The sequence below is a fragment of the Pseudomonas sp. rhizo25 genome, assembly GCF_031931935.1.
Taxonomy (GTDB): domain Bacteria; phylum Pseudomonadota; class Gammaproteobacteria; order Pseudomonadales; family Pseudomonadaceae; genus Aquipseudomonas; species Aquipseudomonas synxantha.
This window is the reverse complement of record NZ_JAUJXA010000003.1, coordinates 345,556-403,226: the sequence shown is the minus strand read 5'-3', so window position 1 is coordinate 403,226 and position 57,671 is coordinate 345,556. Positions and strand designations below refer to the sequence as shown.

General features: G+C 58.8%; 52 protein-coding genes (2 of these 52 only partly in view). 23 read left to right on the top strand and 29 right to left on the bottom strand.

The features are described from left to right. Positions 1-505, top strand: partial view of an ATP-binding protein gene (locus QZR30_RS08810; protein ID WP_311903196.1) — the final stretch only. Its footprint begins 1,166 nt before the window's first position; 505 of the gene's 1,671 nt are visible here — the last part of the coding sequence; its start codon lies off the left edge, out of view; it ends in the stop codon at positions 503-505. Between the two features lie 342 nt (positions 506-847). Continuing rightward, positions 848-3,892 carry a hypothetical protein gene (locus tag QZR30_RS08805; RefSeq protein WP_311903195.1) on the top strand — a complete coding sequence of 1,015 codons (3,045 nt, stop codon included), beginning with the start codon at positions 848-850 and terminating at the stop codon, positions 3,890-3,892. Between the two features lie 85 nt (positions 3,893-3,977). Here QZR30_RS08805 and QZR30_RS08800 read toward each other — a convergent pair whose 3' ends face one another. The 5 genes from QZR30_RS08800 to QZR30_RS08780 form a co-directional block, all read right to left on the bottom strand. Next, positions 3,978-4,355, bottom strand: coding sequence for a response regulator (locus QZR30_RS08800; protein ID WP_043049923.1), 378 nt, complete (start codon positions 4,353-4,355; stop codon positions 3,978-3,980). Positions 4,356-4,433: 78 nt separating this feature from the next. Then, positions 4,434-5,627 carry a hybrid sensor histidine kinase/response regulator gene (locus QZR30_RS08795; RefSeq protein WP_046068182.1) on the bottom strand — a complete coding sequence of 398 codons (1,194 nt, stop codon included), beginning with the start codon at positions 5,625-5,627 and terminating at the stop codon, positions 4,434-4,436. Then, a complete protein-coding gene (locus QZR30_RS08790) occupies positions 5,621-6,220 on the bottom strand; it encodes a chemotaxis protein CheB (RefSeq protein ID WP_311903194.1) in 600 nt (199 codons plus the stop codon). Before QZR30_RS08790 ends, QZR30_RS08795 begins: the two co-directional genes overlap by 7 nt. Further along, positions 6,217-7,047, bottom strand: a complete 831-nt coding sequence (locus QZR30_RS08785) for a CheR family methyltransferase (protein ID WP_173664487.1) — start codon at positions 7,045-7,047, stop codon at positions 6,217-6,219. The genes QZR30_RS08790 and QZR30_RS08785 overlap by 4 nt, the downstream gene beginning before the upstream one ends. Next, the gene (locus QZR30_RS08780) at positions 7,048-10,545 is read right to left on the bottom strand and encodes a response regulator (protein WP_056847845.1); all 3,498 of its coding nucleotides are present in this window, start codon (positions 10,543-10,545) and stop codon (positions 7,048-7,050) included. Positions 10,546-10,799: 254 nt separating this feature from the next. On the opposite strand from QZR30_RS08780, the gene QZR30_RS08775 reads away from it, so the two are divergent. Further along, positions 10,800-11,165: a response regulator gene (locus tag QZR30_RS08775; protein WP_046068185.1), complete on the top strand. Its 366-nt coding sequence runs from the start codon at positions 10,800-10,802 to the stop codon at positions 11,163-11,165. A gap of 151 nt (positions 11,166-11,316) precedes the next feature. Then, positions 11,317-12,717, top strand: coding sequence for a DUF1254 domain-containing protein (locus QZR30_RS08770; protein WP_311903193.1), 1,401 nt, complete (start codon positions 11,317-11,319; stop codon positions 12,715-12,717). Between the two features lie 19 nt (positions 12,718-12,736). Here the strand turns inward: QZR30_RS08770 and QZR30_RS08765 are convergent, their stop codons facing one another. From QZR30_RS08765 to QZR30_RS08745, 5 genes are all read right to left on the bottom strand, one after another. After that, complete coding sequence (locus QZR30_RS08765; protein WP_046068187.1) at positions 12,737-13,408, bottom strand: DUF3313 domain-containing protein; 672 nt, start codon at positions 13,406-13,408, stop codon at positions 12,737-12,739. Between the two features lie 125 nt (positions 13,409-13,533). Next, positions 13,534-14,028, bottom strand: a complete 495-nt coding sequence (locus tag QZR30_RS08760) for a hypothetical protein (RefSeq protein WP_046068188.1) — start codon at positions 14,026-14,028, stop codon at positions 13,534-13,536. Positions 14,029-14,115: 87 nt separating this feature from the next. Continuing rightward, entirely contained in the window at positions 14,116-14,661 is a 546-nt protein-coding gene (gene idi, locus QZR30_RS08755; RefSeq protein ID WP_056847843.1) for an isopentenyl-diphosphate Delta-isomerase, read from the bottom strand. Between the two features lie 79 nt (positions 14,662-14,740). Beyond that, the gene (locus QZR30_RS08750) at positions 14,741-15,541 is read right to left on the bottom strand and encodes a class I SAM-dependent methyltransferase (RefSeq protein WP_056847842.1); all 801 of its coding nucleotides are present in this window, start codon (positions 15,539-15,541) and stop codon (positions 14,741-14,743) included. Further along, positions 15,538-17,763, bottom strand: a complete 2,226-nt coding sequence (locus QZR30_RS08745; RefSeq protein WP_311903192.1) for a cytochrome P450 — start codon at positions 17,761-17,763, stop codon at positions 15,538-15,540. Before QZR30_RS08745 ends, QZR30_RS08750 begins: the two co-directional genes overlap by 4 nt. A gap of 258 nt (positions 17,764-18,021) precedes the next feature. Here QZR30_RS08745 and QZR30_RS08740 point away from each other — a divergent pair, with 258 nt between their 5' ends. Beyond that, positions 18,022-18,714, top strand: coding sequence for an aspartate/glutamate racemase family protein (locus QZR30_RS08740; protein WP_046068192.1), 693 nt, complete (start codon positions 18,022-18,024; stop codon positions 18,712-18,714). 12 nt (positions 18,715-18,726) lie between these two features. On the opposite strand, the gene QZR30_RS08735 is transcribed toward QZR30_RS08740, so the two are convergent. The 4 genes from QZR30_RS08735 to QZR30_RS08720 form a co-directional block, all read right to left on the bottom strand. Beyond that, positions 18,727-20,190, bottom strand: coding sequence for a M10 family metallopeptidase C-terminal domain-containing protein (locus QZR30_RS08735; protein WP_311903191.1), 1,464 nt, complete (start codon positions 20,188-20,190; stop codon positions 18,727-18,729). A 221-nt stretch (positions 20,191-20,411) separates the two neighbouring features. Then, entirely contained in the window at positions 20,412-20,924 is a 513-nt protein-coding gene (locus QZR30_RS08730) for a GNAT family N-acetyltransferase (RefSeq protein WP_046068193.1), read from the bottom strand. Positions 20,925-21,028: 104 nt separating this feature from the next. Then, positions 21,029-22,168, bottom strand: a complete 1,140-nt coding sequence (locus tag QZR30_RS08725; RefSeq protein WP_046068194.1) for a glycerate kinase — start codon at positions 22,166-22,168, stop codon at positions 21,029-21,031. A gap of 100 nt (positions 22,169-22,268) precedes the next feature. Next, the gene (locus QZR30_RS08720) at positions 22,269-23,369 is read right to left on the bottom strand and encodes a sugar diacid recognition domain-containing protein (RefSeq protein ID WP_311903190.1); all 1,101 of its coding nucleotides are present in this window, start codon (positions 23,367-23,369) and stop codon (positions 22,269-22,271) included. Positions 23,370-23,525: 156 nt separating this feature from the next. On the opposite strand from QZR30_RS08720, the gene QZR30_RS08715 reads away from it, so the two are divergent. Then, positions 23,526-24,836, top strand: coding sequence for an MFS transporter (locus QZR30_RS08715; RefSeq protein WP_046068196.1), 1,311 nt, complete (start codon positions 23,526-23,528; stop codon positions 24,834-24,836). Between the two features lie 112 nt (positions 24,837-24,948). On the opposite strand, the gene QZR30_RS08710 is transcribed toward QZR30_RS08715, so the two are convergent. Then, positions 24,949-25,653, bottom strand: coding sequence for an SDR family oxidoreductase (locus tag QZR30_RS08710; RefSeq protein WP_056847837.1), 705 nt, complete (start codon positions 25,651-25,653; stop codon positions 24,949-24,951). A gap of 101 nt (positions 25,654-25,754) precedes the next feature. Between QZR30_RS08710 and QZR30_RS08705 the strand changes: the two genes are divergently transcribed. The 4 genes from QZR30_RS08705 to rarD all read left to right on the top strand — a co-directional run bounded on the left by QZR30_RS08705 (position 25,755) and on the right by rarD (position 29,523). Then, positions 25,755-26,657, top strand: coding sequence for a LysR family transcriptional regulator (locus tag QZR30_RS08705; RefSeq protein WP_046068199.1), 903 nt, complete (start codon positions 25,755-25,757; stop codon positions 26,655-26,657). An 81-nt stretch (positions 26,658-26,738) separates the two neighbouring features. Further along, the gene (locus QZR30_RS08700; RefSeq protein ID WP_046068200.1) at positions 26,739-27,755 is read left to right on the top strand and encodes an aldo/keto reductase; all 1,017 of its coding nucleotides are present in this window, start codon (positions 26,739-26,741) and stop codon (positions 27,753-27,755) included. A gap of 301 nt (positions 27,756-28,056) precedes the next feature. After that, positions 28,057-28,548, top strand: a complete 492-nt coding sequence (locus QZR30_RS08695; protein ID WP_056847834.1) for a DUF2569 domain-containing protein — start codon at positions 28,057-28,059, stop codon at positions 28,546-28,548. 93 nt (positions 28,549-28,641) lie between these two features. After that, entirely contained in the window at positions 28,642-29,523 is an 882-nt protein-coding gene (gene rarD, locus QZR30_RS08690; protein ID WP_046068202.1) for an EamA family transporter RarD, read from the top strand. 69 nt (positions 29,524-29,592) lie between these two features. Here rarD and QZR30_RS08685 read toward each other — a convergent pair whose 3' ends face one another. The 3 genes from QZR30_RS08685 to QZR30_RS08675 all read right to left on the bottom strand — a co-directional run bounded on the left by QZR30_RS08685 (position 29,593) and on the right by QZR30_RS08675 (position 33,235). Continuing rightward, complete coding sequence (locus tag QZR30_RS08685) at positions 29,593-30,822, bottom strand: dermonecrotic toxin domain-containing protein (protein ID WP_081214432.1); 1,230 nt, start codon at positions 30,820-30,822, stop codon at positions 29,593-29,595. Between the two features lie 167 nt (positions 30,823-30,989). Continuing rightward, positions 30,990-32,066, bottom strand: coding sequence for a 4-hydroxyphenylpyruvate dioxygenase (gene hppD / locus QZR30_RS08680; RefSeq protein ID WP_046068203.1), 1,077 nt, complete (start codon positions 32,064-32,066; stop codon positions 30,990-30,992). Between the two features lie 245 nt (positions 32,067-32,311). Beyond that, positions 32,312-33,235 (bottom strand): DMT family transporter, encoded by a 924-nt coding sequence (locus QZR30_RS08675; protein WP_311903189.1) that lies wholly within the window; start codon positions 33,233-33,235, stop codon positions 32,312-32,314. 77 nt (positions 33,236-33,312) lie between these two features. Here QZR30_RS08675 and QZR30_RS08670 point away from each other — a divergent pair, with 77 nt between their 5' ends. Continuing rightward, entirely contained in the window at positions 33,313-34,200 is an 888-nt protein-coding gene (locus tag QZR30_RS08670) for a LysR family transcriptional regulator (protein WP_046068205.1), read from the top strand. Here QZR30_RS08670 and QZR30_RS08665 read toward each other — a convergent pair. From QZR30_RS08665 to QZR30_RS08645, 5 genes are read right to left on the bottom strand one after another with little or no spacing between them, the layout of a single operon-like run. Continuing rightward, positions 34,191-35,195 (bottom strand): fimbrial protein, encoded by a 1,005-nt coding sequence (locus tag QZR30_RS08665; RefSeq protein ID WP_148666877.1) that lies wholly within the window; start codon positions 35,193-35,195, stop codon positions 34,191-34,193. The two genes, QZR30_RS08670 and QZR30_RS08665, sit on opposite strands and share 10 nt — an antisense overlap. Before the next feature lie 59 nt (positions 35,196-35,254). Further along, the gene (locus tag QZR30_RS08660; RefSeq protein WP_046068206.1) at positions 35,255-36,004 is read right to left on the bottom strand and encodes a fimbrial biogenesis chaperone; all 750 of its coding nucleotides are present in this window, start codon (positions 36,002-36,004) and stop codon (positions 35,255-35,257) included. Further along, on the bottom strand, positions 36,004-38,625 hold the full coding sequence (locus QZR30_RS08655; protein ID WP_311903188.1) for a fimbria/pilus outer membrane usher protein: 2,622 nt from the start codon (positions 38,623-38,625) through the stop codon (positions 36,004-36,006). Before QZR30_RS08655 ends, QZR30_RS08660 begins: the two co-directional genes overlap by 1 nt. Positions 38,626-38,627: 2 nt before the next feature. After that, positions 38,628-39,401 (bottom strand): fimbrial biogenesis chaperone, encoded by a 774-nt coding sequence (locus QZR30_RS08650; RefSeq protein ID WP_311903187.1) that lies wholly within the window; start codon positions 39,399-39,401, stop codon positions 38,628-38,630. A 44-nt stretch (positions 39,402-39,445) separates the two neighbouring features. Continuing rightward, a complete protein-coding gene (locus QZR30_RS08645) occupies positions 39,446-40,006 on the bottom strand; it encodes a fimbrial protein (protein ID WP_311903186.1) in 561 nt (186 codons plus the stop codon). 296 nt (positions 40,007-40,302) lie between these two features. Between QZR30_RS08645 and QZR30_RS08640 the strand changes: the two genes are divergently transcribed. Beyond that, on the top strand, positions 40,303-41,844 hold the full coding sequence (locus QZR30_RS08640) for an EAL domain-containing protein (protein WP_046068210.1): 1,542 nt from the start codon (positions 40,303-40,305) through the stop codon (positions 41,842-41,844). Between the two features lie 198 nt (positions 41,845-42,042). Then, positions 42,043-42,408, top strand: coding sequence for a histone-like nucleoid-structuring protein, MvaT/MvaU family (locus QZR30_RS08635; protein WP_046068211.1), 366 nt, complete (start codon positions 42,043-42,045; stop codon positions 42,406-42,408). A gap of 112 nt (positions 42,409-42,520) precedes the next feature. Here QZR30_RS08635 and QZR30_RS08630 read toward each other — a convergent pair whose 3' ends face one another. After that, positions 42,521-43,057, bottom strand: coding sequence for a DUF4946 domain-containing protein (locus QZR30_RS08630; RefSeq protein ID WP_046068212.1), 537 nt, complete (start codon positions 43,055-43,057; stop codon positions 42,521-42,523). 176 nt (positions 43,058-43,233) lie between these two features. Between QZR30_RS08630 and gloA the strand changes: the two genes are divergently transcribed. Then, positions 43,234-43,755, top strand: a complete 522-nt coding sequence (gloA, locus tag QZR30_RS08625; protein ID WP_046068213.1) for a lactoylglutathione lyase — start codon at positions 43,234-43,236, stop codon at positions 43,753-43,755. Between the two features lie 64 nt (positions 43,756-43,819). Here gloA and ahpF read toward each other — a convergent pair whose 3' ends face one another. From ahpF to QZR30_RS08610, 3 genes are all read right to left on the bottom strand, one after another. Then, a complete protein-coding gene (gene ahpF, locus QZR30_RS08620; protein WP_311903185.1) occupies positions 43,820-45,385 on the bottom strand; it encodes an alkyl hydroperoxide reductase subunit F in 1,566 nt (521 codons plus the stop codon). Between the two features lie 130 nt (positions 45,386-45,515). Next, positions 45,516-46,079 carry an alkyl hydroperoxide reductase subunit C gene (gene ahpC / locus QZR30_RS08615; protein WP_003191303.1) on the bottom strand — a complete coding sequence of 188 codons (564 nt, stop codon included), beginning with the start codon at positions 46,077-46,079 and terminating at the stop codon, positions 45,516-45,518. A 132-nt stretch (positions 46,080-46,211) separates the two neighbouring features. Then, complete coding sequence (locus QZR30_RS08610; protein ID WP_046068215.1) at positions 46,212-47,144, bottom strand: site-specific integrase; 933 nt, start codon at positions 47,142-47,144, stop codon at positions 46,212-46,214. A 168-nt stretch (positions 47,145-47,312) separates the two neighbouring features. Here QZR30_RS08610 and QZR30_RS08605 point away from each other — a divergent pair, with 168 nt between their 5' ends. Then, positions 47,313-48,320 carry a DNA-binding protein gene (locus QZR30_RS08605; RefSeq protein WP_068967186.1) on the top strand — a complete coding sequence of 336 codons (1,008 nt, stop codon included), beginning with the start codon at positions 47,313-47,315 and terminating at the stop codon, positions 48,318-48,320. On the opposite strand, the gene gorA is transcribed toward QZR30_RS08605, so the two are convergent. Both gorA and galU read right to left on the bottom strand, forming a co-directional pair. Then, entirely contained in the window at positions 48,321-49,679 is a 1,359-nt protein-coding gene (gene gorA / locus QZR30_RS08600; RefSeq protein ID WP_046068217.1) for a glutathione-disulfide reductase, read from the bottom strand. A gap of 105 nt (positions 49,680-49,784) precedes the next feature. Continuing rightward, positions 49,785-50,624 (bottom strand): UTP--glucose-1-phosphate uridylyltransferase GalU, encoded by an 840-nt coding sequence (gene galU, locus QZR30_RS08595; protein ID WP_046068218.1) that lies wholly within the window; start codon positions 50,622-50,624, stop codon positions 49,785-49,787. A 309-nt stretch (positions 50,625-50,933) separates the two neighbouring features. Here galU and QZR30_RS08590 point away from each other — a divergent pair, with 309 nt between their 5' ends. From QZR30_RS08590 to QZR30_RS08555, 8 genes are all read left to right on the top strand, one after another. Next, positions 50,934-51,119, top strand: a complete 186-nt coding sequence (locus tag QZR30_RS08590) for a hypothetical protein (protein WP_046068219.1) — start codon at positions 50,934-50,936, stop codon at positions 51,117-51,119. A gap of 491 nt (positions 51,120-51,610) precedes the next feature. Then, the gene (locus QZR30_RS08585) at positions 51,611-52,132 is read left to right on the top strand and encodes a fimbrial protein (protein WP_046068220.1); all 522 of its coding nucleotides are present in this window, start codon (positions 51,611-51,613) and stop codon (positions 52,130-52,132) included. A gap of 52 nt (positions 52,133-52,184) precedes the next feature. Next, on the top strand, positions 52,185-52,745 hold the full coding sequence (locus QZR30_RS08580; RefSeq protein WP_046072465.1) for a fimbrial protein: 561 nt from the start codon (positions 52,185-52,187) through the stop codon (positions 52,743-52,745). A 19-nt stretch (positions 52,746-52,764) separates the two neighbouring features. After that, positions 52,765-55,374 (top strand): outer membrane usher protein, encoded by a 2,610-nt coding sequence (locus tag QZR30_RS08575; RefSeq protein ID WP_148660741.1) that lies wholly within the window; start codon positions 52,765-52,767, stop codon positions 55,372-55,374. Next, complete coding sequence (locus QZR30_RS08570; protein WP_311903184.1) at positions 55,371-56,132, top strand: fimbria/pilus periplasmic chaperone; 762 nt, start codon at positions 55,371-55,373, stop codon at positions 56,130-56,132. The genes QZR30_RS08575 and QZR30_RS08570 overlap by 4 nt, the downstream gene beginning before the upstream one ends. Before the next feature lie 18 nt (positions 56,133-56,150). After that, entirely contained in the window at positions 56,151-56,732 is a 582-nt protein-coding gene (locus QZR30_RS08565; protein WP_046068222.1) for a fimbrial protein, read from the top strand. A gap of 10 nt (positions 56,733-56,742) precedes the next feature. Next, a complete protein-coding gene (locus tag QZR30_RS08560) occupies positions 56,743-57,234 on the top strand; it encodes a fimbrial protein (protein WP_046068223.1) in 492 nt (163 codons plus the stop codon). Between the two features lie 29 nt (positions 57,235-57,263). Continuing rightward, on the top strand, positions 57,264-57,671 hold the 5' portion of the coding sequence (locus QZR30_RS08555) for a fimbrial protein (RefSeq protein ID WP_046072467.1). Its footprint extends 72 nt past the window's final position; only the first 408 of its 480 coding nucleotides appear in the window; the start codon lies at positions 57,264-57,266; its stop codon lies beyond the right edge, outside the window.

Sequence of the window (57,671 nt, the reverse complement as noted above, 5' to 3'; positions counted from 1 at the left end):
CGCCCGCCAATCCCACGGCCATGTGACGATTCACAGCGAACTCGGCAAAGGCACCACAGTAAGTTTGTTTCTGCCGCGTTTCATTGGCGAGATGCAGACACAGGAGCCGATCAACCCGACATTGTTGCCGTTTGCCAGTGCGGGTGAGACCGTATTGATCGTCGAAGACGATCCCGCGGTCCGGATATTGGTCAGCGCCGTACTCAAAGAGTTGGGCTATGGATTTGTCGAGGCGTGCGACGCGGATACGGCGGTGCCGATCATTGAGTCCGGGCAACGCATTGACTTGATGATCAGCGATGTCGGCTTGCCCGGCATGAACGGGCGGCAATTGGCAGAAATCGGCCGGCAGATTCGCCCGGCGCTCAAGGTCTTGTTCATTACCGGCTATGCCGAACATGCGGCGGTGCGCGGGGGCTTCCTGGACCCCGGGATGCAGTTGATCACCAAGCCGTTTACCTTTGATTTATTGACGGCCAAGGTGCGGGAGATGATCCAGGCGTAGAGCAGCTATGGCCCGCAATGAGATGTCAAGGTTTGAAAGTCGGCAGATGGAATTGATGCAGGTTTATTTCCACATAGGGTTGCGAATTACTTATGTAAAGAAATCAAACTACATCGACCCGGAGCATCTCTGATGATTATTAGTCCTAGTTCACGCCTGCCTCAACTGTCTACGCCTGTGCTGATTAATGCAGGCTCCTCCCCAGCGCCATTGACACTTATCGATACGGAAGTTTCGAGGCACGATGTTGAAACACCCCAGGACAAGGGTGAGCGTGCCTTGGCCAGGTTGTATGCCCAAGGCCTGAAAGCCGCGTCGAGCGTTGGCCAGGACCCTCGAAAGGTGAGCGTTACGGACATTCCGCCGTCATCGTCTTTCGGACAGCTGCGCGCGCGGTTGGGGGACATGCTCAAAAGCCCGGCTTTCAAGGCTTGGGCGCAAGAGAAGCAGTTGGATCTGTCACAGGGCGTCACCCTTGATGCCAGCCGTGGCACCATCACCGCCAAGCGTGCCGGCAGCGCCTTCTCGTTTTCCACCGAGACTCGTAACCAAACTGTGGACGTTCACAGCTTTTCGGGCTGGCCGCTGCTCCAGAACGTGGCTAAAGCGCTTGCAGGCTCGGGCAACAGCATAGAATTCAAGACGGCGACCACGGCAAGAGCCGCTGATATCGCTCAGTTTTATGGTCACACTCTGCCTTTTGACCCCTCCCTCTCGCCTTCAGAGCAAGACGCATCCATCACCGACTACATCGCCGGGTGGGAGCGCAAAGGTACGCTCATCTCTGACACGGCCAGCCACCCTTCCCAGGCTGATCTGGAACGTCATGCTTCGAAACTTGGCGACCAGAACAATCGAGGGGCTGTAGTTGCGGTTATACCTAAGCTGGCAGCTGACGCCGCGAGCAGTATTGCGCAAGATCTCGCTGCCGCCGCTCGTGAAACCCCCACCCTTACCGAAGACGAATATCTGGAGGCGTCCAACCAAGCCACCCGCCAGCGGATGCAGGAGGCGCTGGACACGCCTATCGAAATAGACCCCACCTCGTCCTATGCTCGGGATCACGACCTGAAGCCGGGCGTAGCGGTGACCCTGCGCGAGTATCTGGTGGGTCATGGCTTGCTGGTTCCAAAGACCCCTTCAGAGCTGGCAGCCATTGCACCGTCCCTGGCTAGTCCCCCCCCGCTAAGCCCTGAGCACGGCAATATGGGTGGAGCCCTTTCATGGCCCACGCTGTTGAGCAATAAGGATCAACGCACACTCAGTCGCGTCATTGATGATGCCTTGAAAAATGAGCCGCAAGACAACCTGCTTGAGCACTTGACCCGTGACCTGAACCTGAATGAAAAGACCCTCAAGGATGACCCGGGTCGCATCATTGACGACATCCTCAAGTCCAGCAACGCTCAAGCCATAGGTCGCGCCGCCGAGCAGGCAATAGGTGAGATCGCTTCGCCAGAACCTATCAATGACTGGGTTCTGGCAGCGCTCTATGTGTCGCTGGACAAGCAAAGTGTCTTCACCGATCCGTCATTCTCAACACGAACCCATATCGCTGGATTCGATTTGAACAGCGTGTCTGGGCGAAGCGCTTCCTACATACGTAAAGCGCTGGCGCATCACTTGATCCAGACGGGACTAGCCACACCGCGAACCGTCGACCTCGCCGTATTCATATTGTTGTCGCGCAAGGCACCAGAGCTCTTGGTCAAGGACATACCTGAGGCGTTGGTCAAGGGCTCCCACGCATGGGTCACTTTTACCACGGCAGTGGCTCGTATTGAGGCCCAAGCGCCCGGCTCCACCCGCTTGATGACGTATGAGCAGATCATGCTGCGACATGAACTGGCCCCCGTAACACTGGCCGACCTGATGGTTGAAGCTCTGGCGCAAACTGACGGACTGAAAGACTGGGGCCGCAACAACGGCTTGCTCGGACGCAACGCAGAAGATAAATACTCAGAAACGAAAATGAACGACGTACGTTTTCAGTTTAGTAAACAAGTGTCTGAGTTAAATAAAGCTTCGAACTACTTTGCAATGGAGGCCCCTGACCTTCACAAATGGGCGCTGGCGGAAATAAAAAAGCAAAATCCACATTTGTCTGAAGAGCAAATCAAAGAAAAATCCATAGACACAAAAGACGCCGGCTTTTTGGAATTTCCTGGTCCCTATTCGCTGCTGGACATATTTCTCAACACACGCGACCATCTTAAAGACATCGACTTTAATGACTATACCTCTCGCAATGAATCCATTGATCTTACGACAATTGCCTTTAAGCCTTTTTCAAGGGCCGAGCTGAAATCCCGTTTTGGAAACGGCCTTGATTTATATTTCAACCGTATCGAGGCGGCCGCGCAGGCGCAAACCAAATACTTGATTTCAACACTGCCCATTGAAGATCGAGAAATCATTGAGCATGGAAAAATCTCGGTCGGCAAAGAAGTGTCAGTCAATACAAATAATTCTGGCGCAACCAATAAGGCAACAACATCCGGTTCTCTAGTGGTGCGCAGCGAATTCAAGGACAGGGACGGTAATGAAAGCACCCATACCTATGAAATAAATATGACGTCCAACACCATTAAAAAGCGTGATGACTGGAACGATATAGACATCGCCCCGCTGCCTGACGAGTTCAGAGCGGGTATCGGTTCAACATACCTTGAACCCGTTGCTCCTGAAGGCGATTACCCGGAAAACATACTGCAGGCCTCGTCGCTCTACACTGTCAACGACACGCCCAACAGCTACTTCAGTGATAAGACTGGGTACATCGCTGACGCCATGGTAAAAAACCTGGGTATCCAGAATTTTGCAACGGAGCTGCGCGGACAGACGACGTTCGATACTGAATCTCCTTTTTGGACAAAAGCCGAGTTGTTCGTGCGAGGGCTTATTCCAGGCTATAACGCCATTAATAACTTTATTGACGGCAAGTGGCGTGAAGGCTTGGTTGATTTGTCATTCGATGCCTTAGGCTTTCTCCTTTCCGGGGTCGGCGGAGCCGCTAAGGTTGCCAACACCGGAGTGCAAGTCGGAACGACTCTTGCTCAAGGGGCGAAAAAGCTGGCGCGTGGCGCCATAGGTGCACTCAACCCCATAGACCCCGTGGGTCTTGGGCTGGCAGGCGTACAAACAGGTTTGGAAGCGCTGGATCGACATTCGCGCACAGGCGACAAAAACGGCTCCAGGCCTGTTGTCAAATATGACGTGGTCAAAACCTTCAGGGACGTCGACAGTGCCACAATAGGCAAAGCCAACGTGCAAGGTGAAGTGGAAGACGTCGCCGCTACGCAGAAGAATGGCAAATGGTATGCCCTGAACCCTGTCACCAAGCAGCCCTATGGTCTTCCTTTGAAGGATTTCGTGCCTTCCACATAAGGTAGAAAAACACTGCCCCAGGTTCTTCACGGCGTACCGGGAAGAACCTGCGCGGCCAGACATTGAATGGATGGCATTGAGCGGATTACGCCAACAAGCGCTGGATATGCTCCTGCAATGTATCCAGGTCAAACGGCTTGGCCAGGATCGGCGCGTTGCGCGTGATCGGGCTGTTGCAGTCGAGAATTTCCTGCGGGTAGCCGCTGATGAAGATCACTTTCAATTCCGGGCGCAACTTGATCGCGGGCTCCGCGATCTGCACCCCGGAAATCCCGCCCGGCAGGCGATAGTCGGTGACCATCAGGTCCAGGTGCGGCTTGGTCGCGAGGATCTGGAAGGCCTGCTCCCCATCGATCGCCTTCAAGACCCGGTAGCCCAAGCCTGCCAGGTACTCACCCAGCACAAACATAATGGATTCGTCGTCCTCGACGATCAGTACGACATCTTGCGCATCTTCACTCATGGGAAGCCTTTGTCCGGTCAATTGCTGCAGTTACGACCATGGGGTCACGCAGAGGTTGCGTCGAGGTGACGACTGATTTCACTCGACCGCCTCAAGGGGCAGACACACGCGAAACAGCGCGCCCTCGCCTATCTGGCTCTCGACCTCGATAGTGCCGCCGTGGGCCGCGACGATCTGCTCGGAAATAAACAAGCCCAGGCCCAGTCCTGCTGTCACATGGTTGGCAGAGACCCGTTCGAACTGCTGGAAAATGCGCTTCTGGTTCTCTTCGCTGATACCGATACCATGGTCACGTACCTCTACCCGCGCTTCGCCATGCTCGCTATATACCCGCACTTCCACGGGGCTCTTGGCCCCGTAGCGCAAGGCATTGGTCAGCAGGTTGGTGATCACCTGCTCGATCCGGAACTCGTCCCAATTGCCTTCCACCGCTTCGTCGGCCTGCAGTTGCATCGAGGACTCGGCGGCCGCCACTTGCGGTGCAAAGTTCTGCACCAGGTTGCGCACCAGTTGGGCAAGGTCAAAGCGGGCCGGGCGGATCGACAGCTTGCCGGTGCGGATACGCGACACGTCGAGCATGTCTTCGATCAGGCGGATCAGGCTCTGGATCTGGCGTTCATCGCGGTCGACCATGGCGTGCATCTTGTCCAGAGTAAACGCCGCGGCGTTGTCCCGAGCCAGGTGCATCTTGCGCAGCTGGGTTTCCAGGATCAGCCCGTTAAGGGGCGTGCGCACTTCGTGGGCGACAATCGACATGAAGTCGTCACGCATGCGTACCGCTTGCTCCAGTTCGGCCTGGGTGGCCTGCAGGCGCGTCAGCAGCAACTCCTGCTCGCGGCGGCTGCGCTCCAGCTCCTCCAACTGCAATTTCATCGCCTTGCTCTGGCGGTACAGGTCGACGAACACATTGACCTTGCTCTTGACCGCGTGGATATCCAGCGGCTTGTGCAGGAAGTCCACGGCGCCGCTTTCATAGCCCTTAAAGGCGTAATTGAGCTCACGGCCGGCGGCGCTGACGAACACAATCGGGATGTTCTTGGTCTTTTCGGTGCCGCGCATCAGTTCGGCCAGCTCGAAACCGTTCATGCCGGGCATCTGCACGTCGAGGATCGCCATGGCGAATTCGTGTTCCAGCAACAGGGACAACGCCTCGTCGGCACTCAATGCCTTGAACACCTGGCGATCCTCGCGCTTGATCAGCGCTTCGAGGGCCAGCAGGTTTTCCGGCAGATCGTCGACGATCAGCAGTTTGGCCTGGACAGTACTTAACATGGATAGGGTTCCAGGGAAGCCAGCAATGAGCCGATACGGCTCAAGGAAAGAATATGGTCAGGTGTGTGTAACGCCAGGGCTGCCAAGGGCATCACGGCAATGCGCGCCTCCTGGGGGTCCTGGACGACGGTGGTGCCGCCCGATTGCTTGACATGGGCCAGGCCGCTCGCGCCGTCTTGGTTGGCGCCGGTCAACAGGATCGCGAGCAGGCGGGGCCCATACACGTCAGCAGCTGAGGCAAACAGGTAGTCGATGGCGGGCCGGGAGTGGTGCACGCGGTCCTCCTGGCTCAGGGACAGGCTACGGTCATGCTCCACTGACAGATGATAGCCGGGGCCGGCAAAGTACAAGGTGCCCGCCTCCACTGCCTCTTTATCCCGGGCTTCCTTGACCGGAATGCTCAGGCGCCAAGCAAAGACTTCCGCCAGCTGGCTGCGACGCTCATCCGGCAGGTGCAGCACGGCAATGATCGGCAAGGCGAAGGTCTCGGGCAGTTGGCCGAAAATAGTCAGCAGCGCCTCGACGCCGCCAGCGGAAGCGCCGACGACGATGGCTTCAATCCCGTGAATCGGGGTGTCTGGCACATCGCTCATGATTTTCGGTAGATCCGTTCCTGTTTGACCAAGGGCTCGAATTGCTTGCTGTAGGCGGAAAAGTCCAGGGTTTCCTTGCTGCCCAGCACCAGGAAGCCGCGATGACACAGCGACTCATGAAACAATCCAAATGCTCGATCCTGCAATTTTTTATTGAAGTAAATCAATACGTTGCGACATGAAATTAATTGAGTTTCCGAAAAGACACTGTCGGTGGCAAGGCTGTGGTCGGCAAAGGTCACGTTCTCGCGCAGGGTCTTGTCGAAGATCGCGTAATCGTAAGCCGCTGTGTAATAGTCGGCAAATGAACGGTGCCCGCCGGCCTGCTGATAATTGGCGGTATAGGCACGTACGTTTTCCAGGGAGAAGATACCCTGCTTGGCTTTGTCCAGCGACGCCGGGTTGATATCCGTGGCATAGATGATGGTGCGCTCCAGCAAGCCTTCTTCACGCAACAGGATGGCCATGGAGTACACCTCCTCCCCCGTGCTGCAACCCGCGATCCAGATCTTGATCGACGGGTAGGTCTTGAGCAGCGGCACCACTTCCCGGCGGATCGCCAGGAAATGCGACGGGTCGCGAAACATCTCGCTCACCGGGATGGTCAGAAATTGCAGCAACTGCATGAACGCCGCCGGGTCGTGCAGTACCCGCTCCTGCAGTGCGGAAATGGTCGCGCAGTCGAACTGGCGCAAGGCATGGGCCACCCGCCGCTTGACCGACGCGCCGGAGTAGTCGCGAAAGTCATAGCTGTACTTGAGGTAAATCGCCTCGATCAACAGGCGCAGCTCAATATCGCTGTTTTTGTCCAAAAAACACTGTTCCACTTAAATGCGTTCCATCTTCGGTAGCCATACGCGAATCAGTGAGAACAGGCGGTCAAGGTCAATCGGCTTGGCCAGGTAGTCATTGGAGCCTGCTGCCAGGCACCGTTCCTGATCGTCCTTCATGGCCTTGGCCGTTACTGCAATGATTGGCAGTTTTTTCCAGCGCGGGTCCTGGCGGATCAAGGCGGTGGCCTCGTAACCGTCCATTTCCGGCATCATCACGTCCATCAGTACCAAGTCGATATCCTCGACTTCATTGAGTTTGTCGATGGCCTCGCGACCGTTACGCCCGATCACGACCACCGCGCCTTTGTGCTCCAGGGCGCTGGTCAGGGCGAAGATATTGCGTACGTCGTCGTCCACCAGCAGGATCTTGCGCCCTTCGAAGACCTTGTCACGACTGCGGGCAGTCTTGAGCATCTTCTGGCGGTCATGGGACAGCTGGGATTCGACTTTGTGCAGAAAGAGTGTGACCTCGTCCAGCAAGCGCTCAGGGGAGCGGGCGCCCTTGATGATGATCGAACGCGAGTACTTGCGCAGTTCGGCTTCTTCATCGCGAGTCAGGTTGCGCCCGGTGTAGACGATGACCGGCGGGAACGAGCAGATATCCTCGGTGGCCATGCGCTTGAGCAGCTCGTTGCCGAGCATGTCCGGCAGCTTGAGGTCGATAATCATGCAGTCGTAGATGTTGGTTCGCAGCAGGTCGAGAGCTTCCTGGGCGAAGCCGACGGCCGTGATCTCGATGTCATCGTCGCCGATCAGGCGGGCAATGCTGTCGCGCTGCAGGTCATCGTCTTCCACCAGCAACACACGTTTGACCTTCTGCGTCAGCTTGGCTTCCAGGCGCGCGAACACGTCCTTGAGCTCTTCGCGGGTGGTGGGCTTGACCGCATAACCGATGGCGCCCATGTGCATGGCCGCCTCGACGCGATCTTCCACGGAAATCACATGCACGGGAATGTGGCGGGTGTTGGCGTGTTCCTTGAGACGCTGCAGCACCGTCAGCCCGGAATGGTCCGGCAGGCGCATGTCCAGCAGGATCGCGTCGGGGATGTATTCCTCAGCGAGGCTGTAGCCTTCGTCGGCACCATGGGCGACCAGGCAGTGGTAACCCAGCTCATGGGCCAGGTCGAACAGGATACGCGCAAAGTTCGGCTCGTCCTCCACCACCAGGATGCACCGGGTGCTGAACGGGGCTTTTTCACGGTCATCGGCAAACCGTGGAATCTGCTGGGTGTCGGCAACCGGCAGTGGCGAAACCCGCACTGGCATGGGGGCCGGCACCACCACCGCTTGACGCGGTTGTTCCACAGGTGCGGCGTCGTCTTCACGCTCCACGTATTGCTCAGGCAATACCAGGGTAAAGATGCTGCCCTTGCCCGGCTCGCTGGTCACGCTGATGTAGCCGCCCAGCAAGGTGGCCAGGTCGCGGGAAATCGACAGGCCCAGACCGGTGCCGCCGTAACGGCGATTGGTGGTGCCATCAGCCTGGCGGAAGGCTTCGAAGATGCTTTCCTGCTGGTCCGGGGCAATGCCGATGCCGGAATCGCGCACGGTAAAGGCAATGCCCTCCCCTGGCGCGCGGGACACTGTCAGGCTGACCTCGCCCTGTTCGGTGAACTTGATCGCGTTGGACAACAGGTTCTTGAGGATCTGCTCCAGGCGTTGGCGGTCGGTAAACAGCAGGGTCGGCGAGCCTTCCTGCACATCCACCTGGAAGCCCAGCTTGCGATCCGCCGCCAGCGGTTCGAACATGCCGCGCAAGCCGTCCACCAGCCGCACCACGCTGGAATTCTCCGGGCGCACTTCCAACTTACCGGCCTCGACCTTGGAAATGTCCAGGATGTCGTTGATCAGGTTGAGCAAGTCGTTGCCGGCCGAGTAAATCGACTCGGCAAACTTGACCTGCTCGGCGCTGAGATTTTCCTGGGGGTTTTCCGCCAGCAGCTTGGCCAGGATCAACGAGCTGTTCAGCGGTGTACGCAGCTCGTGGGACATGTTGGCGAGGAATTCGGACTTGTATTTGCTGGAACGCTGCAGTTCATCGGCGCGGTCTTCCAGCTCGAGCTGGGCCTGGTTCAGTTCGACGTTCTTACGGTCCATGGCGTCGCGCTGCTCGGCCAGGGTCTGGGTCTGTTCGGCCAGTTGCTCGTTGGTTTGCTCAAGCTCGGCCTGCTGGGTTTCCAGATGGGCCTGGGACTCCTTGAGGATGCGCGATTGTTCTTCCAGCTCTTCGTTGGCGGTCTTGAGCTCTTCCTGCTGCACTTGCAGCTCTTCGTTGAGCTGCTGGGTCTCGGCCAGCACTTCCTGCAAACGCTGGCGATAGCGGGCGGCTTCGATGGAGGTGCCGATATTGCCGGCGATCAGCTCCAGCAGCTCGACATCACGCTCATCCAGCGCACGCAGGAAACCCAGCTCGACCACACCATTGACGCGGTCGTCATCGCTGGTGGGCATCACCAGCACGCTGCGGGTAGCGCCTTCGCCCAGGCCGGAACTGACCTTGAAGTAATCCACTGGCACATCGTCCAGGCGAATCAGGCGATCCAGCTGGGCAGCCTGGCCCACGATGCCCTCGTCGCTGTAGATCGACTGCTCCTGTCGTTCCTGCTCGCGGGAGAAGCCATAAGTGGCCACGCGCTTGAGGCCACCATGTTCTTCGCGCACGTACAGCGCCGCCACGGCCGAGCCCATGTATTGGGCGAAGAACTGCAGGATATTGCGCCCAAGCATATTCAGGGTCAGTTGGCCGAGGACTTGTTCAGCCAGCTCAGTCTGGCCATTGCGCAGCCAGGCTTGCTGTTCCAGTCGCCGTGCAATCTTCTGTTGGGACTTGAGGTTTGCGCTGTAACTTTCTGAAAGTGAGACTAAATTTTTTCTTCCGACATACGCTAGAAAACCGCTCAACCCGAGTACGAATACCAAGTATAGGGTGACGCTGATCACCGTCGTTCGAGTGACTTCTTCGTTACGGGTGATACGGAATTGCTGCTCCATCGCCACCGCATCGTCGTACTCCTTGCGGATCTCGTCCGTCAGGCGCTTGCCACGGCCGGCCTTGACCGCATTGCGGTAGTCTCCGTTCTGGCGCTGCATATCAATCATCGACTGGGCGTAGTTGTTCCATTCGACCTGCAAGGCTTCCAGACGCTTGAGGCGGTCGACCTGCTGGGGATTGTCCGCCACCAGCTCCTGCAGATTGCGCAGATCGGCAATGATCCGCGGCTTGGCCACTTCATAGGGGTCGAGGAAATGCTCGTCGCCGGTGATCAGGAAGCCGCGCATGCCGGTTTCCAGGTCTACCGTAAGCTTGGACGACTCATTGAGGTTATTGATAACCCGGTCGGTGTGCTCCACCCACTGGATCACCGAGAGCAAATAGGTAATCAGGCAGACGAAAAACACCGCGCTGAGCACGCCCACACCCAAGGGTAGGGCCACGTTTCGGCTCAACAGGGTACGGAAGCTCTTTTCATCGACGGACGACGCGGGAGTCATGGGCATGCCTTGGCCAAGTGCGGAAAAACCGGGAGTTTGCCCCAAAGTGACGCCTGAACGCTATTTTTCTGCGGGGGACGAGGGCAAGAAACATCGGCGATGGGCAAAAAGGACGCCATACAGCTAGCTGGCGGGACATTCGCTCGCCCAGCGTTCACAATGCCATCAATTGCTTCGGAACTTGCTGGCATTGCCGTCACTCACAATCAAGTTGCCTTTAAGCCCTACGCTCTCACTTTTCAGGAATACCCACCATGTCTGCACCCGCCTCCACCATCCTCGTAGTCGAAGACGACGCCATCGTGCGCATGCTGATCGTCGATGTGCTGGAAGAATTGGAGTTCAAGGTGGTTGAGGCCGCTGACGCTGCAGAGGCGCTCACAGCGGTGCAAAACACCGAGCAGGTGATCGACCTGATGATGACCGATGTCGGCCTTCCGGACATGGACGGCAAGGAACTGGCGAAAAAAGTCCGTGAATTACGCCCCGCCCTGCCCATCCTGTTTGCCAGCGGCTACGCCGATAACATTGATGTACCGGCCGGGATGCAGGTCATCGCCAAGCCGTTCTCGATTGATCAATTGCGTGACAAGGTCAAATCCATGCTGCCCGAGGCCTGATTTCTCCCTTACAACCCCGACCTTCTGTGAGTAAGCGCCCGACGAGGCTGAAAGCGTCGCAGGGATTAACGTGACGTGCGGCCAATAAAACTGGAAACTCAGCGCCTTGCCCCCTCGCCCCCTTAAAAGCACTCTGGAAGGACGCTACAACATGATTGGAAAACCGACGCGCCTGCTGTTGGCGAGCCTCTCGATAGTCATCAGTACCGGCGCCTGGGCCGACTTCACTGCCAGCCCCAGTGAAGCCCGTGCCATCGCCAAGGAAGCCTACCTGTACGGGTTCCCGGTGGTGCAGATGTACAAGACGCTCTACACCCAGGCCGTTGATAAAGGTGGCGCCAACTTCAAAGCGCCATTCAACCATATCGGCCATACCGCCCAGTTGCTCACGCCCAAAGACGCAACGTTCGCAACCCCAAACGCCGACACGCCCTACTCCTTCGTGTGGATGGACTTGCGCAGAGAGCCGCTGGTACTGACTCTGCCCAAGGTCGAAGACGATCGCTACTACTCGGTACAGCTGGTCGACCTCTACACCCAGAACCTCGCCTACCTGGGCACCCGTAGCACCGGGAATAACGGCGGCCATTACATGATCGCGGGGCCTGACTGGAAAGGTCAGCAACCGGTCGACATTGACCGCGTGATCTACAGTGAAAGCAATATCGCCTATGCCCTGTACCGCACGCAGTTGTTCGATGACAAGGACCTGGGCAAGGTCAAGCAGATCCAGAGCGGTTATAAAGTGCAGCCCCTGAGCGGCTACGTGAAGCAACCTGCCCCTGCCAAGGCGCCTAAGATCGAATGGCCCAAGCCAACGGCGACCATGACCGAAGGCCCACAACTGTTTCGCTACCTGAACTTTATGTTGGCCTTCACCGTCCCCGAGGACAGCGAAAAAGACTTGCTCGCGCGTTTTGCCAAAATCGGTATCGCCCCGGGTGCGCCGTTCAAGGTCAACCAGTTGAGCATGGAGCAGCGCAAAGCCCTGGAAGAAGGCATCGCCGATGCCCGCGCCGAATTTGCCGCGTTCAAGAAGGACAAGGTCGACACCCACCAGGTGTCCCGCAGCGATTTGTACGGCAGTCGCGACCGCCTGCAAAACAACTACCTGTACCGCTACGCCGGCGCCGAAATGGGCATTTTTGGCAACTCCAGCGATGAAGCGGCCTACCTGACCTACCTTCTCGACAGCGAAGGCAAGCCAGCCAATGGTGCGCGCCACAGCTATACCGTGCACTTCGCCAAAGATCAGTTGCCACCGGCCGATGCGTTCTGGTCGCTGACAATGTATGACGGCAAGACCAAACTGCTGGTGCCCAACCACAAGAAGCGTTACCTGATCAACTCGCGGATGCTACCGGCTCTTAAGCGCGACGCCGACGGTGGGCTGACCCTGGCGTTGCAACACCACGAGCCGCCGAAGGCCGAACAGAGCAATTGGTTGCCGGCCCCGCCCGGCCCGTTCTATGCGATCTTGCGCATCTACCTGCCCAAGCCCGAGGTGGGTAACGGCCAGTGGAAGCTGCCCCCGCTGACACCGCTTAAGTAACACCACGGGCCGGCTGGGATCAGCGCTTTTTCAGGCGCAGGTAGGATTGGTGCAGGTCCGAGGCCCAGCCATCAATCACGCTCTTTACATCGTCGGCCTTCATCACCTGCGAGTCATTGGCCAATGGCTTGCCGGTGCCTTTACGCACCACTTGGGCCACTACTTTATTGCTGGCGCCATCGAGGAACTGCGCCTCGGTGCCCAAGGTGGTTTCCTGGTCACGAATCCCGGTGCCGGTACTCACCGCCGCCGCAACCAGGGCCACGGGCACGAACTCATAGGGTTTGAGGCTCTCGGTCTTGCTGCTGACGGCGGTGATCGCCGCACGCACCACCATCACCCCGGGGCCGGGAGCGTTGGCCAAGGGCAGCGACTTGGCCAGCTCGCGCTTGAGGGCCTGGTTGAAGTAATCGTTGATACCGCGCAGGGTGCTGTCTGGAATCTTCGTGGTGGCCTGGGGCTTGGGGTAGAACTGGGTGGGTTCGATATACACCGAGGTGTACCGGCTCAGGTCCAGTTGCGGATCAACCCAGCGCATCACCTCCGCCCCCGACGGTGACTTGGCCTCCTTTAGCTGGCTGTAGTTGGAAAGGAACCCTGAATACTCGTCCGGTTGCGGCACCTTGCTCGTGCAACCGGCCATGCCGAGTGAGGCGACGCACAGCGTGCTGATCATTAGCCCTAGCTTCATCGTGGAACTCCCTGGCGACCATCATCGTGATGAATGAGTTGTAGGTATAGCCAATGCTTGGCAAATACACCTAATTTAACGCGTCGCCAGTCATGAGTTATTTACCTGCGATTAAAGCGTGCAGGTCAGGCTCGCTCGCGTGGGATCAGGCTCTGCAACTGCGAGGCCAGGAAGTTGGCATCGAAACCGAAGGTGTCGGGGTCTTTAAGGCCGTTGGTTTTCTTCCATAGCCAATCGTTCTTATCGGCCGGCAGTACCAACGACACGCTGCCATGGCGCGCAGCGGTGAGCCCCATTACCGCTACCGAAATCAAACCGCCGGCGCCCATGACATCCGGTACGAACTCAACGCTTTTGCCGGTGATATGCACGCTGAGTTTTTCGCTCTTGAAGGGCGAGCTCTCCACCGGCACGCTCGGGCCGCTGGCGGTGTAGGCCTCACGCTGTACTTCCAGTAAACCCACAGTCTTTACCGGCTCCAGCCATTGTTCGATCTGCTGGAACAACTCACTGAGCTTCTGCGCCCAACGCGCCGACTGCAGGTCAAATTGCTGTTTTTTATGCGCTTCGCTATCGGCGTAGTGACGAAGCATCTCGCCCAGTTGCTGTACATCGTCCATTGCGGATTTCCTTGGGTGAGCCAGGTTGCGAAGCGTGATCATGGCAGATGCCGCGGCCTGGCGTATGGCTAAACATCAGCCCATGCTTCAAAGGGAATGTAAGGCAGGTGTGTCGAACGAAGGGTACTCAGATAGAAGGCGACGCCACTGCATTCGAAACCAGGGTGTGAATTGCGCTTCGGACGCTGACAGCTGGGCTGATATTTCAGCGCGGGTCAGCCATTTGATCTCGCTGACTTCATCGGCATCGGGTGAGGCCACCGCGTCAGATTGGGCCACCAACACATGACAAAGTTCGTGCTCCGCACCGATCGAACCAAAGCGGGCATGGTATTCAAAACTGTATAGGGCGCGGCAGGCCGCCCGAACGCCTAATTCTTCGCGCAGACGACGACTCGCGGCATCCTCGATAATCTCGCCAGGTGCCGGATGACTGCAGCACGCATTCGACCAGAAACCGGGCCAGAGCATTTTACCGGCTGCACGACGCTGAAGCAGATGACGCCCCTGGCTATCGATCAGATGCACTGAAAATGCACGATGCAGACGGCCCGCTCCCAGGTGTGCCTCGCGTTTATCACACACTCCGATGTGCACGTCCTGCGCGTCAACTAACATTACATCATTGCTCATTCTGTTATTCCCTTCAGTGTCGCCACGCGCACCTCACCCATATTTGACGGTGTGCGAGGGTGGCGTTACGCCCTTCTATTCAACCCCGGGCTTGTCCCCAGGCGCTGACTAATGTCAACGCTGCGTCGCTGAACCCTGGATCGGCACGTAGGTTGGCCATGGCATCCAGGTCGTTCTGGGTGAGCAACCCGAGTTTCAGCAGTGCCGGGGCTGCCTGGGCAGTCGTGGCAGCCCAGAAGGTATCGGCTGCGCTGTTGTCGCCGATACGGCCTTCAACAGTTCGATGCCCGACGTTGGAGAGTCCCCGCTCACGCAACCGCGCTGCAAGAGTGTCGGCCCAGAGCATGTCGGACCCAATGGACTGTTCCAGCAGACTGATCCCGGCCTCGGCCACTTTGCGGAACAATGGGTTAGCGGTATTCAAGCTCGGTTGCAGGCTCACGTCCTCGATCACCAACCAGCCTCCCGGGCGCACCCAGGTGGCGGCGCGCGTCAATATCTCTTCGCGCTCGGTGAGGTGGCACAGAAGCGCCCGAGCGTGCACTACGTCAAAGGAGGCTGCAGGAAAATCGTCGGTCGAGGCATTGTGGGTCATCACCCGAATGCCAGGAATATCGGTCAGGAATCGGGTGTCGATGTCGGTGGCGGTGACAGTCGCGTCGGGATATCGCTTGCTCAGCCAGGCGGCGAGTGATCCGGCACCGGCACCAAGATCAAGGATGGCTGGCTTGCCCGAAAGGTCCAACTGGTCAAAAACCGCTTGGCTCAACCCGTCAAAGGCGCGCTCCAGGGTACGCAACCGCGCCAATTGACCGGCGTGCTGATCCGCGAGATAGCTGCTGGTGTAGCCGGGCGCTTCGGTGGTGTCAGGCGTGGTCACAGTGCAACCTCCAGTTGCTCAGGGCAGCGGTTGAGGAATCCCCGTTCGATGGGCTTGAAGCCCGGAGCCCAGCGCAGGTTTGGAAAGGTCTGGAGCAGCATGCGGGCGCTGGTGGTGATTTCCATCCGGGCCAGCATGGACCCCAGGCAGAAGTGGCGTCCCGCGCCGAAAGCGAAATGACTGGTCGCCTGTTCAGTGCGCGACATATTGAAGGTATCCGGATCGGCGAACTGGTCCGGGTCACGATTGGCCGAACCGATAAGACAGGCCAGGGTCGCTCCGGCGGGGATCGTTCCCGATGGCAGGTGCAGCGGTTCACGGGCTTCGCGCAGTACCAATTGCAAGGGCGGATTGCGTCGCAGGGTTTCGGTGAGCGCGTTATCCATCAAGCCTGGGTCAGCCAGCACCGCCTCTTTGACGCCAGGCTCGTTCAGCAGGTTGACGATCAGGTTCGCCAGGGCACCGTGACTGGTCTCGCTACCCGCAGTCATCAGGATCGCGCAGTAGGAGCGCACGAACGACTCGGATAACGGTTGACCGTCAATCCGGGCCGTCAGGAGCAGGGAGATCAAATCGTCGGTGGGTTCAGCACGGCGAGCGTCGATGTAGGGCTGGATGAAGTCATAGAAACTGTCGCGGTTGGATAACCCGCCGGTCAGCAGCGCCGGATCCTGTCGATAGTTGCCCATGTAGGCAAAGCCGATGGCGCACCAACGCTTGAGCCGTTCCACCGCCTCGGGGGTTTCGGCCGGGAGACCCAGCGCATGAGCCATCACCCGCACCGGCAGCGCCGCGGTGAAATCGGCGATGAGGTCTACCTGGGATCGGCCGTGCATGCGCGCCAGCAGGTCTGTGGTCACCGAGATGATGGATGTTTCAAGCGCTGCGAGGGCCTTGCTGCGAAACGAAGGGCTGAGCAATGCGCGATGCTGCGCGTGCTCACAGCCATCCATAGTGACAATCGTGTGCCCCAGCAACGGTCCGATCTGCCAAGTGTAATTGTTGTTGCTTGCCTCAGGGTGGGTCAATGCGGCTTTGACATCCACATGCCGGCTGACCAACCATACATCGGTGGGCTCGTCGTAGGCGATCGGTAGCGTGGTACGCAAAAGATCATACAAGGGGTATGGGTCGATTTCGAACTGCCTGGATTTAAGCGTCGGCGGGGTAAGTTTCAGGTCCACCTGCCGGTGATTCTGTGGCGTAGAGTCGGCGGCATGCAGGTGATAGCGAGAAACGCTCTGGTGCCAATCGCCCGCTGCCCGCACAACCTGCCGCAGCCGGTCCGGGTCGGTGGCGGCGCACGCCCGCTGACCTACCCGCTGGGCGGCGATCGCAGTGAAGTCCGCAACTGCCGAATTCACCATTTGATGGGCGGACTCAAGCGCACTCGGCCAGTCCATACCGGCGGTGTCCGCGAGTATCGATACCAGGTTGTAACGCTCACCACACACCACATCCTTGGCAAGCGAATGGATATCGTTGGTCCAGGCAATGATATCGGCAGCGTGTTCACGCAGCGTGTTCCACCATTCAATGTGCGCTTGCTGCTCGTATGGGTCGAGCGTTTCGGCCGCATCGATAAGATCGAAGAAGAACAGTGCACCAAACGAATCCCGTCGCAACGGCAGATACTCAGCCAGCGTGAGCGCCGAGTCGGTTTCGCGCACCCGTACCAACGCCGCCTGCGCGCGCAGATGCTGGATCAAATGGCCGACCAACCTGTGCCGCCACCCCGCCCCTCCCCAGCGCTGGGTCTGGGGCCAGAGATCATCGACCAGAACAGCGAGCATCGGGTCTTCAAAGCTGCTGGTTTCTCCTGCAGGATCAGCACCGTCGCTCTCGGTCACAACCTGCACGGCGCTGATAAACCGCTCCAACGCGCCGTTCTCCGCCCATGGTCCATCATCAATGCGGTCATCAAGGGTGAGCGCCCACAGGTACCAGCACACCAGCGTCTGCGCTCGCTGTGTGGGCGCCCTGCCGCACAACGCCATTCCCAGCTCGAGCAGTGGCGTGGTGCTCAACCGATGTGCACCGCGGCGGCCGATCAGGTGATATCGCTGCGCCCAGGCGAGAGCATGTGCGCGTAACTGTTCATTGTCGGAACGCGGTGGCGGAGCGGCGAAAGGAAGTCGGATCTGGGGAATAGTGAGCGATATCGGCGGTAAATGAGCGCTGTCGCGGGTGTTGAGTTCGCTTTCACGGAACGGCGGGGGCATGTTGGTCCTTTTGAATTAATTCCTTCAACTGCCGACCTTATTTGAAAACTTAGATCCAAAGGCATGAGAACTGTCTGAAACGATGCGGGAAATCTCGCATAGGCGGTCATAAGCCGCCATGCCAAACACCTTTTGTGGACATATGTACGATCGGACAGGCGTAGTTGAACTGCTCCGGTGAATTTGCTGGCAACTGCCTGTGACCAACCGGCCTTCATTGGTTAAGGTGAAGCCACATCCATTGTCCTGGAGTATCAGATGCGCACCATCGGCCTTATCGGCGGCATGAGCTGGGAGTCCAGCGCCGAGTATTACCGCCTCATCAACCAGCGCGTGCGCGACCAGCTCGGCCCGCTACGTTCGGCGCAGATCCTGATGTACAGCGTGGACTTCGGCCCGGTGGAACAGGCCCAGCATGCCGGACGCTGGGACGATACCGCGCTGATCCTGGAAGACGCCGCGCGCCGTTTGCAGGCAGGGGGGGCGGAGTGTGTGGTGCTATGCACCAACACCATGCACTTGGTGGCGCCGCGTATTGAAGCGGCGGTGTCGATTCCATTCCTGCATATTGCCGACGCCACGGCGGGCGCGGCCATTGAGGCCGGTACCTTGACAGTGGGTCTGCTCGGCACGGCGTTCACCATGGAGCAGGACTTCCTAAAGTCCCGCCTCGCCGCCCAGGGCCTGACCGTGCTGGTGCCGGACGCGGATGAGCGCAAGGAGGTGCACCGAATCATCTATGAAGAGTTGTGCGTGGGCACTATCAGTGACGCCTCTCGGCGGGTTTACCAGCGTGTGATCAAAGGCCTGGCCGTTCGTGGCGCCCAGGCAATCATCCTGGGCTGTACCGAAATCTGCCTTCTTATCCAGCCCGAACACAGCGACCTGCCTCTGCTGGACACCACCGCGCTGCATGCGCAGGCCGCGGTGGCGTTTGCTTTGCAGGATTAAGGCTTCAGTGGGTCAGGCCTGGATATCGGTGAGTTCGATTTTCCCATTCACGCTGATCATCACGTCGATGTCTTTATCGCCATTTGTATCAAATCGGAGCCACGTTATATTTGCCGCGGGGAAATATTCCATGTGCGCTTCGCCGCCACGACCGGAGAACTCAGAAACAACATTGATCTGGTCGCGGCCACTCGCAGCTTTAAGCGCTGACACATCCAACTTATCCCGACCACTGACAAAGTCCTGCAATTCGATCAGATTCGTTTCAGCCGCGGGGTCGCCCGCGCCAATGACAAAGGTATTATTACCCGCGCCACCCCATAACTGGTTATAACCGGAGTTGGCCTCGACGTAGAGCGTGTCGTCGCCGTCGTTACCAAACAATTCGTTATCGGCTGCGTTGCCAATAATAATATCGTTGCCGTGCCCACCCTTGGCGATTTCAATCATGGCGCCCGGAGCAATGGAAACATTGGCCACGCCGCCGCCTACATTAGAGAAGCTGCCCGGCGTCAAATTAATGACCTGGTTATCCTTATACTCAGAAAAGTCGAAAGTATCCTCGCCCCCACCGTCCCACACAGAAAATAACGGAAAATCATTCTCCGAAGTTAAGTTGAACATGTCGCGATCAGCAGTTGAATTGAACCCATAAATCGTATCCCCCGAGCGCGTTTGATTATTCGCGCCGTGGAGTTTTTGGAGCGTGGAAATATCATCCATCATCGGTGCGCTGGAATATTTATTCTCCAAAGGACGCTTCCAAAACTGCATGTTTGAGCGTGCTTCCAACTTGGGACTGCGCAGCGAATACGCCAGGGAGTCTTCTGCATATTCGGTTCCTGGCGCCACACTGGCCGTCGAAGGAAGCCCCAGTTTAAAAGCCGCAGCCTTGGCAACGACGTGGCTGCCGTAGTTATTGGGTTGCTCCAGCTCTTGCGCGTGACGCTGCAACAAAGGCACCTGCGACGGCGCCCCTTCTTCATTGTTTGAGGGTACATAAAATGGATCTTTCCAATCAAAACGACTGTCATCAATTTTGAATTGCATATGGTTGGACGTGGCCATGGCGCCCTCTTTGAACTGTACTCTCGCCACATCGCTGAAATGCGTGAGGGTTTCCCGAATGGTGTTTTTCTGGCTTTCGGAGAACTGGCTTACGGTATTGCCGTCGGCATCCGGCTGCGTTGCGTTGGCGAAATCATACGTGACCACAGCATCGTCCCCCGCAGGTAAAGAGTGTGGATGCCCACCCGCACGGATGGATGCCTCGACAACCTGTTCGGAGGACAATGTAGGTTTTCCATCCTTGAACCCGTCACCTCGACGGTTTTTATCGAGAATATCTGCAATATTCCTGTGCACAAGATTGGTGAGGTGGTGTTTTGCATAGGTAATATTTAAATTCGTGTTCACGACTTTGCAGCCCACATAGTTAAGTTGAATTTGAATTGGCAAGCCAGCGACATCACTCATGTGCTTATCTTAATGTCAGGCGCAGGCGCTCAGTTCCAGTGTTCACTGCAAGTAACTATTGGGCGGTTAATGCGTATGCGCACCACAGCTTTTAGGATTTCGCTTATTTAACTAATGCGTGGTGGCTGTTCGAGACGTGGCATTACACTGGAGGGGCCAGTTTCGCTTGTTTACCCCCGCGCCTGCGGGTGCAGGTCGCGCAGGCGCGTGGTTTTACAGGCTTATACCGAATGGCGCAGCCGCGCCATGCTCAAGGCGTCGACAAATACACCATCACGCAGGGCGTAATCGCGCAACGTCCCCTCCACTTCGAAGCCGAACTTGCGGTACAGGTTATGCGCCGCTTCGTTGTCGGCGTAGACCGTCAGCTCCACGCGGTGCAGGTTCATCCAGTTGTCGGCCACATCCAGCGCGGCAGTCAACAGCCGAGAGCCTACACCCTTGCCCTGCCAGGCAGTCGCCACGCCCATACCAAACGAACCCACGTGACTCTGGCGTACGCGCAGGTACTGCTCCAGCCCCAGCTGACCAATGACCTCACCGCCGTGCAACGCCACCAACTGCAGCCGACGCTCGTTGTCCATCACCAGGCGTTTGCGCCAGGCTTCCACCGATTGAAAAGGCATTTGCAGCACCTGACGGCACACGGCCGGTTCGTTGTAGAGCGCGGTGACGCCCTCGAGGTGAGCCTCGGTAAAGCGCTGGATCACGATATGGGGTTCAGGTGCGTGCATTGCGTTTCATCCTATGAAAGACAAGTGGCCGGCCAGTGTAGAGGCAAAGTTGCCCGACTGACGAGCCTCAAGTCTTCCCGCAAATCAACCCGCGTCATACAGGTTCAGCGACCAGCAGCGAGGCGCCACACCCGTGCGATATCCGCGGCCCGCTCACGCAACAAACGCGGCGCTTCGCTGCACGCCTGCTCCAGGCTCATCGGCCCCGATGGCAAGGCAAATGCTGCATCCACACCGTGAGCGTACATCTGCTCGTAACCGTCGCCCAATATGCCGGCGATCACAATGACCGGCACGCCATGCCGCTGGGCGACACGCGCCACCCCAAACGGGGTCTTGCCGCGTAGGGTCTGGGCGTCGAAGCGGCCCTCACCGGTGATGACCAGGTCGGCGCCGCGTACGGCGTCATCGAGGCCGACCAGTTCGGCCACCACCTCCACCCCTGGGCGGAACCGTGCACCGAGAAAGGCCTTGGCGGCAAAACCCAGGCCACCGGCGGCGCCGCTGCCGGGTTGGTCGCGCACGTCGTTGGCCAGCACTTGGGCGCAGTGATCGGCGAAGTGGCCGAGTGCGGCGTCCAGTTGGGCGACTTGCTCGGGGCTCGCACCTTTTTGCGGGCCGAAAATCGCCGAGGCGCCGTGGGGGCCACACAGCGGGTTGTTGACGTCGGCAGCAATCTCAAAGCGCACCTGTGCCAGGCGTGGGTCCAATGATTCGAGGCTGATATGCGACAGGCGCGTCAACGCCAGCCCACCTGGAGGCAGTGGCTGACTGGCTGCGTCAAGAAGTTGCACACCAAGGGCCTGCATCGCCCCCGCCCCGCCATCATTGGTGGCACTGCCGCCAATCGCCAGGATGATGCGTTGGGCCCCGGCGTCCAGGGCGGCACGGATCAATTCACCGGTACCGTAAGTGGTGCTGGAACACGCGTCGCGCTGCTCCGGCGCGACCAATTGCAAGCCGCTGGCCTCGGCCATTTCGATCATCGCGGTGTGGCTGTCGGCCAACCAGCCCCACCGCGCCTCAACGGTGACACCCAATGGCCCTTGCACCAATTGCCGACGCAACTGGCCGTTACAAGCGGCAAGCACTGCGTCCACCGTTCCTTCCCCCCCATCGGCCATAGGGCACTCGACCAACTGCGCATCCGGCCAGACTTGGGCCAACCCTTCGGCAATGGCCTGGGCAGTGCCTGCGGCACTGAGGCTGTCCTTGAATGAGTCGGGAGCGATGATGATCTTCATGATGGGCTTTCTCCGGTTTTCATAATGCCCATGCTGCCAGTTGGCTGGGCTAATGACGCCGGTCAATTGCACAGATGCGGACAGGGTTTGTTGGTCATTTCTACAAAGTCTGGGACAACAACTGCACCCCCAGGTACAAGGCCAGCATGCCATCGAGCGTCAAAGGGTCCACGCCGCTGAGTTCAGCAATGCGTTCCATGCGATAACGCAGGCTATTGCGATGAATGCCCAGCGCGTCTGCGCAGGCCTGGCTTTGCCCGTCGTGTTCGCACCAACTGCGCAGAGTGGCGAGCAGTTGCCCGTTGCTGTCCTTGGCCAGCACTTTACGCAAAGGGTTGAGCAGTTCGTCCAGGGCATCGTCATTGCGGTGACGCCAGAGCATGACCGGCAGACGATAACGGTTGAGGGTCAACAGCCGCATGTGCGGGAGGATATCGCGGCCATACGCAAGTAGATCGCCCACCCGGCGATAACAACGGCGCAGCCCCGCCAAGCCCTCCGCTTGCCCACCAATGGCAACGCGCAGGATGTTCCAGCCCAGGCCGTCGAGCTTTTCCAGCAAGCGGGGGTTGTCGACCTGCAACGCGGCGGATCGGCACCACAGCAGGGAAAACTGCGCGGGGCTGACACACCAACTGTCCGGGTAACGGCTGGTCAGCCATGTACTCAAGTCTTGCGCCGTTTGGCCCGTACCAAGTTCGAACAGGTACGGCGTGCGCGACAGCTGCGGCTTGAGCCCCAGTTGCCGGGCTTCGTCCACCAGGCGTGGTGAGTCGCCACTGTCGGCCAGCAGCAAGGCCAGCAGATCATCGCAGCGCTGGCGCCGCCATTGCTGTTCGGCTTGCTGGTGGCGGTGGCTGACCAGCATTTCAGCGGTCATACGCACCAGCTCGGCATAGGTGCGCAGCCCGTCCGGTTCACCGGTGATGCCCAGCACACCGATCAGGCGTTGATCATGCAGCAACGGCAGATTGATGCCCGGCTGCACGCCCTTGAGATGTTTGGCAGTCTGCCCATCGATCTCCACCACCCGGCCATTAGCCAGGACCAGTTGCGCGCCTTCGTGGCGGGTATTGATGCGTTCCGGCTCGCCGCTGCCAAGGATCAAGCCCTGACTGTCCATGACGTTGACGTTATAGGGCAGGATGGTCATGGTGCGATCGACAATCTCCTGGGCCAAGGCGTGATCGAGCTCGAACATGGGGCTAATTTCCTAAAACAGTTGTTCACTGGCACAGCGCAAAGCCTGCTTGACTGTGCGCCAGCACAAAGACAGTCGCCCATCACGTCATCGAGACTGTCGGGGCGGTCAACGTTAACCTCGCACCGCGAAAAATCATAATAAAGAGAGATTCCCATGTCACAGAGCGCCACTGCCGCACTGGCCAGCGATGACGATAAAAACGCCATCTACAAGCGCATCACCCTGCGCCTGATCCCCTTCATCTTTATCTGCTACCTGTTCAACTACCTGGACCGGGTAAACGTTGGCTTTGCCAAGCTGCAGATGCTCGATGCGTTGAAGTTCAGCGAAACCGTATACGGCCTGGGGGCCGGGATTTTCTTTATCGGCTACGTGCTGTGTGGCGTGCCGAGCAACCTGGCGCTGACCAAGTTCGGCCCACGGCGCTGGATCGCGTTGATGATGATCGTGTGGGGCACGCTGTCTACCTGCCTGCTGTTTGTGACCACGCCGACGCATTTCTACACGTTGCGCCTGTTTACCGGTGCCGCTGAAGCCGGTTTCTTCCCCGGTGTGGTGCTGTACCTCTCGCAGTGGTTCCCGACCTTCCGCCGTGGGCGGATCATGGCGCTGTTCATGTCGGCGATCCCGGTGTCCGGCTTGCTCGGCAGCCCCTTCTCCGGCTGGATTCTCAACCACTTTGCTGCCGGTCAAGGTGGCCTGGCGGGCTGGCAGTGGATGTTCCTGCTGCAAGGCATCCCGACCGTGATCCTCGGCGCCCTCGCCTACTTCCTGCTCAGTGACAGCTTCGCCAACGCCAAGTGGCTCGCGCCCCACGAGCGCGCAGTGCTGGAAGCCGACCAGGCCACGGACCTGGCGAACAAGCCTAAAACCACCAGCGACTCCCTGGCCGAAGTGTTCAAGAACCCGGCGATCTGGGCATTTGGCCTGATCTACTTCTGCATCCAGAGCGGCGTGTATGCGATCAACTTCTGGCTGCCATCGATCATCAAGAACCTGGGTTTCAGCGATAACCTGGTGATTGGCTGGCTCAGTGCGATCCCGTATCTGTTGGCGGCAGTGTTCATGTTGCTGGTAGGCCGCTCGGCCGACTTGCGCAAGGAACGTCGATGGCACCTGGTGGTACCAATGCTGATGGGTGCCATCGGCCTGGTGATCGCGGTGAACTTCGCCACCACACCCGCCATCGCCATCATCGGCCTGACCATCGCTACCATGGGCGCCCTTACTGGCCTGCCGATGTTCTGGCCGGTGCCTACCGCCATGCTCAGCGCAGGTGCCGCGGCGGGTGGCCTGGCATTGATCAACTCCATGGGGCAGATGGCGGGTTTTCTCAGCCCATATATCGTGGGGTTTGTGAAAGACGCCACCGGGTCCACGGATGTGGCGCTGTATCTGCTGGCGGCCGTGATTGTCGCCGGTAGTGTGCTGGCGTTGCGCATGACGCGGACCTTGAAGGCATAAGACGGTCCAATGTGAGAGCGGCCTTGCTCCCGATGATTTAGTGTCAGTGAGCGCATCTGTGACTGAACCACCGCCATCGGGGGCAAGTCCCCTCCCACACTTTGGCCTGTGTCTACAGCAAGCCGCCGCCATCGATATCGATGACGGCGCCGGTCATGAAGCCGTTCTCCATGGCCAATACATACCCCGCCGCCACTTCTTCGGCCTGCCCTACCCGGCCAACTGGCAATGCCTCGCCGGTCTTGGCAAACATCGCCAAACGCTGCTCTTCGGCCAACCCGGCATAGGCTGGGGTGTCGATCACGCCGGGGCTGATGACATTGACGCGACGCGGCGCCAGCTCCTTGGCCAGCTGCTTGCCCAAGGCTTCGGTCGCGGCATTGATGCCGGTCTTGATGAACTGTCCTGCTGCCAGCTTGCGCCCCAGTTGACCGGAAGTCAGGCTGATGCTGCCGTGCTCACCCAGGAATGGCAGCGCCTGTTGAATCGCACGTAGCGCGCCCCAGAGTTTCACATTGAAATTGTCCTGGGCTTCGTCAAGGTCGGTTTCGATCAGCGTCTTGGCCCGTACCGCAGGCCCTGAGGTGTAGACCAAGTGGTCAAAGTGCCCCACCGTTTCGAACAAGCGCTGCAACGACGCGCTGTCGGTGACGTCCACCGGCTCGCTGCGTACACCGTTGTCGCTGCCGGAGTTCAAGCGCCGCCCGGCCAGCACCACGTGCGCACCGCGAGCGGTGGCTGCCTGTGCCACTGCGGCGCCGATGCCGCTGCTGCCGCCAATCACGATGATGGTTTTACCGCTGAGGGAAGATGTCATGGGAGAACTACCTGGGTGAGAAAGCCAGCGTTCATCTTCCCAGCTTGGCAATCAGCAAAAAATCCCGGTAAAACGACAAGATCTTTAAAGGATTTTTAATAATGAGCTCAATTCTCGATCTTGAAGTCTTTGTGCGCAGTGCCGACACCGGTAGCCTGACAGCTGCCGCCCGTGGGCTTGGCTTGACCCCGGCAGCGGCCAGCATTGCCCTCAAGCGCCTGGAAACCCGGCTCGGTATCCGCTTGCTCGCCCGTTCCACCCGCAGCATGCGCCTGACCGAAGAAGGCCGGCGTTATCTGGACAGCGTGCGGGTGGCGCTGGAAGCGTTGTCGGAGGGCGAACACGCCATCAAGCAACAGGGCCAAAGCCTCAGCGGTTTATTGCAACTGGCGGCGCCCTCGGATTTCGGTCGCAATGTTTTGCTGGGTTGGCTGGATGAGTTCAAATACGAGCACCCCAATATCCGCCTGCAACTGTTGCTCAACGACAGCAATGCCGATCTGTTTCGCGACACCGTCGACATCGCCCTGCGCTTTGGCGTGCCGAGGGACTCCAGCCTGGTAGCGCTGCCGGTGGTGCCCGGCCACCAGCGCATGGCCTGCGCCAGCCCTGACTACCTCGCGCGCCACGGCACACCGCGCACGCCCGCGGACTTGGCGCAGCACAGTACGTTGCGCTACATGCGCCGCGGGCAGGCCAATAGCACGTGGTATTTCCGCCAGGGCGCGCAGCTCCAGGAGGTCGACGTCAGCGGCGATTACCTCAGCGACGATGGAGAAATCGTCCGTCGCTGGGCGCTGGCGGGCCACGGCATCGCCTATAAAGCCAACCTGGATATTGCCCGTGATATCCAGGCCGGTCGGCTGGTAGTGCTGCTGCCCGACTGGCAGGGCGAGCCGACCCCTTTCAACCTAATGTGCCCCCACCGTCTGCAAGTGTCGGAACGGGTGAAAGTGCTGCATCGTTTTCTACAGGCCCGCTGCCAGACGTTACTGGGTGCATGAAGAAACGCGCCCAGGGCTTGTTCCAGAGGCGTCGGGTCTGGTATTGCAGTACTCACGTTTCCCTGCCATGAGGAGCTCTCCATGATTTACCGCACATTGGGCCAGTCAGGTTTGAAGGTCAGCGCACTGACCCTCGGCACCATGATGTTTGGCGAACAGACCAGTACCGAAGACTCGCTGCGCATCATCGACAAGGCCTGGGACCAAGGCATCAACTTTATCGATACCGCCGACGTCTACACGGGCGGGCGCTCCGAAGAGATCGTCGGCGAAGCCATTGCGCGTAACCGCCAGGACTGGATAGTGGCCAGCAAGGTCGGCTTCGGCCCTGCCGATGGTTTGCCCAACCGTAGTGGTTTGAACCGCAAGCGTATCTTCAACGCCGTGGAAGCCAGCCTTGGGCGCCTGGACACCGATTACCTGGACATCTACTACCTGCACCGTGAAGACCATGACACGCCGTTGGAAGTGACCGTGTCGGCTATCGGCGACCTGATCCGCCAAGGCAAGATCCGCCATTGGGGCCTGTCCAACTACCGTGGTTGGCGTATCGCCGAGGTGATTCGGGTGGCCGAGCGCCTGGGGGTGGATAAACCCATCATCAGTCAACCGCTCTACAACATCGTCAATCGCCAAGCTGAAGTCGAGCAAATCACCGCGGCGGCTGCCTACGGGTTGGGCGTGGTGCCTTATAGCCCGCTGGCCCGAGGGGTGCTCAGCGGCAAATATGCACCGGACGTTACGCCCGAACCCGGCAGCCGGGCCGCACGGCAGGACAAGCGCATCCTGGAAACCGAATGGCGGACGGAGTCGTTGCGCATCGCCCAGCAGATCCAGCAATACACCCAAGGGCGTGGCGTGGGCATGGTGGAGTTTGCCATTGCCTGGGTGTTGAACAATGCCGCAGTGAGTTCCGCGATTGTCGGGCCGCGCACCGAGGCGCAGTGGGATGCGTACACCGGGGCGCTGGCGGTGGAGATCACTGCTGAAGATGAGGCATTTATTGATTCGTTGGTCACGCCCGGGCATTCATCCACACCAGGGTTCAATGATGTCGGCCATTTCGTCTCAGGCCGTGTGGCGTGGCGCGTTGGCTGAAATCTACATGATGCACTCAGATTAATGTGGGAGGGAGCCTGCTCCCCGATAGCGGTGTTGCAATCGGCTCATCTGTCGCTGACACACTGCTATCGGCGCCAGGTCGAATCGTCGTACCGCTCCTCCAATATTTTATTTCTCGCAAAAACCGCCATACTCCGGCCCTGGACCGGATATGATCAGGCAAACTATTATTTTGAGGAAACTATTAAGCCAATCGAATATTTTTGGCCTCTTCAGTTGAGGGCCTTGGTGCAGCTAAGGCGATTATTCCGTAAAATCAATTTTCAAGGGAGTGAAGATGAACGAAAAAAATCAGTTGAACGGCTTACAAGGCTGGCTGTTGTTGGTAATGATTGGATTGTTTTTGAGTCCCTTGCGTATAGCGTATGAATTATTTCCATCGTACTATCATTTCTTTACAACACCTGGCGCGATCGAATACATAAGCACTCCTGGCGCAGGCGAATACCACCCCTACTTACTCACGTTTATGATGTCAGAAATATCATTCAATATTCTGATGGTTATAGCCCAAGTGTATTTAATATATTTGTTTTTCTCAAAGCATTACCTTTTTCCAAAGCTATACATAACCGTGGTTATTGTTTCGTTTGTTTTTGTTATTTCCGATGCCTGGATTGGCTCTCTTGTGTACCCGAAAATATCAATGTTTAACCCCGAGACCAACAAAGAAATAACAAGGTCATTATGCGCCATCCTAATCCTGGTCCCCTATATGCTCATATCCAAAAGAGTTAAAGCAACATTTATAGAGGGTAAGAAAAGCTAATTGGATGGGAAGAGCATGGTCTTTTTTTTGCTATCCGAGAGTCACTCGGTAAATAATATCACTTGCTAATGAATCGGCTTTCGCGAGGGCAGCGTGTCTAAAGGTGTAGTGTTATCGGTATTGGCCTCGGTGTTGTTTGCCGTGATGTATTACTTCACGTCGCTGCTCACGCCCTTGAGCGGCCTGGAGATTTTCGGCTGGCGCATGCTGCTGACCGTACCATGCATGACCGTGTTCATGATCGTCAGCGGTGAATGGCGAAGGGTGTTGGAACTGCTGCGCATGCTTGCGACCAAGCCACGTCTGGTCGGCGGTGTGTTGGCCTCTTCGGCCTTGCTGGGCGTGCAATTGTGGCTGTTCATGTGGGCGCCGCTGAATGGACGCAGCCTGGATGTATCGGTGGGGTATTTCCTGTTGCCGTTGACCATGGTGCTGACGGGGCGCTTGGTGTACGGCGAACGCTTGTCGCGGCTGCAGCAGATTGCGGTGGTGCTGGCCGCGCTTGGCGTTTTGAATGAGCTGTATCAGGCCGGCGGTTTTTCCTGGGCAACCCTGGTAGTGATCATCGGTTACCCGGTGTACTTCGTGGTGCGCAAGTACCTGACCACCGATCATTTGGGTGGCTTGTGGCTGGACATGGCGCTGATGCTGCCAGTGGCTTGGTGGTTTGTGCAGAGTGGCGAACAGGGATTTGCCGTGCTCGATGTGCACCCAAGGCTGTATGCATTGATTCCGATGCTGGGTTTGATCAGTGCCTCGGCGCTGGTGAGCTATATCATCGCCAGTCGCTTGCTCGCATTCAGCTTGTTCGGGCTGCTCAGTTACGTAGAGCCGGTGTTACTGCTGGTGGTGGCGCTATTGCTGGGAGAAGGCATCAAGGGTGGCCAATGGCTGACTTACATTCCCATCTGGCTGGCGGTGATGGTGCTGGTATATGAGGGTTTCAAGCATTTGGTGCGTCAACGTCGGGTTTGAGTAAAAGAATGGGAATGGGTGCCGGTTGCGGGGGTATCCGTACCCCTTCTGTACTGCAGGGGGATGGCCTCAGGTCATTACCTGAGTCGGGGACTCTTCGGGCGTACCGACCACGTCCTCGATGAAGTCGGCTGCGGTATTCAGGTTTTCCCTCGCTGTGCCGTAGCGGGGAATATTGCTCTGGACCTCATTACCGAAACTTTCCAAGTATTGATCCATAATCTCTCTCTCAACACCAAACACATTGCCGAGCCGATTGTCGTGGTTCAGCTCAAGCAGCGTTCCTGTGACGGGGTTTTTCACGATTTCTTCGATGGAATTGGCTATATCGTCAGGAACACCAAACTGTTCCAATGCAGTCCCTAGACCGTGCCCTGGGTTTCTGAGCTGCTTGACGAGGTAGGCCCAGAAGTCACTCAGGTCATTAGGTCCTGCTTTTTCCATAGTCTGGCGCGCGACATGCTGTTTGGCGAACTCTTCGGCGGACTCTGAATTGGGATCGCCGAGCGGTTCTTTACTGTTCAGCCCGTCTTTCACGAAATAAAAACCGTCCTCACTGCCACCACGAAAGTTCCCATAAGCATCGTAATCATATACGACATATTTTCCATCCTCCCGTGTACCGACATAGGTCGCTTTGCCATCGGAAGCGAGGTTGTTAAGCCTGGTGTTGAATAGTCCGTTGACCTCCACTGGCGGAACCGTTAAATCCCTGTTCAAACGCGCGAAAATATCATCGCGTTCTCGACCAAAACTCCCCACCGCAACGCTGGATTGTTCATCCTCGCCAAAATCCTTTAGTTTCTCCCTGACCCGCTCCTCCTGCCCGGGAGCTTCAGGGTGAGAGAAGTGCCCGGCTAATCGGTCTAGTTCGGCAGGGTCTTGGGCCATATTCCTAACCCATTCAGTCATCTCTTCAGCGGTTTCGAACGTGTGGAACGACATGACTTCATCCTCCGGCATATACACGATGAAATTAGTCATCCCCTCCGTTACAGGCACGCGCTTGATCACCATCATGTCTTGGGATTGAGCGCCATCGACGGCAAAAGTCGAGACACTCACGAAAGGTGCCCCCGGTTTGTCTGGATTCACCACCGCCTTTATCAACTGATGCTCGTCGGCAGTTAAATCACCATTGAGGTGCTGTAATTCACCTTCGTCGAGAAAACGCTTTCGCGCCACATCGATCGGGTCCCCTTCATCGGTCGAGCGGACATTGCGAATGGGGCCAGCCTGTTGCGGCGGGATCGGATCACCTAACCTTGGCAGAAGAGTAGGAGTATGCACAGTCGTCATATGAGGGCCTCATCTAGATTAGGGTGCAGGGTTTTTCCTACGCCCGGCCCTTATGTGATACTTGATGAAACATCTGTTCCCGTTTGACCGTCGCTAAATTGCAACTCAATGCAACACACACGAAAAAGCCCGGTATAAAGCCCCGGGCTTTTTGCTTATCCAGTGGGTCAGTCGGCGGTCAATACACCACGACGCACTTGATCACGCTCAATCGACTCGAAAAGCGCCTTGAAGTTGCCCTCGCCGAACCCATCGTCGCCTTTGCGCTGGATGAATTCAAAGAACACCGGCCCCATCAGGGTTTCCGAGAAAATCTGCAGCAGCAGGCGTTTGTCGCCCGCAATCGATGAGCCATCCAGCAGAATGCCACGTGATTGCAGTTGCTCGACAGGCTCACCGTGGTTCGGCAGGCGGCCTTCAAGCATTTCGTAGTAGGTGTCCGGCGGTGCCGTCATGAAGCGCATGCCGATCTTCTTCAAGGCGTCCCAAGTCTTGACCAGGTCGTCGGTGAGGAACGCCACGTGCTGGATGCCCTCGCCGTTGAACTGCATCAGGAACTCTTCGATCTGCCCGGCGCCCTTGGAGGATTCTTCGTTCAACGGGATGCGGATCTTGCCGTCTGGCGCGCTCATGGCCTTGGAGGTCAGGCCGGTGTATTCGCCCTTGATATCGAAGTAACGGGCTTCGCGGAAGTTGAACAGCTTCTCGTAGAAATTGGCCCAGTAGATCATGCGTCCGCGGTAGACGTTGTGGGTCAGGTGGTCGATAACCTTGAGACCGGCGCCGACCGGGTTGCGATCAACACCTTCGAGGTAGACGAAGTCGATATCGTAGATCGAGTTGCCCTCGCCAAAACGGTCGATCAGGTACAACGGCGAACCGCCGATACCTTTGATTGCCGGCAGGTTCAGCTCCATCGGGCCGGTTTCAATGTGGATCGGCTGGGCACCCAGCTCCAGGGCACGGTTGTAGGCCTGTTGCGAGTCCTTGACGCGAAACGCCATGCCGCACACCGACGGGCCGTGCTCGGCGGCGAAGTAGGCCGCCAGGCTGCCCGGTTCGTTGTTGAGGATCAGGTTGATCTCGCCCTGGCGATACAGGTGCACGTCTTTGGAGCGGTGGGTCGCCACTTTGGTGAAGCCCATGATCTCGAAGATCGGCTCCAGCGTACCCGGGGTGGGCGAGGCGAATTCGATGAATTCAAAGCCCATCAAGCCCATTGGGTTTTCGTATTGGTCGGTCATGTTCGTGCCTCATCATTCTTGTGGGTAGCAATTGTCTATTTGCAAGCAAGGATGAGGTCTGACGGTGGCGCGCAGGAAAGGCCTCGCACGCTGCGGGCGAGGAAGTCACCAAAGATGAGGGGAGAGCCAAGTAGCTTCATGGTGTCATCAGTCTCTGACGGCCGAGGCTTGCGTGAGCGCAAGTCCATATTCTTGTATGCGTAAATCGATTCTACACAGCGTAAACCAATTTGTCCGTACTCTTATCAAATCGCCGTTGCCCTGCCCTGTGCAAGGGGTTTATTGCACAAGTAGATGCCCAGCAGGATCACCGCGCCACCTGCCAGCATCGGCGTGGTCAAGGCTTCGTCCAACAGCAATGCGCCACATATCACCGCTGTCAGCGGGTTGAGGGCGATGAACACACCGGAGCGGGTCGCGCCGATTCGCCGAATGCCCTCGTAGTAACCAATATAGGCCAGCGCCGAACCCAGCACACCCAGATACAGCAGGCTGTACCACTGCGCCAGCTGCAGCGCGGCGAAACCTTGCAACGTCAGCCGACCGGTGGCGAGGGTCGTCAGGGTCAACATCAGCGTGCCCCACAGCACCGACCAAGTGACTGTTTGCACCGGTCCCAACGCCTGGTTGAGTTCCCGGGACAGCAGCGAATAGGCGCCCCAGGCCATTACGCAGCCCAGGATCAACAGGTCACCGATCCAGGCGTTGCGCGCCCCCTGCTTGAGGTTGGGATTGCGGCTCACGATCACCACTGCTGCCCCCAGCAGGCACAGCCCGATACCCAGCCACTTGACCCGGCCCAGCCGCTCCTTGAACAACAACCAGGACGCCAGGCCAATCACTGCCGGGTTCAATGCCACGATCAAGGACGCCCGCGACGCATTGATGTAGTGCAGGCCATAGAAAAAACACAGGTTGTAGAAAAAGATGCCGCATAGCCCCGGCAGCATCAGCCGCGCCATTTGCCCCGTAGTTGGACGCGCCAGTGGGATCCGCGCACAGGCCAGGAACAGCAGCAACGCCAGGCTGGCCAGCATAAATCGCAGGCAGGCTGCGAGCAGAGGGTCGACCTGGTCAGCCAGGAAGCGCCCGGCAACAAAGGTACCCCCCCAGATCATGGTGACAGCGGCCAGCTTCAGGTAAGTAAGTCCTTCGCGAGCGTGATGCATCAGGATGTGCTCAATGTGAGAGAAGATCGGGGTATTCTTTGACTAATGATTAGTCATCGTAAAATGAGGTATTACTCATGACCCTGACCCAGTTGGAAATCTTCTCCCTGGTCGCCGAACTGCGAGGTTTCACCAGCACGGCGCATCGGCTGGGCATCAGCCAGTCGGCGGTATCCCATGCGATCAAGGCTCTGGAGCAGGAACTGGGTGTGGAGTTGTTTCGCCGGCACCAGACCCTGGTGGAACTGAGCGATATCGGCGAGCAGTTGCTCGGGCGCGCACGGGGCATGTTGGGGCTGGCCAACACCTTGCAACAGGAAGCCGCCGATGCCCGCGGGATGAAGCGCGGCACATTGCGCATAGGTTCGTTCGGCCCCACCGCTTCGAACCGTTTGCTACCGACCATTCTCAGCCACTTCCGAAGGGACTATCCGGGTATCGAGGTACACGTAGACGAGGGGCCGGACCGGCAGGTCATCCAATGGCTGGACCAACGCCGGGTGGATGTGGGCTTCGTGGTATTGGAGCATGAACGCTTCGACACCGTTGCCCTGCTCGAAGACCAACTCGTGGCGCTGATACCGGTCGGCCATGCCTTGGCGGCAAGCGTGGCGGTACCCTTGCACGCGTTGTGCGATGACCCGTTCATCCTAACCGAGGCAGGCTCCGCAGAGCTGGTCACGCGTTTGTTCGGTGAAGCGCAGTTGCAGCCTAAAGTGCGGTATCGCTGCACCCAGTTGCTCAGCACTTTGGAGGCGGTCAGTCGCGGCGAGGGCCTGAGTATCGTGGCCCAGGGCTCACTGCCGGCCAATGCCGACCCGCGCTACATTGCCCGGTCCCTGTTGCCCAGCGTAACGCGGCGCATAGGCCTGGCGGTACTGGATCGACGCCAGGCCTCTCCCGCTACCCTGGCGTTTATCGCACTGGCGCAAACGCTGTACCCCGATCCAGGTATTCACCGGTAACTCAGGGTAAACGAGGCCAGGCCGTTGGCGGTTCCGGGCTTGATGGTCGACGCAGTTTTCACATAGCGGGAAGTCAGCGTAATTGTCAGGGTGCCGTTGGCAGTACTACCGACCTGCCATTGGTTCGGGTTACCCACGCCAGAGGAGTCGGGGCCATAGCTGATTAACTGGGCGCCATTGAGCAGTTGCAGGGCCACGCCACGGGCAGTCGAAGTGCGGGTCAGGGACAATTGGTCGCTGCGATTGCCGGGCTCCGTCTGGTCGGTCACCGTGATCCATACATCCAGGATGCCACCGTTACCGCCGCCGCAGTCCAGGGTGATGTTGCGACTGACGCTGCCGGCATGGCTGCCGATATCCTTGAAGTCTCGACTGGGTACCTGCCCCAGTGGCATCGATATCGACGGTGTGGATACGCGGCAAGTCGGTTTTTGCGGCGGCAATATCACCGTGTCGCCGAAGTTGATCGAGGCATGGCCGGGGCCTTCAATATTGACATTGCTCAGCACATACCTGCCGACTGTGCTTGCGCTGATCGGGCCCGACGCGATCGGGCCCGTCGCCACCAGATACACGCGCCCTTGCAGTGTCCAGGCCGTGGGCTTGTTGTGCTTGGTGTCCACCAACGTCGTGCCGGTGTGGGTAATCACGCGCAGAGGCTGGGACGGATCCCCGGCCATCATGGCGAACCCTACGCCGGGGTAAGGAGTGGCGTAGACCGGCATCGACAAGCCGTTGGCATTGAACGTCATGCCGGTCGCCGCAGCATTGACCACACTCAGGCTCGCCGACACTGGATGCGGCAATAACCAGTCGGTGTATCGACACTGCATCACAGCGCCATTGCTTGCGAAGTCATACCCGCCTGGATAGCCAATTGCCTCGCCCACTTTCAGGTCGCCTGGCAAGGTAATCGGCGGGAAGGAAAGCGTCACGGGCGCCTGGGGGACGCAGGCGCCTGCATTGAAATGGGCATGCGCGTCCATCGCGGACATGCAGGCCCCCAGGCACGCGCCGACCTGTAGAAGCCTGGTCGTAAACTGCCGGACGCTGTTCATATCGCCAAATCCTTACCGCGGCCTAAAGACAGAGAATGTTCGTGCGTCATGCCATGATCATCCAGCACGGTAAAACGCAGCAAGGCCGGCCCTTCCCCTGGCAGCGCCCGCCCCTTCAACGCGATGCTGACTACCGAATGTGGCGACAGCATGGGCGGGTCATCATTGCGGTACTCGACCCCACTGACGGTCAGCCGGACGCTGGACAGGCTCACATGAAAGGCACTGGGGTTACGCACCCGCAACACCGGGCCGTCACCTTTGCGCTGCCACTGCAGCAATTGAATCGCCTCCTGCGCCTGGCCCGACAAGCCGTCGGGGCGCAGAAACAGCTTGATCCGTGTGCGAAAGGCAAATTGCAGCTGGTTGCCGGTATCCACAGACGGACGGATCCCCAGCACATTCAGCCAGTACACCGATTCCTGGGGCGCGGCCAGGGCCTTGTTTTGGGTCGCGTGGTACACCACCCGCAATGCGCGGTGCTTGCCGGCATCCAGGCGCAGGATCGGCGGGGTCACCGTAAAGGGCACATCACTCGACTCAGGCGCGATCTGCGGGTCGCCCGCATCGATCCACACTTGGACCAATCGCGGGCCGTCGGCCTCATTGTGCAGGTTGACCGTTACCCCCGGGGCGCTGGCCGTGTAAATGATACGTGTGCGGTCAATGACGATTTCCCCATGGGCCAATACTGTCTGCACCGCCAGGGCCAGGCCAAGCACCGCGTTGAACAATCGATGAGTCATCAGCTGCGCTCCTCGTCCACATCGCCATGGTCGGCACATTGACTGACCAACTGGTCCGCGTTTTCCTGACGTTGCTCGGGCCTGCGCGGCGGCAAACGGTAATGGATGAAGCATTGGTCACCCGCCCCTGCATTCCAGCGCACCGTCAACCGTCCCTGGTCGGCAACCCCGCGCACAAAAGCCTTGCCAGCCTGGCCGATCACGCCGATTTCGACGCCGCGTTCGTCAAACACCTGGGCGGCAAATGGCAACGGCTTGCCATTCATATGAGTGGCCTTGATCACCACGGCTCGGCCACTGACGGTCTCGAACCTGACCAGTGAGACCGCCCCCAGCGTCGGCACCACGGCGTGACTCGATTCCTTGAGTTCCACATCCATGGGCATGCCCTCGGGATCGATATCTACTTCATTGCGCTGATAAGCCCTGAGGGCTGGCAGCACCGCATAGCCCTGCTTATCGATACGCGCCCCGCTGCTGCCCAGCCGGGCACCTTGTGCATCCGGCGCATACACCAGGGCCGAGGCTTCACCGAGGTTCTGCGCGAAGGTCAGGCCATGCCCGTGGGCAATCAGCCCGCCATCGGCGCTCATGGAAAGTTGTGAGCTGTCGCGGGCCTGGGCATAGCCGGCCCGCAGGCTCGCAGCGCGGCTGCGATAGCCGGCGTAGGCATTGAAGCTGGAGCCTTGCTGGTGGCCCATGCCACGGCTGCCGGTCAGCCCGTAGCTGGCTTCACCGGCGTCACCCAGCAAACCGTTGATCCCCACTTGGTGCTGGCTGCCGCGCGAATCGCCAGCATCGTGCGACAAGCTGCTGCTCAGGGTCGGCGCACGCGTTCCTGCGCCCAATGGCATGGACAGTGTGAGCACCAGGTGATTATCCACGCGCCCGGCCTGCGCCGACCGGCCAAAAAAGATCTCGTCGCTGCGCTCGTGATCGTTCAACTGATGGGTTTCACTGACACGCGAGCGCTGCGCCGAGAGGTTCCAGTTGAGTGACTTCCAATTAGCTGCATAACTGAGGGTGAAGGAGGTCTGGCGCCCTTGGCGGCCTGCCCAGTAGTCGATGGAGCTGCCATAAAGGCTCAGCGAGCCTGCGCCCAACTGCTGGCTGATTGTCAGGTCGAGGCGGCTTTTCTGCCTGGCGTAACTGTTGATACTTCCGCCTTGGCGGGCCAGTTCCCGCACATTGAGCGCATCAGGCAGGTTCAGGTATCCGGCCGTGGAGAAACGATAGGCGCCCAACGCAAAGTGCGTTCCCGAGAACGGCAGGTTCTTGTTATAGGCCAGGCCCCAGCTTTGCCCGCCGACTACCCCTAGCCCCTGTACCTGGGTGCGCGAGTGGGTGCTGTCGAGGGAGAGCGCGCCAATCGGAGTACTCATCGCCAGGCCGGCCTTGGCCTGGCCGTAGCCTTGGGAAAACGTGCTGCCACCATAGGCGCTCAGACGATCGCCCAGGCCATGCTGCAGCGTACCCTGGAAGATCAGCGGGCTGGCGTCGCTGACACCGTATTGCTGCAACTGCCCCAAGGTCGCGCTGTAGTGGCTGGCACCGTCACGCAGCAGGTAAGGCGCCACGGAGTAAGGCACCACGAAGCTGCTGCGCCGGCCGTCGACCTCGGTAACACTGACGTGCAGGTCGCCGCCGTACCCGGTGGGGTACAGGTCATCGATGACAAACGGCCCCGGGGCCACGGTGGTTTCGTAAAGGGTGTAGCCGTTCTGGCGCACTGTCACCGTTGCATTGCTGTCGGCAATGCCCCGCACCTGAGGCGCATAGCCTTGTTGCGACTGGGCAAGCATGCGGTCATCGGTGGCCAGGGTGATGCCGCGTACACGCACACCGTCGAGGATCTGACCACTGCTGAAGCTGTCGCCGACGGTCAGTTGTGAGCGCCACGCGGCAAGGGACCGCTGCAGGTAGGTGGCGGTGTGTTGATAAGGCGCCAGGCCACGACCGGATGCCCATGCCTGCCCACCCTGATGGCGTAACCGCCAGTCGCCCAGGTTGAGACCGCCGTTGAGGCCCAGGTAGCCACGATCCTCACCGGCGCCCGCTGTCGCCGTCGCGGCACTGAAGTTGTAGTTGAGCAGCGCGGCGTCAATGCCATTGTCCCACTCAGACGGGTCAATGTAGCCGCGCGCGGAACGGTTGATATAGACCTGGGGGATGCTGACGTCCAGGGTCAGGGTCTCGATATCGACGCGGCTGCTGGCCATGGGTATCCACTCGGCAAAATCCCGGCAGGCATGCTCGGTGTTATCCGCCAGCGCCTGCACAGAAACCCCCAGTTGGCCAAGCTCGGCAGCGTTCAAGCAAGGCTGGGCGTCGTCCTGCCCGGCAAGGGGGGCGAAGGTGATCTCGCGACGTCCCATCGATTGCCCGTTGAGCATCACATCCACGCGATAGACACCAGGCGCCAACACGTTGCTGGTATTGAAGCGCGAGATATCTGCCGAAGAGGACAGGCCGCTGGCGAACGCCTCGATGTCAAACAACAGTGGCGCGGCCTCTGCCGACATCAATAAGGTACTGAGCAGGCCCAGCCATAGCAGCAACCTGGGGTTGGCAAACAGCCAGGCAGTGAAGCGGTGAATGGGTATTTGCAGTAAGGCATGCATGGTCAGAACTTCAGGGGAGCACGCTGCGGCGCGGAGAATGCGCCGTAATCATTGATGTATTTGAAATGCACCTGGGCGTCCGCGGGTAATGCCTTTACGCCATCCCTGACGGGCAGCTTCAGGCTGCCACCGGGGGGCACCATGCGCTCTCCCGCGGGTAACAGGCGAGCACCCGGGCCCGAGCCCATGGCCAAGGCAACTTCATTGAAGGTCACGTGATAAGCCGATGGGTTGTGCACTTCCAGTAGCGGTCCCTGGGTACTCCGGTGCAGGGTCCAGCGTAATTGGGTGGGCGCCTCGTCCGCCGAACCCGGCAATCGGGCCGGGCGGAAAAACACTTTGGTGCGGATACGAAAAGCGAACTGCAGGTGGTTCGAAGGGGCCGCTTGCGGGCTGCCCGGTGCCACGTTGACCTTGGGCGGTATCTCCAGGGCGTTGAGCCAAAACAACGATTCGCGGTCATCCGGCAGTGGGTCCTGGGTATAGACCAGTCGCACTACCTGGCTTTTGCCCGCGTCCATGCGAAACACTGGCGGCGAAAGACTGAAAGGCACCTCGCTGCCGGAGGGGTCTTGCGCCGGGTCGCCCTGGTCCAGCCACACTTGGACCAGGCGCGGCGCCCGCTGATCGTCATTGGTCAGGCGCAGCGTGATTTCTCGACGCTGCTGCGGATAGATGTGCCGCGTGCCGTCGATCACTACGCCGGCGTGAGCGACGGATAGCAACCCGACACTGATCAGCAGGGGGTTCATCAATAGCAATGTTCGGGCAAGCATTTGTCTGTCCTTGCCTGGCGCACGGCCAGGCAACCGGGCCTCGATCAGGGGAACGTCACCGAATACAGCACTTGGGAGCTGACCGGGCCTGGCGTAGCGGTGCCCGTGGCGATGTATTGGGCGGCAAACGGCAGCGACACCTGGCCGCTTTCCGGGACTTTCGCGGGGCTGGAGTTCAGGCCAAGGCGCAGGTCCATAGGCCGGTGGGTGACGCCATCCACGAGTTGCACCTCAACGAAGGTGGCAGGCGCCGGCTTGGCGGGTGCCTGGTTGACCAGGTTACCGGTCGCCGGGTTGATCGCGGGGCTGCTGCTCTCATACATCACGGCGACGGTCGTATCCTTGGGGCAGGAACCGACATGGATGTAATAGGGTTTCGCCCCGGAAGTCTGGCCTGGCGCCTTGAGCGCACTGGCCTGGACCTTGTTGAGTGGTACCGAAAAGTCCGGGCTGGTGCCGGGGGCCGAGCCCGTGCCGCCGCTGATGCTGCAGGTGGTGCCGGTGATTTCACCGGTCAAGGTGATCTTGCCGTCTGCGGCAACAGCAGGCAGAGCGGCAACGCTGGTGACCGCCAGAAATAAAACGGCCAATGCGATAGTTTTCATTACAAATACTTCCTAGTGAATGTCATTAAAAGTGTTGCAAGCCATGAATCGTCAATCGAAGGGCGAGACGTAACCGTCCCGCCAAAATCGGGCTGCGTGGCTGTGAAAGAGGCTGTAGGGGTTAAGTGCTACTGAGTCTCTTACGTTTTGCAACGAAGTTTATGTTGCCAAGTTGAAGAGCCCGCCACAACTGACCGAACGGCTAGGTCAGTAGGCGTTAAACAAGTGAGCAGCCCCGTGCAATGCCATCTATCATCGGCAGAGACCACTCTCTTTTTTCACGATTGATTGCCCCTATGCCCCTGACCGCCAAAGGTCCAAGAAGCCGAGCTGCCCGCTATTTCATCAGCACCCTCTGCGGGCTGCTGCCCGTTCTGCTGGGGTTTGCAATTCTTTACTGGCAAGCCGAGCGCACGCTTGAGCAAAGCACGGCCCAAACCGCTCAAGAAGCGGTGCGCCAGTTCGACCTGATGCTCGACAATACCGCCCTCGCCGCCCAGGCTTTGTTGCCTTGGGCGGGTAAGCCATGTGACAGCGAGGCGCAACTGGCACTGCGCGAACAGGTGACGCGCCGGCCGTTTGTACGCGCCACCACCCTGTCCTGGCAGAAAAACATTTATTGCAGCTCGCTGTTCGGCGGCAACTCTCAGTCACCGGTCAACCCGGACGACTACGTGAATGGCCGGTTGTGGCTGATGAATGGCAACCCCGTCACGCCGGATACCGCGCTGTTGGTCTATCGCCTGGTGGAAGGCGACCAGGGCGCGTTCGCCTCGATTGACAGCTACCACCTCACCAACGCCTTACGCTTGATCAGCCGTTACGCCCACCTGGTTTTGCAAGTCGGCCCCCATTGGCTCGATGCCGACGGCAAGGTGCATGACCGCGCGGTACCGGAATTTGCCGTGGCCCATCATCATCTGGCGTCCGAGCGTTATGACTACAGCGTCGAGGCGGGTATGCCGGAGGGGGAAACCTGGCGTTATATGCAGGCCCGCTATCCGGCGTTGTTCAGCCTGGTGGTGTTCTTCGGTGTACTGGCCAGCATCCTTGCGCATTGGCTGCAAAAACGCTCGTCCGCCCCGACCCAGGAATTGCAGCGTGCATTGAGTGCCAACGAATTCATCCCGTATTTCCAGCCAGTGGTACGCGGAGACACGCGTCAATGGGCAGGCTGTGAAGTACTGATGCGCTGGAAACACCCGAAAGAGGGCCTGGTGCGGCCGGACCTGTTTATTCCCCTGGCCGAAGACTCGGGCCTGATCGTGCCGATGACCCGCGCCTTGCTGCGTCAGACCGCTGCGCAACTGGCGCCCCACGCCGCGCGTTTCAGCCCCGGCTTCCATATTGGCGTGAATATCACCGCGCGCCATTGCCAGGACCTGGCCCTGGTGGAGGATTGCCGGGAGTTCCTTGCCGCCTTCGCGCCTGGCCAGGTCAGCCTGGTGCTGGAGCTGACCGAGCGCGAGCTGATCGAGCCCACCGATATCACCCGCCAGCTGTTCGATGCCCTGCACCAGCTGGGTGTACTGATCGCGATCGATGACTTTGGAACAGGCCATTCGAGCCTGGCTTACTTGCGCAACTTCAACGTCGATTACTTGAAGATTGACCAAAGCTTTGTCGCCATGATCGGTGCGGATGCGCTGTCAGGGCATATCCTGGACAGCATCATAGAACTGTCCGGCAAGCTGGACCTTGGCATTGTTGCCGAAGGCGTGGAAACAGCACAACAGTGTGAATACCTTGTCGCCCAAGGCGTGGACTTCTTGCAAGGTTATCTGTTCGGCCGACCGTTACCCTGTGATGAATTCATTAATTCGTTGGGCAACCCGTGAATACCCCTGCGCTACCGTTGATGAAAGATTGTTCTTTTGCTGGCAGACATGATTTACTCGAGATGAATTAACTACTACAATTTTTCCTACCTGTGCAGAACTCGCAGAGGGGGCTATTTCGTTGAGTTACCTTAACGTTCCTGGCTTATAGCTGTGTCTGCAGTTGATATCAGCAACTACACTATTGGAGTACAGATTTTGTCCAGACTCGCCGAATTTCGCGCAGCAGAAAAAGCCCTTCAAGAGCAGCTTGCGCAGCTGGAATCCTTGAAGAACGACGCAGGCCTGAAGAAAGAAATCGAATTCGAAGAAAAGCTCAAGAAGCTGATGGACAGCTACGGTAAAAGCCTGCGCGACGTCATCGCCATTCTTGACCCAACCCCACGCAAAGCTGGCGCGTCAGTTGCCACTGCGCCTAAACAGCGGCGTGCACGGGTCGTCAAGGTTTACCACAACCCGCATACCGGCGAGTTGATCGAGACCAAAGGCGGCAACCACCGCGGCCTTAAAGCCTGGAAAGAAGAGTACGGCGCCGCCACTGTAGATTCCTGGCTTCGCGGCTGATCAACAGGCACTAAGAACAGAACCCCGCATCGCGGGGTTCTGTTGCTTTATCGGTTCGAAAGCGAACTTTCCCACCCTCCTATTTTGTTCAGATTCGCTCAACTTGGCCGGGTCATAATTTCAGGCTATTGCGTACCGAACTCACTTCATCCTTGCTCGCTTCATAGGCTTGCACCTGGCCTGCGTATGAAAAGACATAGGCTTTATCAATATCCACAGCACCGACTAAAGTTTGTGACAGAACGTGCCGGCCATTCTCGGTAATCACGCAAGTAGTTTCGAGCGCTTCAAGGCGACTCAATGTGCTGGGGTGCATCTTGCTGCACACGCTTTGATAACCGCTTCGGGCAAAATCCTTTTGGATGGATTTGCGCATCTCCAGCAATACGCCTGGAAGATTAACTTTATGTCCAGCTTCAATCGGTGTACCGGTCAACTCCATAACCATCAGCGTCGCGCCATTTTCATCATTCTTGATCGCACGCTGGCGCGACACTGCTTGAGGCTTGGCGGGTGTTTCGCCGTCAGGCACGACTTCCTCGACCTGCCAACCACTGGGCCAGTGAATCTCCGGGTCGGCGGCCAGCACCCACGGACTGGACAGCAACCCACACACAGCGCTCAACAGCAGTCTACGAAACTCGATCATTGCAAAAGACACCCAAAGTTCAAGCAGCAAAGTTTGCGGCCCAGCCGGTGCGGGTCGCAAGGGCTGCCTGTGCTTTTTCATTTGGCGCAGCGGGCAGGCCTTGCGTATCATGGTCCGGCTGCACGGAGGCTGCCGCAAGCCAAGGGACCGCTTTGCCCCATTTTTCTGGAGGGCCCATGAGCCTGCACGAACTGAATACTTTCCCGGGCGTCACCGCCCAGCCTGATACCGCGACGACGAACTTCGTGTTCAACCACACCATGCTGCGGGTCAAGGACATTACCCAGTCACTGGATTTCTACACCCGTGTCCTGGGGTTCTCACTGGTTGAAAAGCGCGACTTCCCGGAAGCCGAGTTCAGCCTGTACTTCCTGGCCTTGGTGGACAAGGCCCAGATCCCGGCCGACGCCGCCGAGCGCACCCAGTGGATGAAGTCGATCCCGGGCATCCTGGAACTGACCCACAACCATGGCACTGAAAACGATGCCGACTTTGCCTACCATAACGGCAACACTGACCCTCGCGGCTTTGGCCATATCTGCATCTCGGTGCCGGATATTGTCGCGGCATGCGAGCGTTTTGAAGCACTGGGCTGCGACTTCCAGAAGCGCCTGACAGATGGCCGCATGAAGAGCCTCGCCTTCATCAAGGACCCGGATGGCTACTGGGTCGAGATTATCCAGCCAGCGCCGATGTAATCCTCGCACGACAGAAAACAAAAAGCCCCACGAGCAATCATGGGGCTTTTTTTCAAGGGCTCGGTTATGCCGGAGCTGACGTACGAATCAAGTGATCAAAGGCGCTCAACGAAGCCTTGGCCCCCTCACCCACCGCGATCACAATCTGCTTGTAAGGCACGGTAGTGACGTCACCGGCGGCAAACACGCCTGGCAATGAGGTCTCGCCACGGGCATCGACGATGATCTCGCCGCGCGGAGTCAGCTCTACAGTGCCCTTGAGCCAATCGGTGTTGGGCAGCAAGCCGATCTGAACAAAGATACCTTCCAGGTCGATGGTCTTGAACTCGCCGCTGTCGCGATCCTTGTAGGCAAGACCGGTGACTTTCTGGCCGTCGCCCTTGACTTCACTGGTCAGCGCGCTGGTAATCACATCCACGTTCGGCAGACTATAGAGCTTGCGTTGCAAGACCGCATCAGCGCGCAACTTGCTGTCGAACTCGAGCAGCGTGACATGGCTGACGATCCCGGCCAGGTCAATGGCAGCCTCAACACCGGAGTTACCGCCGCCGATCACCGCCACGCGCTTGCCCTTGAACAATGGGCCGTCGCAGTGCGGGCAGAAGCAAACGCCCTTGGCCTTGTATTCCTGCTCGCCCGGAACGCCCATCTCTCTCCAGCGGGCGCCAGTAGCCAGGATCACGGTCTTGGACTTGAGGGTCGCGCCGCTTTCGAAGCGAATTTCGTGCAACTCACCAGGATTTTTCGCCGGCACCAGGCTACTGGCACGTTGCAGATTCATGATGTCCACGTCGTACTGGCGCACATGCGCTTCCAACGCACTGGCCAGCTTCGGCCCTTCGGTTTCCTGTACCGAGATAAAGTTCTCGATCGACATGGTATCCAGTACCTGGCCACCAAAACGTTCGGCGGCAACTCCGGTACGAATGCCTTTGCGCGCCGCATAGATGGCTGCCGAAGAACCGGCCGGGCCACCGCCGACGACGAGGACGTCAAAGGCGTCTTTGGCGCTGATCTTTTCCGCGGCTTTTTCGATACCGCTGGTGTCGAGCTTGGCAAGGATTTCTTCCAGGCCCATACGGCCCTGGCCGAAGTTGACCCCGTTCAAGTAGACACTCGGCACCGCCATGATCTGGCGCTCGTCGACCTCGGCCTGGAACAGCGCACCGTCGATGGCGACGTGGCGGATGTTCGGGTTCAGCACGGCCATCAGGTTCAAGGCCTGTACCACGTCCGGGCAGTTCTGGCACGACAGCGAGAAGTAAGTCTCGAAGCTGAACTCGCCTTTGAGGGCACAAATCTGTTCAATCACCTCGACACTGGCCTTCGACGGGTGGCCACCGACTTGCAGCAGGGCCAGCACCAACGAAGTGAATTCATGACCCATGGGGATGCCGGCGAAGCGCAGGCTGATATCGGCACCCAGGCGGTTGATGGAGAACGACGGCCTGCGCGCATCATCGCCATCGGTTTTCAGGGTAATCAGCGTGGTGAGGCTGATGACGTCCTGTAAAAGAGCAAGCATTTCCTGGGATTTCGCGCCGTCGTCGAGGGAGGCGACGATCTCGATCGGCTGGGTGACCCGTTCCAGGTATGACTTCAACTGAGCTTTAAGATTGGCGTCCAACATACGGGCGATTTCCTGTTCATTCGGTTTATTGCAGACAAAAAAACGCCCGAGCGAATCTCGCCCGGGCGTTTTGAGGGCGGATGCAGCTTACTTAAGTGCGGATTCCCGCCCTTGATACGTCTTCACAGACTTAGATCTTACCGACCAGGTCCAGGGACGGAGCCAGAGTGGCCTCGCCTTCTTTCCACTTGGCTGGGCAGACTTCGCCTGGGTGGGCAGCGACGTATTGAGCAGCCTTGATCTTGCGCAGCAGCTCGGAAGCGTCACGGCCAACACCGCCGTCGTTCAGTTCAACAATCTTGATCTGACCTTCTGGGTTGATCACGAAAGTACCGCGGTCTGCCAGGCCGGCTTCTTCGATCAGTACGTCGAAGTTGCGCGAGATGGTCAGGGTTGGGTCGCCGATCATGGTGTACTGGATCTTGCCGATGGCTGGCGAAGTGTTATGCCAGGCAGCGTGGGCAAAGTGGGTGTCGGTGGAAACGCTGTAGATCTCGACGCCCAGTTTCTGGAATTCGGCGTAGTTGTCAGCCAGGTCTTCCAGCTCGGTTGGGCAGACGAAGGTGAAGTCGGCTGGGTAGAAGAACACCACCGACCACTTGCCTTTCAGGTCAGCGTCGGTCACATCGACGAAGCTGCCGTTTTTGAAAGCGGTGGCTTTAAACGGTTTTACTTGGCTGTTGATGATAGGCATCGTTGACTCTCCGTCAGGGGTTAGTAAGTTGATGAAGTGAATCCTACCGGCTCTCTCGGTCGATGGCTCATTGGCAAACCTGATGTTGGCGATTGGCTTCCTCTATCAGGCAACAGTATTAATAGAAGAATCTTACAACAGCGGTTGAGTAGCCAGGGTCATACCAAGAAACGGCGTCGCTTCAACATAGCGCATGGCGGATTTCATGTCGCTCCAACCGACGTAACTCATCAGTGACTTCAAATCCCAGCCACTGCGATGCGCCCAGGTAGCGAAGCCTCGGCGCAGGGAATGACTGGTGTATTGCTCAGCCGCAATGCCTGCGCGTTCAAGGGCCTGGCGCAATAAGGGGATCACACTGTTGGGGTGCAAGCCCTCCTCGCCCAGATTGCCCCAGCGGTCAATGCCGCGAAAGACCGGGCCGCGCACGAGGGCCGAGACGCTGAGCCACTCGCTATAGGCCTGCACTGGGCACAGGCGCAGCAGCGCTGGGGTCTGGTAAGTCTTGCCGAGATTGTCCCGGTCGTTTTTGCTGCGCGGCAGGTAGAGGCTGATGCCGGCACCCGGCACTGCCTGGACATGCTCGATACTCAACCGACACAGTTCATCACTGCGAAAACCGCGCCAGAAGCCCAGCAGGATCAGCGCGGTGTCGCGCTTGGCGCGTAGCAATCGAGGGATGTCCTGATCAGCAGCGGCCTGCCTCGCCTCACTTTCCAGGGACGCGACTACCTGCTCCAGGTGCTTGAGCTGCAAGGGCTCGGCCTGTCTTTCTCGCGCCGGGTGCACCGCACGGATCCCCTTGAGCACCTTGCGCACCACCGGCGCCTTGGTCGGGTCTGCAAAGCCTTGGCTGAGATGCCACTGCGACAAAGCCGAGAGCCGCAGCTTCAAGGTGTTCACTGCCAACACTCCGGCATGCGCTACCAGGTAACGCGCCACGCTGTCGCTGGTGGCGGGCAGGAACCCGCCCCATGTCACTTCGAAATGCTCGATTGCAGCCCGATAGCTGCGGCGCGTGTTGTCGCGGGTGGCGGCGTTGAGATATCGGTCCAGGTCGCTCATGGGCGTCTTTCGTACTGTTGGCGGGTGGAGTGGCAATGAAAACTGCCGTGACACGGGATAATACGCCAATATCCCGCCTGTTAAATCATGAATTTCTACGATTTTTTAGACATGCTATAGTACGTATATACATAATACGTACCACATTATCAAATCGACGGAGACCCCATGGCTCGCGGCGGCATAAACAAAGCAGTAGTTCAGACGGCACGCCTGGCAATCCTTGCCCGAGGCGAAAACCCCAGCATCGATGCCGTACGCATCGAGATGGGCAATACCGGCTCGAAAACCACTATTCATCGCTATTTGAAGGAGTTGGACGAGAGCGAGACCCGCCAGGCGATCACCCAGGCGCCGATTGACGACGAGCTGGGCGAACTGGTCGCGCGCCTGGCCCAACGTCTGAAAGAGAAAGCTCAAGAGCCGATTGACCTGGCCCTGGCCCAATTCGAACAACAGAAAGCCGCCCTGCTCGCCCAGGTTGAAACCCTGGAAGAGGCGCATGCCCAGCTTAAGCAGCAATTTGATATCCAGGCCGCGGCCCTGACGGAAGAAAGCGCCGCCCTGCAAACCGCCAGCACCAGCCTGCAGGCCGAACAGACCCGCAACGCCGGGCTGAGCCAGGCGTGCAGCGATTACGAGCTGAGGATCAGCGACAAGGACGAGCAGATTCGCTCACTGGAAGAAAAGCACCTGCATGCCCGGGATGCGCTTGAGCATTACCGCAATGCAATCAAGGAACAGCGTGAACAGGAGCAGCGCCGCCATGAAGGCCAGTTGCAACAGATCCAGGCCGAGCTGCGCCAGGCCCAGCAAAACGCACTGGTGCGCCAGGATGAAATCACCCAGCTGCATCGGGACAATGAACGCCTGCTGATTGAGCAGCGTGTGACGGTCAAGGAACTCAATACGCTGCAAGAGCAGGTCCGCAAGGATCAAGCCGCACAACTCAAACTGAACGAGCAGCTCAGCCGGATCGACAGCGAGCGCACCCTGCTCCAGGAACGCTTGCGTGTTGCCATGCAGGACAGCCAGTCGCGCCATGAGGCGCTGCTTGAGCACCAACGGCACAACAAGGCGCTGGAACTGGACCTGATCAAGGCCCAGGCGAGTATCGACGCGTTGCGCCTGGCGGCCGTCGTTGCGACGGCGCCAGAGGCAACGGAGCCAACCTGATCAGTCGGCCACAGGCGTGCGCATGGTGACGAATTCTTCCGCCGCCGTAGGGTGCACGCCGATGGTCTCGTCGAAATGCTGCTTGGTCGCGCCCGCCTTGAGCGCGATCGCCAGGCCTTGCACGATCTCACCAGCATCCGGGCCAACCATGTGGCAACCCAGCACTTTGTCGGTGTCGGCGTCGACCACCAGCTTCATCAGGGTCTTTTCCTGACAGTCCGTGAGGGTCAGCTTCATCGGCCGGAACCGGCTTTCGAAAATCTGCACCTTGTGGCCTTTGGCACGCGCATCCTCTTCGCTCAGGCCTACGGTGCCGATCGTCGGCTGGCTGAACACCGCCGTTGCGATATTGGCGTAATCCACCGCACGGTATTGCTCGGGCTTGAACAAGCGCCGCGCCACGGCCATGCCTTCGGCCAGTGCCACGGGCGTCAGCTGCACACGACCAATGACATCGCCAATGGCCAGGATCGACGGCTCGGCAGTCTGGTACAGCTCATCCACGGCGACAAAACCACGCTCATCCAACTTGACCCCGGTATTTTCCAGGCCCAGGTTGTCCAGCATCGGGCGGCGACCGGTGGCATAGAACACGCAATCGGCCTCCAGCACACGCCCATCCTTAAGAGTGGCCTTGAGGCTGCCGTCGGCTTGCTTGTCGATGCGCTCGATGTCGGTATTGAATTGCAGGTCCAAGCCGCGCTTGGTCAGCTCTTCCTGCAAGTGCTTGCGCACCGAGCCATCAAAGCCGCGCAGGAACAGGTCGCCGCGGTACAGCAATGACGTCTGCGCGCCCAAGCCGTGGAAAATGCCAGCGAACTCAACCGCAATGTAACCACCGCCCACCACCAGCACACGCTTAGGCAGCTCTTTGAGGAAGAACGCCTCATTGGAACCAATGGCGTGTTCGCGCCCTGGAATCTCCGGGATCTGCGGCCAGCCACCGGTAGCGATCAGGATATGCTTGGCGGTAAACCGCTCGCCATTGATCTCCACCTGATGGGCATCAACCAGGCGTGCATGCCCTTCATGCAAGGTCACGCCACTGTTGACCAGCAGGTTGCGATAAATGCCGTTGAGGCGATTGATCTCGCGATCCTTGTTGGCGATCAGAGTGGCCCAATCAAAGTTCGCCTCGCCCAGCGACCAGCCGAAACCGCTGGCCTGTTCGAAGTCTTCGGCAAAATGCGCACCGTACACCAAGAGCTTTTTCGGCACGCAGCCGACATTCACGCAAGTACCACCCAGGTAGCGGCTTTCAGCCACGGCCACCTTGGCGCCAAAGCCCGCGGCAAAGCGCGCCGCGCGAACACCGCCGGAACCGGCGCCAATTACATACAGGTCAAAATCATAGGCCATTTCATTCTCCTCGGCAGGACGCCAGCATACCGACTTACATGGGGCCGAAAAACGAAAAAGCCACCCGAAGGTGGCTTTCTGTTGAAACAGACGGGCAAGCGTGAATCAGTAAGCCTTGCCAGTCTTGTAGAAGTGCTCGAAGCAGAAGTTGGTCGCTTCGATATAACCTTCAGCACCGCCGCAGTCAAAACGTTGGCCTTTGAACTTGTAGGCAATCACGCAGCCATCTTTGGCCTGCTTCATCAGCGCGTCGGTGATCTGGATCTCGCCGCCCTTGCCTGGCTCGGTTTCTTCGATCAGCTTGAAGATATCCGGGGTCAGGATGTAGCGACCGATGATTGCCAGGTTCGACGGCGCGTCTTCCGGTGCTGGCTTCTCGACCATGTCGCGCACGCGAATCAGGCCATCACCAATATCGTCACCGGCGATCACGCCGTACTTGTTGGTCTGAGATGGATCAACTTCCATCACCGCAACGATGGTGCAGCGATACTTCTGGTAGAGCTTGACCATCTGGGTCAGCACGCCATCGCCGTCCAGGTTCACACACAGGTCATCGGCCAGCACGACTGCGAACGGCTCGTCGCCGATCAGCGGTCGACCGGTGAGGATGGCGTGGCCAAGGCCTTTCATCTGGGTCTGGCGGGTGTAGGAGAACGAGCACTCGTCGAGCAACTTACGAATACCGACCAGGTATTTTTCCTTGTCGGTGCCCTTGATCTGGTTTTCCAACTCGTAGCTGATGTCGAAGTGGTCTTCCAGGGCGCGCTTACCACGACCGGTCACGATGGAGATTTCGTTCAAGCCGGCATCCAGGGCCTCTTCGACGCCGTACTGGATCAGTGGCTTGTTCACCACCGGCAGCATCTCTTTGGGCATGGCCTTGGTCGCTGGCAAGAAGCGAGTGCCGTAACCGGCTGCTGGGAACAAGCATTTCTTGATCATATGAGTCCTTACAAAGGGCTGTGCGTACGGAATTCGGCGCAGTCTAATCAGGCCGCAGTCACCTTACAATGGGGGCTGCTGGCGTTGCGATGTCATCATAGAGAAAAAATGTCGGCGTAAGTTCCGCTGATCTTACAAAGGGCTTCACCAATGGCCAGGCAAAAAACGCCCGTCCCCTTTATTTAAAAGGCTGCCAACCGTTTTAGCACGCTTTCAGCCGCCGGGCACTGACCTGCAACATCTTGCCCGCCCCCAGGGTATTTGGCGCTATCATGGGCAGCTTGAACCCGACCACGAGATTGCCAATAGATGTCAGAACCAAAAGGTGTAAACGGCTACCTGATCACAGAGCGAGCGGACGGCTGGCACTTGATCAATTTCCACGGCGACAGCGTTGCCGGGACATTTGCCACCGAAAGCCAGGCGATTGCGGTCGCCGAAGTGTTTGTGGATGAAGCGGGCCATGCATCGAGCAAAAGGCCGAAAGGCAAGTAAGCCTCTCCTGCAGCACAAGAAGCCCCGGTTAACGGGGCTTTTTTGTGCGCGCCGATCCTGGTAGTGCATTGAAACCATCTCTAAGTTGCTCACCTCGCCTGGACGCTGTTATTTTTCAGGCGTTGTAATCCCCTTCTTACAGTCTCGTATCTAACTAAAACATTCTCATTAAGTCGCATGTAGTCCATCTCTTACAGCTTAAATTTAAGTTTTGGCATATTGCCATAATCCTCCTATAGCACGTGATACCGCGCAGCTACACGACTTAGCGAATCAGGCGACTTACTTACACAGGGCGAGCGTGGACAATCACCTCGCCTCAAATGTGACGCGAAATTGCAATGCAAGTAGTTGGAAAAACACTTTCTTGACTACAACTCGGCAGACGCTTGATCGGGTTTTCCGCGAGCCACTTTTGAAGCGAAGAAGTAAGTCCCGCACACACCGTGGCGAGGCTCAATCAATGACATCTTTTATGTAGGCATCTGCAAATGAAAACTAAATTTAAAACTGCGCTGTTGACCATCGGGTTGTTCGCGGGTTCGATCTCCGCTGCCCATGCGGCGGATGGAACAGTTACTTTTTTGGGATCGGTCCACTCGGGTGCCTGCTCAATCAAGCCTGAATCCATCGATCAGACCGTCAATCTTGGCGCTATCGCAAAGCATCAACTGCAGGCAGGCGGCAAGTCTGAGGCCCGCAGCGTGAAAATCGAACTGGAAGGCTGCGACCTGACCGATCTCACCGATAACACGGTGACCACCACGTTCACCGCCGCTCCCTCCAGCGATGTGCCGGGCGCGATCGGCACCGTTGGTGGCGCTGGTCGCATCGGCATCATGATGACCCATGGCGGCAGGCCCGTTGAGCTGGGTGTCGCCACCACCCCGCAAGCGATTTCCACGGGCGATAACACCCTGGAATTCGGTGCCTACGTTCAAGGCGCCGCTACCGGCGACATCGTCCCCGGTGATTTCAGCGCAGTCACCAACTTCACCCTGGCTTATCAGTAAGGCTTTCCCCCCGCCATCGATGGGTGGCGGGGGGAACTGGTGGGAGATAACGGTGAAAAGATTCTTAAGTCTCGCAGTCACCTCCACATTGACGATGTGCATCAGCCCCTGGGTGTTTGCCCAGGAACCGTCGCAAGGCGAAGGCGTCGTCACCCTAGGTGGAGAGATCGTCGACTCCGCGTGCGGGCTGGAACTGACCAGTGCCGACCAGTCCATCGAGATGACGCCCGAGCCCATAGGCAGGCTGCTGCGCAATGCGCTGGGGGAGCCGCACCCGTTTGAGTTGCGTCTGGTCAATTGCACCCTGACGCGCCCGGACCCTTCGCGCCCCGGCGCCACCTTGCCTGACTGGGAGCATCTGCGGGTGACGTTTGACGGCCCTCGCGACAGGGACGGCCGCTCCTTTGCTGCCTTCGGTGACTCACAGGGAGTGGCCTTCCATATCTGGGATTCGGCTGGACAGGAGAGCGTGCCAGGCGAGCCGATGGCTCCGCACCCCCTGGCCGAGGGTGACATCACACTTCACTACACGCTCCGCCTGGTCGGCAACGGGCTGCCACTGGCGCCAGGTGCTCACCGTGTCGCGGTGCGGTTCAAGTTGGAATACTTTTGAACATTGATGGGTTGCTTTCATGCTGAATGCGTCGAAGATCAAAAATACACTTCGCCCCGGGCTGGTTGGCGGGCTGATGTCACTGGCAGGCACTGCCTTGGGTGCCGGCGATATCGAATTCAATACCGACGTTCTTGATCTGAATGATCGCAGCAATATTGATTTGTCCCGGTTTGCGCGAGGCGGTTTCATTCTGCCCGGCACCTACACAATGTTCGTGCAGATCAATGGCCAACCAATTTCCGAGCAAGCGGTGGCGTTCTACCCCCCCGAAGATGATCCCAAGGGAAGCCAGGCTTGCGTGTCCCCCACACTGGTGGAACAGCTGGGCCTGAAGGCATCCGATGCCGCCAGGCTCACCGCGTGGAAAGACGGCGAATGCCTGGACCTCCAAGGCCTGCCGGGGGCGCAGGTCAGTGCGGACCTGGCGACCTCCACGCTGGACATCAACCTGCCCCATGCCTATCTCGAGTACAGCGCACTTAACTGGGATCCACCCGCGCGCTGGGATGAGGGGGTGCCGGGGTTGCTGGTTGACTACAACCTGACGGCGCAGTCCAACGCCCAGAAAAACGAGCGCACGCGCAATCACCTCAGCGGTAACGGCACACTGGGGGCCAATGCCGGGGCCTGGCGCCTGCGCGCCGATTGGCAGGGGCGTGTCGACAGCGCAAGGGATCGGTCCGCCGGGGAGCAGAAGCTGGAATGGAGCCGCTACTACGCCTACCGCGCCATTCCGTCATTGAAGGCGCGACTGGTGGTTGGCGAAAACTACCTGTATTCGGACCTGTTCGACAGCTTCCGCTTTACCGGTGCCGCGTTGAATTCGGACGAAAGCCAACTGCCACCGAACTTGCGCGGCTATGCGCCAGAAGTTGTCGGGGTGGCCAAGACCAATGCCAGGGTGGTGGTCAGCCAGCAAGGGCGTGTGCTGTATGAAACCCTGGTGGCTGCCGGCCCCTTTCGCATCCAGGACCTCAATGATGCGGTGACCGGGACGCTGGATGTGCGCGTGGAAGAGCAGGATGGTTCAGTACAGACCTTCAAGCTCAACACCGCAGGTGTTCCCTACCTGACGCGCCCTGGGCAAGTTCGATACAAGCTGGCGACTGGGCGGCCTTCTGATCTTCAGTATGGAGCCGACGGTAACTTCTTCGGTACCGGGGAGTTCTCCTGGGGTATCAGCAATGGCTGGTCGTTGTTCGGTGGCGCCATCACCGATAACAACTACCGTGCGGCCACTGTCGGTGCGGGTCGTGACCTGCTGGTGCTGGGCGCGTTATCCCTGGACGTCACCCAGTCCCACGCAAACGTGTGGAATCAAACACTCTCGGGTAAGTCCTATCGCCTGCAATATTCGAAGAACTTTGAACAATATGACAGCCAAGTAACCTTTGCCGGTTATCGCTTTTCCGATAAGAACTTCCTGAGCATGAGTGAATACCTGGATGCGCGTCACTACGGCATGAACGGCGAACTCGCAGGACGCGGCAAATACGATGAGTTCGGTCAATACGCCGGCGAATTCAAACCGATTGGCGGCAGCAAGGCGCTGTATACCGCCACCGTCAACAAGCAGTTTCGTGACTTGGGCGCCACGGTGTACGCCAGCTATAACAAACAAACTTACTGGTCGCGGCCGGCCAGCCAGCGCTGGAACTTGTCAGTATCTCGTTACTTCAATGTCGGCACTGTCAAGAACATGAGCCTGTCCCTCAACGTTTATCGCTCTCAGGACTACAACTATAAGGATAACGGCATGGCACTGACCGTCAGCCTGCCGCTGGGACGCAGTGGCACCCTGTCGCTGGATGCCAACCGGGCCGCAGGCAAGAATGGCTTTTCAACGCGCTACAGCGATCGCCTGGATGAGCGCAACAGTTACCAGCTCAGTGCCAGCGACAATTCCGCCAGTGGTTACCTGAGCCACACCGGTGAGCAGGCTGACCTGACACTCGCTGCCAGTCGCCAGCAAGGCAACACCAGCCTGAGCATGTCGGCTCGCGGCGGCGGTACGCTCACGCGCCACGGCGCAGCACTGCATCGCACCGGCAGCATGGGCGGCACGCGCTTAATGGTCGATACCAGCAGTGTAGCCGATGTGCCAGTGCGCGGTTACGGCACGCCGACGCGCAGCAATGCCTTTGGCAAAGCAGTAATTGCCGATCTGAGCAGCTACCAGCGTACGGCGGCCAGCGTGGATCTGGAGCGTCTGCCGAAGAACGTCGAGGCCACCCAATCAGTCACGCAGGTGACCCTCACCGAAGGCGCCATCGGCTACCGGTCCCTGGAAGTGATTTCCGGTGAGAAAGCCATGGCTGTGCTGCGCCTATCAGACGGCAGTGCGCCGCCCTTCGGCGCGCAGGTCAAGAACGCCAAGCAGCAAGACACCGGCATTGTGAATGATGGCGGCAGCGTCTACCTGAGCGGTATCCAGGCCGGCGAGCAAATGTTTGTCAGCTGGGGCGAACGCTCACGCTGCGTCCTCACGCTGCCGCAGGCCTTGCCGGCTGATGGCCTGTCCCATGCCCTGCAACTGGACTGCCGGATGGTAGCCACTGAACAAACCTTGTCCGCGCCGGCAGAGCTGTCCGGCAAGCCCACCGCCACGGAGCACACATCCTCATGAGCCTTAACACCCGCCTTACCCTTTCGTCCCTCGCATTGCTTGCCATCGGCATGTGCCAAGGCGCCAATGCTGCTATCGCGCTGGACCGTACCCGCGTGATCTTCGATGGCGGCAAGGACGCCACCAGCGTGAACATCACCAACAACAACACCCAGTTGCCGTACCTGGCCCAGGGCTGGATTGAAGATGAACAAGGCCAGAAAATCACCGCGCCGCTGATCGTGCTGCCACCGGTGCAGCGCGTGGAGCCTGGAAAACAGAGCCAGGTGAAAGTCCAGGCGCTGCCCGCGGCCAAATCCTTGCCCCAGGATCGAGAGACGGTCTACTACTTCAACCTGCGGGAAATTCCGCCACGCAGCGATAAAGCCAACACCCTGCAAATCGCGCTGCAGACCCGCATCAAGTTGTTCTACCGACCGCAAGCCATCACCCCGAGCCAGCAAGACCTGGCCAACCCTTGGCAGGAAAAACTGACCCTTTCCCGGCAGGGCGAACATTACCAGGTGAACAACCCGACGCCGTACTTCGTGACCCTGGTGGATGCGCGCAGCACCAAGGATGGCAAGACCGTGCCCGGTTTCGAGCCGCTGATGGTGCCCCCCAAAGGCTCGCTGACCCTGGGCCCGACGGCCAAGGCACTCGGCACCGCCCCTTACCTGGCCTACGTGAATGACTACGGCGGACGTCCGCTGCTGGCGTTCACCTGCAGCGGCGAGACTTGCAAGGTGAACCCGCAAGCAGCCCCGCTCACACAGTAACGCCCGCCGGAGTCAGTGATGAAATCGCATTATGTGAAGGTCTTGGGCGGCCTGCTACTGGCCGTTGTCGGCAGCGCACAGGCCCAGGACGAAGACGATATAGAAGGCATGAGCGGACGGCTGAATATTTCCGGGTCCATGCATGAAACCCCATGCAGCCTGGAGATGACCTCGCTGCATCAGACCATTGACCTAGGCGATGTTTCTACCAGCCAGTTGCGCCGGCCCGGTGACCAGGCAAGGGCGGTGCCTTTCCAACTGCGCTTTACCGATTGCAACCGCATCGCCGGCAGCATCCGTAGCGAGCGCACGGGGAACCTGACCTGGAGTGCCTTTCAACCGGTGCTGTCGGTGGCGTTCCTGGCACCGGCCGATGCTGATGATCCACGCCTGGTCAAGGTGCAAGGCATCACCGGGATGGGCCTGCAGTTGACCGATGTGCTTGGGCGGGATGTCAACCTGGGCCAACGGGGCGAACCTTTGTTCCTGCCCCTGGGCGGCAACACACAGACCTGGAAGGTTCGGCCCACGCGCACCTCCGCGCCGTTGACCAGCGGGGCATTCCGAGCCGTGGTGGATTTCAGGCTCAATTATGAGTAAGGGCAGAATAATGGCTAAGTCAAACGGCCCATGGGCCGTGTTTATGGGCGGCCTGCTGTGGGCCGCCAGCCAGGCGGTGCAGGCCGAGACCAGCCTGACCATCCGCGCAGTGATCATTGCACCGCCGCCGTGTGTCATCAACAGCGGCAGTACGCTCAACGTGCCGTTTGGCGATGACCTGCTGACCTCACGGATCGACGGGGTCAACTACCGCCGCGGTGTGCCCTACACCGTCACCTGTGATGCACCGTACAGCAATGCACTGACACTGGAGCTCAAGGGCACCGGCGCCGCGTTCGACAATCGGGTGCTGGTGACGCGCAAGCCCGATCTCGGGGTGAAGCTGTTCGTCAATGGCGCTGACTGGCCTTTGAACACAGCAGTGAACTTTACCTACCCCAACTTCCCGGTGGTGCAGGCCGTGCCGGTCAAACGTCCAGGCAGCAAATTGACCGGTGGCGCCTTCGATGCGACCGCCACCCTGGTGGTGGATTACCAATGAAGCCGATCAACCATGAAGAGAAACGCACCATGACTTTTTGGCCGCAGAGAACGTTGCTCGCCCTGTGTGCCATCGGCCTGTGCAATGTCGCCTCGGCCAACCTGACGTTCAGCGGCACATTGAACGAGCCGCCGCCCTGCACCATCGATGCCGGCAACACCATTGAAGTGGATTTTGGCGATGTCGGGGTAAAACGTGTCGACGGTGTGAAATACCGCCAGGGCCTGAGCTACACCATCAGCTGTGGCACCGACACCCTGCCCTGGGCGCTGAAGTTGAGCGTCAACGGCACCGCGACAACGTTCGACGGCGCAGCCGTGCAGACCAGTGTGCCGGCGCTGGGCATCCGGGTGTTCCAGAACAACCTGCCGTTTGCCCTCAATACACCGCTTGAAATCAGCCTGTCGTCGCCGCCGGTATTGGAAGTGGTGCCGGTC

Bases quoted from the DNA above. Each gene is read 5' to 3' on its own strand.
- QZR30_RS08800 (WP_043049923.1), bottom strand. From the start codon at position 4,355: ATGAGTGAAGATGCGCAAGATGTCGTACTGATCGTCGAGGACGACGAA.
- QZR30_RS08795 (WP_046068182.1), bottom strand. From the start codon at position 5,627: ATGTTAAGTACTGTCCAGGCCAAACTGCTGATCGTCGACGATCTGCCG.
- QZR30_RS08790 (WP_311903194.1), bottom strand. From the start codon at position 6,220: ATGAGCGATGTGCCAGACACCCCGATTCACGGGATTGAAGCCATCGTC.
- QZR30_RS08780 (WP_056847845.1), bottom strand. From the start codon at position 10,545: ATGACTCCCGCGTCGTCCGTCGATGAAAAGAGCTTCCGTACCCTGTTG.
- QZR30_RS08775 (WP_046068185.1), top strand. From the start codon at position 10,800: ATGTCTGCACCCGCCTCCACCATCCTCGTAGTCGAAGACGACGCCATC.
- QZR30_RS08770 (WP_311903193.1), top strand. From the start codon at position 11,317: ATGATTGGAAAACCGACGCGCCTGCTGTTGGCGAGCCTCTCGATAGTC.
- QZR30_RS08765 (WP_046068187.1), bottom strand. From the start codon at position 13,408: ATGAAGCTAGGGCTAATGATCAGCACGCTGTGCGTCGCCTCACTCGGC.
- QZR30_RS08760 (WP_046068188.1), bottom strand. From the start codon at position 14,028: ATGGACGATGTACAGCAACTGGGCGAGATGCTTCGTCACTACGCCGAT.
- idi (WP_056847843.1), bottom strand. From the start codon at position 14,661: ATGAGCAATGATGTAATGTTAGTTGACGCGCAGGACGTGCACATCGGA.
- QZR30_RS08745 (WP_311903192.1), bottom strand. From the start codon at position 17,763: ATGCCCCCGCCGTTCCGTGAAAGCGAACTCAACACCCGCGACAGCGCT.
- QZR30_RS08740 (WP_046068192.1), top strand. From the start codon at position 18,022: ATGCGCACCATCGGCCTTATCGGCGGCATGAGCTGGGAGTCCAGCGCC.
- QZR30_RS08735 (WP_311903191.1), bottom strand. From the start codon at position 20,190: ATGAGTGATGTCGCTGGCTTGCCAATTCAAATTCAACTTAACTATGTG.
- QZR30_RS08730 (WP_046068193.1), bottom strand. From the start codon at position 20,924: ATGCACGCACCTGAACCCCATATCGTGATCCAGCGCTTTACCGAGGCT.
- QZR30_RS08725 (WP_046068194.1), bottom strand. From the start codon at position 22,168: ATGAAGATCATCATCGCTCCCGACTCATTCAAGGACAGCCTCAGTGCC.
- QZR30_RS08720 (WP_311903190.1), bottom strand. From the start codon at position 23,369: ATGTTCGAGCTCGATCACGCCTTGGCCCAGGAGATTGTCGATCGCACC.
- QZR30_RS08715 (WP_046068196.1), top strand. From the start codon at position 23,526: ATGTCACAGAGCGCCACTGCCGCACTGGCCAGCGATGACGATAAAAAC.
- QZR30_RS08710 (WP_056847837.1), bottom strand. From the start codon at position 25,653: ATGACATCTTCCCTCAGCGGTAAAACCATCATCGTGATTGGCGGCAGC.
- QZR30_RS08705 (WP_046068199.1), top strand. From the start codon at position 25,755: ATGAGCTCAATTCTCGATCTTGAAGTCTTTGTGCGCAGTGCCGACACC.
- QZR30_RS08700 (WP_046068200.1), top strand. From the start codon at position 26,739: ATGATTTACCGCACATTGGGCCAGTCAGGTTTGAAGGTCAGCGCACTG.
- QZR30_RS08695 (WP_056847834.1), top strand. From the start codon at position 28,057: ATGAACGAAAAAAATCAGTTGAACGGCTTACAAGGCTGGCTGTTGTTG.
- QZR30_RS08685 (WP_081214432.1), bottom strand. From the start codon at position 30,822: ATGACGACTGTGCATACTCCTACTCTTCTGCCAAGGTTAGGTGATCCG.
- hppD (WP_046068203.1), bottom strand. From the start codon at position 32,066: ATGACCGACCAATACGAAAACCCAATGGGCTTGATGGGCTTTGAATTC.
- QZR30_RS08675 (WP_311903189.1), bottom strand. From the start codon at position 33,235: ATGCATCACGCTCGCGAAGGACTTACTTACCTGAAGCTGGCCGCTGTC.
- QZR30_RS08670 (WP_046068205.1), top strand. From the start codon at position 33,313: ATGACCCTGACCCAGTTGGAAATCTTCTCCCTGGTCGCCGAACTGCGA.
- QZR30_RS08665 (WP_148666877.1), bottom strand. From the start codon at position 35,195: ATGTCCGCGATGGACGCGCATGCCCATTTCAATGCAGGCGCCTGCGTC.
- QZR30_RS08660 (WP_046068206.1), bottom strand. From the start codon at position 36,004: ATGACTCATCGATTGTTCAACGCGGTGCTTGGCCTGGCCCTGGCGGTG.
- QZR30_RS08655 (WP_311903188.1), bottom strand. From the start codon at position 38,625: ATGCATGCCTTACTGCAAATACCCATTCACCGCTTCACTGCCTGGCTG.
- QZR30_RS08650 (WP_311903187.1), bottom strand. From the start codon at position 39,401: ATGCTTGCCCGAACATTGCTATTGATGAACCCCCTGCTGATCAGTGTC.
- QZR30_RS08645 (WP_311903186.1), bottom strand. From the start codon at position 40,006: ATGAAAACTATCGCATTGGCCGTTTTATTTCTGGCGGTCACCAGCGTT.
- QZR30_RS08640 (WP_046068210.1), top strand. From the start codon at position 40,303: ATGCCCCTGACCGCCAAAGGTCCAAGAAGCCGAGCTGCCCGCTATTTC.
- QZR30_RS08630 (WP_046068212.1), bottom strand. From the start codon at position 43,057: ATGATCGAGTTTCGTAGACTGCTGTTGAGCGCTGTGTGTGGGTTGCTG.
- gloA (WP_046068213.1), top strand. From the start codon at position 43,234: ATGAGCCTGCACGAACTGAATACTTTCCCGGGCGTCACCGCCCAGCCT.
- ahpF (WP_311903185.1), bottom strand. From the start codon at position 45,385: ATGTTGGACGCCAATCTTAAAGCTCAGTTGAAGTCATACCTGGAACGG.
- ahpC (WP_003191303.1), bottom strand. From the start codon at position 46,079: ATGCCTATCATCAACAGCCAAGTAAAACCGTTTAAAGCCACCGCTTTC.
- QZR30_RS08610 (WP_046068215.1), bottom strand. From the start codon at position 47,144: ATGAGCGACCTGGACCGATATCTCAACGCCGCCACCCGCGACAACACG.
- QZR30_RS08605 (WP_068967186.1), top strand. From the start codon at position 47,313: ATGGCTCGCGGCGGCATAAACAAAGCAGTAGTTCAGACGGCACGCCTG.
- gorA (WP_046068217.1), bottom strand. From the start codon at position 49,679: ATGGCCTATGATTTTGACCTGTATGTAATTGGCGCCGGTTCCGGCGGT.
- galU (WP_046068218.1), bottom strand. From the start codon at position 50,624: ATGATCAAGAAATGCTTGTTCCCAGCAGCCGGTTACGGCACTCGCTTC.
- QZR30_RS08590 (WP_046068219.1), top strand. From the start codon at position 50,934: ATGTCAGAACCAAAAGGTGTAAACGGCTACCTGATCACAGAGCGAGCG.
- QZR30_RS08585 (WP_046068220.1), top strand. From the start codon at position 51,611: ATGAAAACTAAATTTAAAACTGCGCTGTTGACCATCGGGTTGTTCGCG.
- QZR30_RS08575 (WP_148660741.1), top strand. From the start codon at position 52,765: ATGCTGAATGCGTCGAAGATCAAAAATACACTTCGCCCCGGGCTGGTT.
- QZR30_RS08570 (WP_311903184.1), top strand. From the start codon at position 55,371: ATGAGCCTTAACACCCGCCTTACCCTTTCGTCCCTCGCATTGCTTGCC.
- QZR30_RS08565 (WP_046068222.1), top strand. From the start codon at position 56,151: ATGAAATCGCATTATGTGAAGGTCTTGGGCGGCCTGCTACTGGCCGTT.
- QZR30_RS08560 (WP_046068223.1), top strand. From the start codon at position 56,743: ATGGCTAAGTCAAACGGCCCATGGGCCGTGTTTATGGGCGGCCTGCTG.